Source organism: Enterococcus sp. ARL09-542, from assembly GCF_005234805.1.
In the GTDB taxonomy this organism is placed as follows: Bacteria; Bacillota; Bacilli; order Lactobacillales; family Enterococcaceae; genus Enterococcus_D; species Enterococcus_D gallinarum.
This window is the reverse complement of record NZ_QPQX01000001.1, coordinates 1-57,671: the sequence shown is the minus strand read 5'-3', so window position 1 is coordinate 57,671 and position 57,671 is coordinate 1. Positions and strand designations below refer to the sequence as shown.

Sequence of the window (57,671 nt, the reverse complement as noted above, 5' to 3'; positions counted from 1 at the left end):
CCGTTGATAACCCGGGAAACCGTAGTGATGGAATAACCAGTCATTCTTGCAATATCTCGAATCGTTGCCATAAACAGTTGCTCCTTATGCTATGTATTTTCACTGCTGCTTTATCTTCCTCTGTCTAGTTGTAGTCTACCATAAAAGGAATATAAAGACAGATTGTGGGGATGAAAAGGAAGATTTCTCTACCATAAGTGATAGACAAACAACCCGAAGTAGTTCTTTCTACTTCGGGTTGTTGATTATTCTTCTTCATTCCTATCTCATTTTTTCTACAAAGGCTTTTATAGAAGGATTTTGGCAGCCAGCGTCAAAACATTCCAAAAAACGTGGGGTTAACGCGGTGCGAACCAAAGCTGGATCCAGTGCTTTCAAACCTGACAGTAGTGGTTTTGCCATCACTTGTTTTACTTCATTCAATATTTCTGCATTGCGATTTTGTGATGCTTTCCGTTCTTTAGGATACCCATTTCCTTTGTTAGAACCAAAAGCACGGTCGAAGATTGTTTCCAGGTTTAGCTCTGCGCCCCAGCCGAATCCTTTAGCATAAGGCAAAGACAGGGCATTACCATTATTGATTTGCAAAAAAAGATATGCGTCGGTTGGTTCGATACAATACCCGCATATCACACCGGGATAGGCATTTAGAGACATTAATGCGCCTTGTCCAGTGCCGCAGCCAGTCACAATAAAATCAATCGCTCCTGAATGAAGCAGCAGTGCCGCTTGAATACCTAAATGAATATAAGTCAAACGTGGATTGTCTTTGCTGTAAGCTTCTGGCAGATCTTCTGATAATAAAGGTTCACTCATGCCAACATTATAAACCTCATGACCATATTTGTTGCCGATTGTTGTCAATTCATTTAGGATAATTGGATTCTTTGCTGCCTGACTAAATTCGTTCAAAAGTGCGATTTTCATTCTTTTCCACCTCATTTATTTTTAAAAAAAGATAATTGAAAGCTGCCAAAGCGTTTTTTTTCGTTTTAAAAGCGGCCATTAGTGAGTCGTTTTCTGTGAAATCGGTTAATTCCCGATAAAAATGTTTGTTCTGTCTAATTTCAATCGGGGTCTGCATTCTAGTGGCCAGTAAAAAGACCGTGTCCACCATTTCATCCTCGTACCAAAGAATGGGTTCTTTCAAAACCATTATTGCTACTTTAGGTTCAAATACTTCTGTCATACTTCCATGTGGAATCGCTGTATGATGACCGATACAGGTAGTTGTCTTTTGTTCCCTTTTCCAAACCGTCAGATAGAAATTTGGCGATACAAACCCTAAACTTTCTAGTTGATTGGATAAAAATGTCACGACTTCTTCTTTGTTTGTATATGTTTGATTTACGAAGATCAATCTTGGATCCAGCAACGGCTTGGATGCATCGGAAAAAATAGAGATTGATCCAGGTACAATTCCCCAACGAGAAAGAGCCGTTCGAATATTCACAAGATCTTTGTTTGAAGGAAGATAAGAAATCGGAACTGCAGTGACCGAATCTACTGGAACCATCGTTAAATAAAGGACATCTTTTCTGGTAGAGTCAATTTCTTCTTCTCGTATAATATGAATCTCTTTGATTTCTGGAATATTTTTTTTAATATATTCAGTGGCAAACAAACTTTGGGAACGGCCTCGATCCGTTACTAAATAAGCATCAACTTGACTTTGATTTCTCAATATAGCGGCTTCGATATACAAAACGATGTAAGCAATCTCATCTTCGGTTAACTGTACATTATAGTAGTCCTCAAATAATTGACTTGTTGACCAAACACTCAAAAAGACGCGACCATAGAGTTTTTTCAAGTCTCGGGTCAATTCAGATGAATTTTTGTGCCCGTATTTCATTCGAAAAATAGCAGAACGAAGATGGTTTGTCAGTTCTTCTTCCAAAATTTTGTCTTCCGTCAATGGCTGTTGCAAAATTTCTGAAATAGATGAAATGATTGTATGAACAAATTCAAGCAAATCGTTATCATACTGATTTTTTAAATTAGTGAGTGCTGCCGAATCCTTCCAGCGCAATTTATTTGATACAAGAATTTCCGCAGTAAGTATTCTTTTATCTACCTCATTGAATGTTCCGAATCCTCTTTTTTCTAATCCACGATAAAGGGTTTCAACAAAACTATATTCATTGGTGTATTCTCTTTCAAAATCATCAATCGTTGGCATATCAGAGGCATAAGAAAATCTTCCAATGCTCAAAATCAGCATGATTCGTATTTTGATAAACGAGGTATTAGAAAATTTGATTTTCCAATCACTTTCTGCTTTTCGAATAATCTCAGAGATTTCTTCAACAGATATTCCTCTGGCAAATCGTTGCAAAACAACAGTTTGTTTTTCATCTTCTTGCAGAAGGATCGCATCTCGAATCGCTACCCGTTTTGAATATTCATCACCTACCAAAGTAAGTCCTTTTCCGGGAATCGTTTGAATCATAATATGATGATCAGCAAACCATTCTTTCACATGACTCATTAGTTTTCTGAAAGTAGGTATACTGACATATAATTTTTCAGCTAATTCTACTTGAGTGATAAAGTGATTACTCGCCCTTTCCAACAGCAAACAAATTAATGTCCATTCATCATTTTGGGAAATTCCTTCAGGTATAGAAAAATCACTGAAATGTTTTAATAACTGGTTTTGTTTATTTGGATAGAGCACAAATAAGATCCCTCTACCAGGCTTCGTATCAATTCGTCCAAGTTTATTTTCTACCAACAAATCATCGATTTGGGCGATTTTCCTCCGAATCGATTTTTCAGATTTGCCAACATATTCAGCTATTTTTTTGATAGAGGTCTCCGGATTTTTCTGAAGAAAACGTAAGATCTCTCTCTTTACTAATTTGTCTTTTATCAAATCCAAAGCCCTCCTATCAGATTCTGCCTTTCATCAACTATTCATGACCCGTGTAAGTAACCTCGCCAAAAATATAACGATCCTTTGAGCCGATTACCTCAATGTAATCTTTCACAAATTGCTTGACTCCTGCTTCAGCAGCCATACATAAATGCATATAATCCGTTTGCTCGTCTTTTTTTAGTTCTCTCATCATGGCTTCTTTTGCAACAGTGAACGCATCTGTAGCCACATTGATTTTATTGATTCCTAAAGAAACTGCTTTTCTTAAATTGGCTTTCCCGCAACCACTTCCTCCATGAAGCACTAATGGCATCTGCAACGTTTCTTTTAACTCTGCTAAACGCTCAAAGTCTAGTTGTGGTATTTTTCCTTTGGGGTAGTTGCCATGTGCGGTACCAATCGCAACAGCTAGAGCATCAACATCTGTTTTTTGAACAAAGTGTAACGCTTGTTCAGGATTTGTGTAAAGATCCATATTTGCATCATCTTCGTTCAGCGCTTGTCCTACATGTCCTAATTCTGCTTCAACAGAACAGCCAACGCTATGTGCAAGACTGCAGACCATTGCCGTCTTTTGCAAGTTTTCTTCATAAGACAGACTTGAACCGTCAAACATGACATTTGTAAAGCCTTGATTGATACATTCAGCAATGACTTGGAAGTCCATGCCGTGATCTAGATTCAACGCAACAGGAATAGTAACTCTGGCTGCCAGTTCCTTGATCAATGGAATCATTTCTTCTTTATGTGCATGATTTTTCATTTGACCAGGACCGAATTGAATGATGATCGGTGAACGCTGTTCTGCGGCTGCTTCGATTCCTGCACGCGCCATTTCAATATTGATACTATTCATCGCCATCACACCATAATAATTTTTATTGGCATCTTCTAAAATTGATTTCATACTTACTAACATTGTTGTCCCCCTCTTCTTCATATGATCGCGTTTCTTATTCTTCTAAAGTAATGTCAAAATCGAAATCGTCTGTTTCACTGTTTTCTACTGTTTCAGTTTCTGCTACCGTTTCACGTTTGATGACCGCATAGACAACGCCGGTAACAACTGAACCGATCACCAGAGCTACAACGAACATTAATGGATTCGTCATCATTGGTATCACAAAAATACCGCCATGAGCCGCAACTGATTCCACGCCAGATCCTACCGCTATTGCTCCAGCAGTTGCGGATCCTAATACGGAGCTGATGATGAAACGAACTGGATCTGCTGCCGCAAATGGCAGTACACCTTCGGTTATAAAACATAACCCCATTGGAAAAGCAGCTTTAGCGGTATCGATTTGTGCTTGTGCAAATTTTTTTTTGGCTAACAAAGTGGCAATGAATGCCCCGATTGGCGGTGTCATCCCTCCAACTAGTTTAGCCGCCATTGGACCGTTGATTCCATCTGCTCCTAATGCATTGGCTGCCAGTGAAGCAGTTTTATTGATAGGCCCGCCTAAATCAAATCCCATGCAGGCACCGATTACCCCACCGATCACAGACTTTGCTCCGCCATTCAGCGCAATGATCCATTGTTGGAATCTATCCATAATGAAAGCTAACGGTGGCGAGAAAATCATTAGAAACAACATCCCACTAACTAAAGTAACTATTACTGGGATAACCAAGACCGGCATCAAGCCTTGCATCCAACTTGGGACTTTCCATTTTTTCACCCAATTCACACCATAACCAATCACAAAAGCGACCAGCAAGCCCCCTAAAAATCCGGCTTTTGTTTCATTAGCGGTATATCCTAAAATAAGTGCTGGTACAATAGCTGGCCGTCCAGCAATGGAATAGGCGGTGCCAGCAGCCATAACCGCAACCGCAAAGGCCATTGCATAGGAACTCAGCTTGTTGACTCCCCACCAAAAACCTGTCCACGTATAAGGATCCATCTCAGAAAACGGCGTGACTCCCGGTTGAACTAAATCTCCAATATTGTATCCGCCAAACCCTTTTGCTAGTGCCCCCAAAATACCACCGGCTACAATGATCGGAATCATATACGAAATTCCTGTCAGTACGTGTTTCTTTACCTCAAATTTCCCCTTCATGTATGCTACTCCTTTCCTTGATCATAAGCCTAATTTTTCATGAATTTTCTTGATTACACCTTCTGGTGATTTCATGATCAATGCTATGGGAATGTCAATGACTTTTTTCCCTTTGAATCGTTCCCGAGATACGCCAATATCCGTAGCTAGCAACACGATATCTGCTTCACGAATATCTTTTTCAGTTAATTCATTTTCTACCCCAATCGAACCTTGCGTCTCAATTTTCACATCATCCCCAGCTTTTATGGCAGCTTTCTCAATTTTTTCCTTTGCAATATACGTATGCGCGATTCCTGCTGTACAAGCAGTGATTCCAACTATTTTCATTTTCTTCCTCCTTAAATCTTTAATCGATCGATAACCTCATCAACTGAGTGGGTTATTTTTAATCGGTTTAATAGTTCATCATCACTTAATTTTGCTGCAACCTTACTCAACAATTGCAGGTGTAATTTTGCACCAGATACATCGTCCGGAACCGCAAATAAAAAGAAAAAATTAACTGGTTGATTATCGTAAGATTCCCAGTGGATCATTTTGTTTGTTTTACCGATTGCGATTCCAGCTCGCATGACCGAATCTGATTTCCCATGGGGAATTGCCACGTTATTCCCCATTCCTGTGATCCCTTCTGCCTCACGCTCGTATACAGAGGCAATAAAATCGTCAAGTTTGCTGAGATAATTTTCTTTGTACAATAGAGTAGCTAATTCACGAATCACTTCGTCTTTTGTGCTGGCTTTCATATTTAGATCAATAACATTCCGATCAAATATTGTTTGATTTTCATTGACTGTTTCCATTCTTTCGCTCCTTCCATCTCTTATTACACAAAGAATAACAGAAAAAAAGAAAGCGCTTTTAAAGAAATTGGGAAGAGCATTGTGGAATCTTTTTCTTTGCTGTTCAATCATGACTTTCAGATAATAAGACCTGGGCATTTATAAGTAAAAAAATTTATAGATAAAAATAAAAGCCCAAAATTTTTTGGGCTTTTCGGGTTAGTAGATTTCTAATATTATAAAATTAATTATTGATGGAGAAGAACATAAGCCAAGGAAATAAGTACCCTAAGTATAATAGTATAATTCTAAGCCTTATTTGCTCTTTCCTTAAACACATACATCCAGCCCGTTAGGCTGATCACTAAACTGGCTAAAACAAGCCAAAACCCGGAATCAATGGTGATTCTCCCCTCTGCAACTAGCTTCTGTGAACCAATGACCATGTCTCGACAGTAAAGAAATGTTCCACCTGCACCGATAATTAGGGAGACAATCAATGTAGTATAAATTTCACCTTTACTAGCATTGTGTCCAAAAAAACTGCCGCTCAACATTTGATAGCCTACTATCACACTACCTACGATCCCCATGAGAAAAAACGCAAAATCACTAGGATTACTGAAAAAACCCGGCATAGTAAATAATAATATAAATCCAACTTTCAATCCCCACTTATAGCTATTGCTTTTCAACTGATTCTGCCGTTCATCATAAGACTCTTTTTCCATTCTACTCACTGATCGAAGAAGTAATCCATACAAGAGATAAAAGCCAAGAATAAATAAGACTCCAATAAACCAATAGCCTACCCAGGTAAAGAAAATCAAATTTGCTGCTACCCACAGCACGTGTAATACTTTCTCAAAAATACTTGCCCACTTGTTTTTCATTCGTTTGTGCCTCCAGTCAATTTAAACAGCTCCTCCACTGATAATTTAAAATAATGAGCAATCCGTAATGCCAACTCTAATGAAGGATTGTATTTGTGGGTTTCGATGGCGTTGATCGTTTGACGAGAAACGCCCATAATCGCTGCTAATTCGCCTTGTGATAATCCTTGTTCCTCACGTATGCTTCTTAAACGATTGATGACTGGCATCTTCTCACTCCTGTCAAGTTTCCTTTACATAGAAGTTACCATATTTCACAGCTTGTGTAAAGATTCCTTTACATTTCCGATTTTCGATAAAATCCAATCTATCCTCCAAATACAAACTTATTCCTTCAAATGTTAGATATAGCCCCTCATTAGTAACAAAATAACTTATCATTCTATTTTGACAATATAATCTGTTAAAATGAATGAATCCTACCTATAAAAAATTGATTGGAGTGTACGAGATGAAGAAAGTATTAATCGCTCTTTTTTCCGTCGGTGCAATTTTAGGACTGTCGATCCATTTCTTTGGACTACAGATCGGACTCGCACTTTTTAATAAACCGATCTATATGATTCCACCTTCCGTCTATCGATTAACAAAAGATGCATTAACAATTATGGAGAATTATGGAGTATATGCAAAAGAGACAGGATTTGAGAAAGAAATACCAAACTATCTAGCTCAAGTCAAAAAAGACGATACGTTTGATGATGTTGTGCCCATGCTCAATGAAGCCATAAAGGAAGCTGGTGGTGATCATTCAGCTATTATTGAAGTCCAAGAGGATAAAGCGCCACTTTTCAATCCAGCTCTGCTTACTTTCCCTAGAATCTTGGCAGAAGACAACATTGTGACCCTCATTTTGCCTTCATTTCCTGCTAGTGATGAAGAAAATGTGCACACTTACGTTACTACAGCACTCGAACAACTTTCCAAGATTTCTGATCCCAAAGGTGTCATTATTGATCTACGAGGGAATACCGGTGGCAATATGATGCCTATGTTAGGGGCATGCGCTCCTTTCTTTAAAGAAGGTAAACTATTCGAATTTACTTCTCCTAACAAAAAAATCCCCGTCTTCAAGAAAGACGGGAAAATATGTTTTGAAGAAGATAATTTAAGTCTACCAACTAACTTAAACTTTCATCACTTGCCTATTGCTGTCTTAACAGATCATCAGACTGCTAGTTCAGCTGAAGTTGTACTGGTTGCTCTTTTAGGACAAGACCATGTTTCCTCTTTTGGAGAAGAAACAGCTGGTTATGCCACAGGGGTTTCAATGATTCCTCTTTATGGAAAATACGCTTTGTCCTTAGCAGGTGCAAAAATCAAAGGTTCCAATGGGATACTGTATGAAGAAAAGCCAATTCTTCCTGATGTCATAACTGACCACCCGGAAGATGCTGCACTAAAATGGCTTAAGTCCATTCATTAACCAGCAATTTGAGAAAATCCTTACTAAAAATACTTTTTTTCCTTAGATTCTGACCTACTCTATCTCAGCGCCTTCACAAGCGCTGTTTTCAAGTTAGGATTTTTGAAGGACACCTTTTTTAGCATAGCGCCGAAAAACACGATGGACCAGTTTGCTCGCTAATCGTTGGATAAAGACGGAATAGTTGAGTAATGCGATCAACAAAATCAAATTGATATAGGTCGTATTGCCGAGATTAAATAGATCTCTTCCGACAATCAATGCGATAAAGTAGAGGAGCTGTGTGCCGAAGAAGACAAATGTTCGGTACTTGCTGTTTGGCGGATAAATTTTCCGCTGGATCAAGATGTAATTCCATGCAGTAAAAATCACACACATGATCGATAAAGCTTGACCACTGCTGCCGAACAAGTGCCCGATATTAATAATAAGTAATGTTCCAATTGCGATTGACAGCGAAGCCGGGAAGGCATTTTTGAAAATAGTAGACAAAAAGGCGCCTTTGATCCGATTGAAATCCGGTTCGAAATTCAACAAAAAGGTAGGAATGCCTACAAAACAAGCATTGATGATCGTAAGTTGGATCGGTTCAAAAGGATAAGCGGTCCCCGATAACAGTGTTCCCATAGTGATCAAGATGGAGAAAAGCACTTGAACCAAAACGAGCGACCCTGAGCGGGTAATATTATTGATGACTCTTCTCCCTTCATCCAGTACCGAAGGCAGCGCCGAAAACTGGTTTTCCAGCAGAACTAAATTTGCCACTTGTCTTGCTGCATCGACTCCTGATGCCATTGCGATCGAGCAATCGGCTTCTTTAAGAGCTAGGACATCGTTGACCCCATCTCCTGTCATAGCAACCGTATGATTCATTTCTTTTAAATAAATGACCATTTCTTTTTTTTGCTGTGGAGTCACTCTACCAAAGATCTGATAGTTGCCGACTGCCTCTTTCAGTTCTTCGGAGGTAAGCGTCGAAACATCGATATAATCAGACGCTCCGGGAAGATTGACTTTTTTGGCGATTTGACTAACCGTGACCGGATCATCGCCAGAAATGATCTTGCACTGAATGGCTTGGGATCTGAAATACTCTAGAGTAGCTTTGGCATCTGATCGGACCGTATCCGATAATAAGAAAAATCCTAAAGGTTCAATCGTTGCAGGTAACTCATGATTTTCGCAAATCTGAGGGCTATGTGCCAATACAATGACCCGATACCCTTGTTCAGCCAGCGCTCGTTCTTGTTTTAAAACAGGGGCATGCTCGTTGGACAAAAGAATAGAGGCCGCACCAATAAAGTAGGTCCCTTTTCCTTCAAAAGAAACACAACTGAATTTTCGTTCCGAAGAAAAAGGCACGACATGCTGCATCGCATACGTTTCCTTCTCTGGAAAGAAGTCTCTTAATGCCATGGCCGTTGGGTTCTTGTCCGGTAAATGTGCCAGTAGATTTTGTGTGATCTCTGCCATTTCTTCTTCTGAGGTAAAAGGGATCACTTTCTCTACTGTCATTTGTCCTTCTGTGATCGTTCCCGTTTTATCTAAGCAAAGAACATCCACTCGTGCTAACGCATCGATACAGTTAAGCTCTTGCACCAAGACTTTTTTTCGTGCCAGATAGACGGCACTGATGGTTAAGGTCACACTCGTCAGTAAAAATAATCCTTCTGGAAACATTCCTACAGCTGCGGCGACAGTTCGCAAAATGGCTTTGTTGAAAGAGGCATGCGTAATAAAATATTGTTTAAGGAATAACAACGTACACAATGGAATCAGAATCATACTGATCCAGCGAATGACTTTGTTCAGACTTCCTTGAATCAAGTATTTTTGCCGCTTGATCGTTTTCGCTTCCTTATTGATTTTTTCAATATAATTTTCTTCGCCGACGTGGATGACTTGGCAAAATGCCTCACCGGCTGTGACAAAGCTGCCTGAAAACAGTTCAGCATCAGGTTCTTTACTGATGCTATCCATTTCTCCTGTCAATAGCGATTCATTCACTTCCAATGAACCTTCGATGACTTTGGCATCTGCCGGAACTTGGTCACCATTCTTCAATAACAGAATGTCATCTAGGACTAATTTATGGATCGGCAATGTTTCTAAATTGCCATCACGATACACATTGACTTTGGCAACTTTTAACAGCGCCAGTTTATCAAGGGTTCGCTTCGAACGGATTTCTTGAAACATGTTAATGATCACATTACTAAAAACGACAAAAACGAATAAGCCATTCTGATAAGAACCAGTTAATGCCACTAAGAAAAAGAGGAGGCTGTTGATCAGATTAAAAAAAGTAAAAACATTTGTAAAAATGATTTTCGGATACGAATTCGTCTTATCTTTCTTTGATTTGTTGACTTCTCCCCGTTGAATCCGTGCTTTTACCTCTGCTGAGGTTAATCCATGTTTGTTTTCGATGATGTCTCACCCTTTCTTCTTATCATTTGTCATACTCTCATTCCATCTTACGTAAGAATGGCTGGTTAATCTATAGGACTTCCGGTTGGTTTTTGCGGAACTTTTATTTTTTATAGTCTAAAGAATAATTTATCCTCTCATAAAAGATGACCTAATTGTGTAAAATATAGCATAATATGCTGCTGCTTGGCGTTTCATTTTTGTCACTTCACTGTCACGCTTTGGCATAATGTTCCTTTCTGACCTCGTTTGTTTAGTACTTGAACATTCAGCAACCTTGTTCTATCAACGATACTCGTAATCCCTTTCTGCTAAAATAAATAACTAGAGAGGTATCATCTTTTTTGCGGGTTGTTTTTTATCTTTAGAAATTCTAAAGGGTTGGAATGAAAGTTAAAAGAACACGCTTCGACAAAAAAGGCTCAAAAACTTTTTATCAAAGTTTTTGAGCCTTTAATGATTTCCGTTTTTTTGATCAGTAAATTTTCATTCACAAGTATCCTATGACGCTCTGACTAATTCAAATGTTTCTGATCCAAAGAGTCAATGGCATGCATGAGACCTTCCAACCCAGCAATGATTTTCTCTTTTGGTGCACCTAGATTAAACCGCAGGTAAGTCTTACCTTCTGGTCCATAAACCTTACCATTCATGATCGCGATTCTTTCTTGTTTTACCAGAACACTTTGCAATTCATCCATACTATAAGGTAAATCTTTTATGTTGATCCAGCCTAAGTAGGTTGCTTCTGGAATAGTGAAATGAATTCGCGGATCAGCAGACAGTATCTTCTTTGCTTCGAAAAAGTTCTCGTCGATTGTTTGATTGAGTTCAACGGCCCATTTCTTTTGATTCCGATAACAGTCCATTGTCGCTAGTAGTGCAGGATATGGAATCGACGATAGACCATCTCTTGCTTTCAATATCGTCAAAAATCTTTCTCGTAATTTTTCATCCAAAAAGATAGCATAAGAGCCACCCAGTCCTGGCGTGTTGAACGTCTTTGATGCGGAGGATAGCAAAACTGCAGGCACCTCTATCGAATCAATAAATTCTAAGATAGGTCGATGTTTTTCTCCTGGGCGCCGGACATCCATATGGATCTCATCACTCAAGATAGCGACGTTATGCATTTGGCATAGCGAAACCAAGTTGGATAGTTCTTGATCAGTGAACACTCGGCCAGTTGGATTGTGCGGATTGCATAGCAGAAAAATTGCTGGTTTTTCGATAGCAAATACGTTGGCTAAAGCATCAAAATCAACCGTAAACCGTTCCCCATCATTGGTTAAGGAAAATGGGATCAACTCCCGTTCGTTACCGGCGATACAATGATAAAAAGCATCATAGCATGGAGTAAATGTTACTACTTTGTCTCCTTTTCGACTTAATAGTTGGATGCAAAGAGATAAGCTATAAATGACACTTGGCGAGTAGACACACCAGTTTGGATCAATCGTACAATCAAATTCCTGCAAAAACCAATGGCTGATGCTCTGCTTATAATCAAGATGATTCCAGCGAGTATAACCAAAAAAACCTCTAGTCACAGCTTTAGCCAATACTTCTTTGGTTCCATCAGGGATCATAAAATCCATATCTGAGATTGAGAAGGGCAATAGCCCTTTTTCTCCGAAACGATCTTGGACATAATCCCACTGGGTCGAATACGTGCCGTAGCGAGAGCGCTGTTCTTTAAAGTTACTCAAGATCGATCCCTCCTTCATCCAAGGAACGAATAACCGCAGAAATCAACTCGATCGTCGCTTCAACGTCATTGATGTCCACGATGGAATGCCACGAATGGCAATAGCGAACCGGCACGCAAAAGACTAGGGTTGGTTTACCGGCATCTAACTGAACCGAACCAGCATCCGTTCCACCTCCGGCTAACAAATCATATTGCCAAGGAATTTGATTGCTTTCAGCAACTTCCTTGCAGTAATCCAACAGCTTTATATTTCCTAATGCGGTTTTATCGGCCAGAACAAGACCTGGACCTTTGCCTTGAATACGATTAGGATAGTCCGCAGCTTTTGGCGTATCTTTCCCATTGGCTACATCAATAACGATATTGATATCGGCATCTACTTGCTGCGCGGCAACTTTCGATCCTCGTGTCCCAGCCTCTTCTTGAACAGTCCCCACACCAATGATTTCGACATGTTGCGTTTTAATCTGATTTTTGATCTGAGCCATGATCGTACAGGCAACACGATTGTCCAATGCTTTACCAATAATCTTCTGCTGATTATAACTTTTCTTGGCTTGAGTATTTGGCAAAATCATATCACCAATCTGCAAACCAGCAGCTTCCAATTCAAGTTTTGATTTGGCCCCAAAATCTATATACATCTCACTGATTGGTACTACTTCCGACATTGCATGCGTTGATTTTGGCAGCGTTCCCACCACACCTTCTATGATAGAGCCGTTTTTACGACAAGTTGCTCGCACTTGCTGCCCCAAAATGACATGCCCCCACCATCCACCAATCGGATAGAAGTAGACAAAGCCTTCCTCTGTGATACGGTAGACAAAAAAACCGACTTCATCCATATGGGCATAGAGTGCGATTTTTTTCTTTTTTGTTGTCAAATCTCCAAAATAGAGGTTTCCAAATGAATCTTTGACGCCATTCGAATCAATGATCGTCATCAGCACCTCTTGCACTTGTGACTCTTGACCAGGCAGTGCATCTAAATTAGAAAGACGCATTAATAATTTATCGGTTGCAATCAATAGTTATCCACTCCTTACTGAATTTCGTCAAAAGTTCAGCATTCCCCAGATCATTTACTAATATATCGTCCTCGATGCGAATACCGAATTTTTCTTTCGGGAAATAGACTCCTGGCTCAATTGTGAACGTCATATTGGCTTGAATTGACAACTCATTTTTGGGTGCTACGGCCGGATATTCATGACAAGAAAGACCAATGCCATGTCCCAAATTATGACTAAAATGATCCTCAAGTCCCTCTTTCCTCAGTGCTTGTCTTGCAACTTGATCAATCTCTCCTAACGTTTTATTGAAAGAAACCTTTTGAACAGCTGATTTTTGAGCTGCCAATAGGATCTCATAAGTTTCTCGGATCTCGGGTTTTACTTCGCCAAAGCCTATCGTCCGTGTGATATCCGAATAATACCCGTCGTAGATCGTTCCAAAGTCAATCATGATCAGCTCATTCGCTTCAAGTTTTTTCTGACTAGCATGGGCATGAGGCAACGCGGTACGCTCTCCGGAAGCGACGATTGTTTCAAAAGCCGGGCCTTCGCTACCTAATTTCTTGCTACGATAATCGAGTTCATTCGCTAAGTCTAGTTCTGTCATCCCTACTCGAATCATTGACATGATCCGTTCTAATGTTTGATCGGCAATCTGCGCCGCCTGTCTGAGGGCACAAATTTCTTTAGATGATTTGATCATTCTTAAACTTTCCACCATGTTTTTGGTGGTGATTAGCTGACCATTGGCCTCCTTCATTAAAAAGTGAAGCTCAGTAAAAGTCTGATAGGAAATGGTTTCCGCCTCAAAACCTACCTTCATTCCTGCAATAAATGGTCGCATTACTTCGATCAAATGACTTCCAATCGGGATCTCACAAATTTCCACACCAGTTGTTTGTTGAGACGCTTGTTCTGTATAACGACCGTCCACAAACAAAGTTAATTTATTTTCAGTAACTAGTAGTAAGCCGTTTGACCCCGTAAATCCGCAAAGATAGCGACGATTCGTTTTATCTGTGACTACAAGTCCGGATAATTTTTTTTCCGCTAGTTTTGCTCTTAATGCATCGATCCTCATCTATTTTCCCCTCATTCCTTTTCTAACCTGAATCATCTTTAATAGTTGATTCTCGTCTCAAGGGTAAACAATATACTCAGAATAGTAAAAACGGGGCACAAGTTCACAAGATAAGTGATGACCGATAGAATGGTTTCTTTTGCAAGAGGACTAGTACCCCAATTTACCAGACAAGATTCCCCACACTATTGTTTATCCGCTACTTGTTCTAACTTATGCCCCAGCCCCTTTGGCTAGAAATCAATATCTGTTAAGTATTGTTCATCTTCATCTGAGATGACTGAGTTGCCTTTTTCTGCTTCTAATAATGCTTCCCGCTCGAATTCTTGTTTCTCCAATACTTTGAAGAATGGCAAATATAAGCCAAAAGATAAAGCGACTTGAATCACTTGAATGATGACTGCTCGCCAATCGAATCCTGTGAGAAACCCTTCCATAAATATTGGCACATAAGGCGGATCAAAAATCGGGTAGTTCAGTAAACCTAGTTTCATACAAATCATTGGGAACATTCCTACTAATGCCCCACCAAAGATAAATGGAATCATCAAAACTGGATTCAAGATGATCGGCACACCGAACAACACAGGTTCATTGATACCAAACATGGAAGGGAGTAAAGCAACTGCCCCTACTTTTTTGTATCGTTGTGACTTACTGATGATCATTGCTAAAACTAAGCCAATCGTCACACCAGAACCGGTAAAGTTGGCAAAGGCCGATAAGGTACCATTCGTAATGACATGGCGTAATGGTTCTCCCGCTTCGTGCGCTGCAATGTTCTCGGACAAATATTGCACTGCGATTGGTGAAAGAATCGGGGAAAGAACCGCTGAATGGATACCAAAAAACCAGAAAACCAACCGTAAAACTAATACTAGATAAATCACCCATAGCGAATCTAGACTGCCAATAGCCGGTGCTAAAATATCCATGATGACTTGCGGTAAAAGAACACCCCCAGATAAACTATCGGTAACCGCACGGATCACAATAAACAGAACCCCGATAGCCGCAGTGGGCGTGATCAATTCGAAAGAACTGGAAACAAAATCCGGAACCCCCTCTGGCATTTTGATCACCAACTTGTGCTTCGTGAAGAATTGGTAGAGTTTGACCGAAATAATCGCTATGAAAATTGCAGTAAATAAGCCCTTAGAATCAAGATAGCTGGCGACGATATTGCCGTTGTCATCCACATCCATTGCTACAATCAAAAAGGCAATTGCTGACAACATCATTGATCCCACTGTATAAAGCTTATAGTGTTCACTTAAGAAATACGAAATTGCTAGAACTGCATACAAACCAACTAACCCTAATGAAACTTTTGAAATAATCCCAAAAATATAACCGTAGCTTTCAAACCAATTTGCAACTCCCTGTGTAGTAATGAACTCAGGAATAGACGGAAAAATTGCTGCAACAGACCCTAATAATAGCACTGGTGTCATTACGACCATTCCTTTTTTGATCGCAGTCAAGTAAGCATTACTATCAACTTTATTAGCAACCGGCACCAATGTTTTACGAATAAATGCTTCTACTTTTTCAAAAGCACCCTGTTTTTTTGGACTTTCCATTTTTTTCACTCCTAATTATTGAGTTTTCAATGCTTCATTCTTACGATATGCAACCAACGCTTGTTTCATTACCGTAGCCCCATCCATGGACCCATAGATATCCGACGTTAATAAAACAGTTGGTTTGTTCACTTTATCTGCTTCCCCTTTAATGAAATCATATTTGTGACTCAATTGTGGCCCAACTAAGATGACATCATAGTCATTGATATAGCGTTCCAATTTGTCGACACCGATTGCCTCCATTGGATAGTCTTTTTCATCTAAGCTTTTTGATTCTTTGACAACTTTTTTCATTGACTCCATCATCATTGTCGTTGAGAAGCCTCCTGCACAAACAAGCAATATTTTCATGTTTCTTTCCTCCTACTTTTTTTTTGATTACTTATTTTCTTCGCTTTTTTCCTTTAACATACCAATCATTTCTTCAATCAAATCGCGTGCCAATAAGCTTGTCATTAAATGATCCTGCGCATGAACCATTAATAGACTAGTTTCTGTTTTCTCGCCATTCAGTTCACCGGTAATCAACTTTGTCTGGACATCATGGGCATCAATACTCCTTTCTTTGGCTTCTTTCATTTTTGCTTCTGCCTGTTCAAAATCCCCTTTACGGGCGAATCTTAGCGCTTCAAAAGCTGCTCCTCGCGAATCTCCTGCTGCAGAGATGATTTTAAAAATATCAACTTCTTTTTCGTTCATTGTTTCATCCTTCTTTCATTAAACTTTGTATATAAGACTTAAAGTCTTGAAAATTCGTGATTTTGGCTAGTTGATTGTCTAACGCTTGGTCTTCCATCATTTTGATCATCAATCGACTGATTTCTTTATGCAGATTTAAATGATCTTTCTTGATATTGATCAAGAAAATAACCTTGATTTCTTTTTTACTGTACCAAATTGATTTTCTTAACAAAATGACATCGATGACTTCCCTGATCGCTGCCTGCTCCATAGGATGGGGTCCTGCGATACCATTTTGATAGATGGTATCGATCATTTTTTCTCTCTCAAGAACACTGTGCTTAAATCCCTGCTCGGCCCACCCATCTTCTAAACGAGCCGCTTCGCTTTCTAGTAGTTGCAAATAATCTTCTGATTCCGTATCAATTTGAAACCACTGAGGATCAAATAAACTGAGAATAAACTGGTGTACATCAAATACTTTATTTTCCGATTCCCGCAATAGGCTTAAATCTTTTTCGATTTTATTGATTTCTGCCCGATTTAAAATCGTTTTTGTGTAGATGATAGGGATAGCAAACTGTTCCTGATCCAGAGGAACAGTGGAAATCAGTAAGTCAAAACTTTTATCAATCTGATCAACTTCGTTCAAAGCAAATGTGATGACTTCAGCATTGCTGAAAAGCCGCTCTAAATTAACTTTCAATAAATAAGAAGCACCGCCACCCGTAGAACAAATGACAGCTATTTTTTTATAATCATCGATTAACTGATTCGCCTGCTTCTCAAGACTAGCTGCGAAATAGATAGCAACGTAGCCTATCTCATCTTTGCTGATATCTGCGTCCAAGTCCTTGTTTAATTCACTGATGAACACCATCGCAACGTTGAATACATTGGCATATTGCGTATAAATGTCATCAATGATCGGATTATCTAGTTGATGTCCGGTATACAGTCTTTGAAGTAATGGAGCGACATGCATCAACAGGGCATTACCTAATTCTTGATCTGTTCTAAACTGTGTATGGTAACGTAAATCGACAAGCTCTAGTGTTTTTTCAATTGCTTGTTTCAATTGCTGATTACTGGTTCGATCATCAAGGACCGAAAATTTTCCTCTCAGTTGCTCATGCAAATAATTTTTTTCCATAGTAGAAAAAGTAATGGGATAAGCCGTTTCCAAATAGGAGACCAAATCTTCTGTTAAAAGGTCATACTTATCGGTTGCTGTCCTTACGGTTCGTTCGTCATTCGTTAAAGTGTTATTTTGTGTGATTCGAAAAACAAGCAATCGAATATGCTGTATGATATTCTCAAAAACAATATCGCTCGCTTTAAGTTGATGCTGTTGCAACTTTTCTGATAAACAGGAACGTAGCGCCTCTTCATCAAAGACGAAGTGAAAAGCTTTATATCGTTCCGTCAGGACGGGTGTATGGATAATGTTGCGAATCAAATAAAGAATTGCTTGTCTTTTCTTCTCTTCAGTCCCGACAATCTTCAAACCATAATGTGCTTTGCTGAATAAAGTTAATCCGTAGTCCTTGCAAAACAATTCGACTTGTTTGATATCTGCTTTAACTGTTGAAAGACTCACCTCTAACCATTCTGAAATCTGCTGCATCGTAATGTATTCTTCATGAAACAGCAGGAGAAGTTCGATATTCTTAATTCGTTCGTTCGGGTTCCCGTTATCGATCTTTTCTTGACGTTTTGCATGAGATAAAAATCTTAGAAACTTTTTTTTATCAGAAATTTCCAGTTGATAGCCTGCCGAACGAATCCGCTCTATTGAAAATCCTTCTGTTCGTCCGATATCTCTTAACCACTTGATATCATTAGCCAAGGTCCGCTCAGAAATCTGAAATTCAGCGGCCAATGCCTTGGGAGCAATTGCTTGCTTCTTTGCATATAAGTATTCAACAATTTTTTCTTGTCGCATAATTTCCTCCCGCCTTCACATAAACTATACAATGTAAGCCCTTTACTTAAAATGGCAACTTTTTCCGATAAATGATGCAAGAATAATCTGATTCAAAAGAATAACCATTTCCTTCTACGAGCAAACGATTCGGTTTACATAACCGGGATCGATCGATATTTTTCTGAACACTGCTGATCCTGCATCATTTCAGCTGTTAGCCTCATTCAACTACTCCATTCGCATTCTAAAAAAGATAACTAATATACAAAAACAAGCCAAAAGCCTCGTTACAAAGCTGTTGGCTTGTTCAATACAGAACCATTATTGATCGAATCGATTCTTCTATTTTTGATCAAGTATACTTCTATTTATACACCCTAATCGCAGGAGGCACAAAATCAGTGACAAATGCGTTGATTTCGGCAAGTGATTCGGCGAAAAGAATTTTGTCGAAGTCTTCTTGGGTCAAGAACCCTTCTGTTACCATTGCCTGGTATTGTTGTTTCAATGGATCAAAAAAGCCGTTGAAATTGATCAGCACACATGGGTTGGCATGTTGCCCGATCCTGCCCCAAGAGATGACTTCTGTAATTTCCTCAATGGTTCCCGGTCCTCCTGGCAATGCCACATATAAGTCAGCCAGCTCGATCATTTTTTGTTTTCTTTCATGCATATTCGAGACAACGATCAGTGACGTAAGATTCTCTTTTGCTAATTCTCGTGCCACCAAGAATTCTGGTATGATGCCTGTTACTTCACAATTTTCTTCAATAGCGGTTTCGGCAATTATTCCCATCAATCCCGCATTACCGCCTCCATAGACAAGGTTATACTGATTTTCACCTAGCCATCTACCTAATTCTTTGGTGATTTGCTTGTATTCTTCTGAACTTCCGATACTTGCTCCACAATAGACTGCGACATTCATTCTCAAATGATCCCCTTTCGATCTGATTGCACTTCATGTTATTATAGTCGAGAAATAAGGAGGGCTCAATATGAAAATCAATGAATACAACTCATGGGTGATCGACTTTTATAAAAAACGGAACTGGTATCAATATGATCCTTTTATTCGTGTTGGATTTCTTACGGAAGAAGTAGGAGAACTATCCCGGGCCATTCGCGGCGTTGAAATTGGGCGAGATCGACCTGATGAGTCTGCAAAAGATCAAGCCTACTATCGAGAGAATTTGATGGAAGAACTTGGCGATGTCTTTGACAACGTATTGATTCTCGCAGATAAATACGATATTGCTCTCGAAGACATTATGGGTCATCATAAAGCAAAACTGGAAGAGCGATTTAAAGAGGAAGGATAGCCTAGCTGCTAACTATCACTTATATTTCTTTTCCTACGCGTTATCTTGCGTTATCCTAAGTTGTGCGCCCAGTTGATCACCTGTCATTGTCAACGAGTTAGCTAAGGGAAAAATATTGTCAGATTTTCTAGTCTACTTGAAGCAAAAAAAAGGGACTGTGCCATAAGTCTCCTACAAGTAACACTAGCCGAACATTAATGATTATTGCTCCTGCGGTGCAGGGACTCCTCGTCGCAAAAGTCAGAGGGATCTATCCTAGCAACAGACTATTATTCGGTTTAACTTGTTGGATGATGACTTATGTCATAGTCCCGTATTATAAATCATTATTACAGATCAACGATTGAATTTTTTGCTGCCTAATTTCATATGAAATTGCGGATCTTTTGGTGTGGAAGGATCGACACCTCGCAAATGAGGAATTTCTCCACAGATCAATTGCAATAAGACAATGAAATTGAACGTCATAAACTCTGGATCGGTGGTCACAGGTAAGACCAGATCTGCTGCGTCTGACTCATAAGTCGTAATCAGAAAAATAGTATCCGACCATTCGGACAAAACTTCTTTCATTTTCTCAGACCTTGGCTCATCGCCGTTGTCTAAAATAAAGACCATCGAATCTTCATTGATCGCATTATAGATGCCATGAATAAACTCTTCAAATTCATATCCACTCACCGGACAACGCATCGTCTCTAACAACTTCAGGGCACTTTCTAAAACATCTCCATAAATAGCTGCCGGACCAGTCACACGGATTTCTTTTGCAGTGACTAATCGTTCCTGATTTGCAGAAATCCATTTTAATGAAGTCTCATAAACAGCTTGGAACTGTCCAGCAGCAGTTTTCACCCCTTGGATCTGTTGTTCAAATGTCTCTTCAGAAATCGTTCCTTGCTCAAGTCCCAGATAGAGAGCAAGTAATAATAGATTCAGTTTTGTACAATAAAAGCCCTTTGTTTTTGCCCCTGCTTTCTCAGGTCCACAATGGACAGTCAGAACAAAATCAGCCATTTCATCAATAAATGCTTGTTCTTCTCCTGCCATGGAAGCAGTGATACAACCTTTGCTTTTCGCTAGTTTCATAGCGTTGTAGGTGGAAAAAGAGCTACCTCCTTGAGAGATTCCGACAACTAATGTCTGTTCATTATCACTTAAAAAAGTCTCTTCAGTGATCGTGAAAGGATAGACCGCTCTTACTTCAAGTTGTAATAGTTTTTGCATTTGCGGAGCCATTTGCAACGCGGAATGATAGCTCGTTCCAGACCCTGTCAAAAAAATCCGAGTGATTTTTTCTTTTTTGATACTTGAAAAAAGACGGTCTCCTTTTTCGATAATTTCTAACAATTTACTTGGTGTCTCTTGTAAATACTCTTGAATTGATGCCATTTTTTCTCCTCCAATATTATAGAATGCCAATCAAATGAACAGCGATCCCAAAAATAATAATGCCGATCGTAATCTTAGTAATGCTCGCTTTTTTTAGCAGCTTATAAATGCCAAAGGTGAAGGCTAGCGGCAGCATCTTTGGTAATATCTGATCCAGTATATCTTGAACCACGATTTCTGCTCCGCTGATATTCCACTTTAATGGAGTCGTGATATTCAGCATCGTCGCCACCATACCTCCAACAACACATAATCCAACGATCGTTGCTACTGCCATAATTTTATCCATCAAGCCCTCTTTTTGGATACGGTCCAACGAATTGACCCCTACTTGATACCCCAGTTTCAATCCAAAGATCCGAACCAATATATTTGGCAAATTATACAAAACTAAAAACAGCAATGGACCAAAAAGATTGCCATCTTTTGCGATCGATACACCAATACCGGCAGCAATGATCCGAACAGTTCCCCAGAAGATCGAATCACCGATCCCAGCTAAAGGCCCCATCAGTGATGCTTTGACAGCGTTGATTGATTGGACATCAAAAGCCGGATTGTTCGCATTTTCTTCTTCCATCGCTGCGCTGATACCCATGATCGTTGGTACTACCGCTGGTGTCGTGTTGAAAATTTCCAAGTGGCGTGTAATTGCTGCTGCTTGATCTTCTTTATTTCTATAGAGCTTTTTGATGACTGGCAACATGGCATACATGTAACCGACATTTTGCATCCGTTCGTAGTTAAACGCACCTTGAAGAGCAAAGGACCGCCAGAATACACTTTTTAGCTGCTTCTTCTCAATCTTATTCAAAATCGATCTCTCCTTCCGTCAAGTTATCTGGGACACTGGGGATAGACTCTTTCTTCTGTTCAATATAGAAGTGCAAGATCACTGCGATACAAGCACCGATTAAAGCAATCGCAGTAATATTTAGTCCTCCGTAGGCAGCTGCTAAAAAGCCCAAGAAAAAGAAGGGCGCCATTTTCTTTGAAAAAAGCATGTCCAGCAACAAAGCAAATCCGATGGCAGGAAGCAGATTTCCAGCTACAGATAACCCATCTAATATGACATTTGGAACAGCTTCGATCATTCCCGTTACCTTATCCGCACCTAATAAAATAGCTAAGAAGGTTGGTAGAAATGTACTTAAAAAGAACAAACCAACTGGAATCCACATACAAAAGGCTAATCCTTTGTAATTTGCTTCTTTCGCATAGCTATCTGCTTTGTGGGTAAAATAAGCATTGATGATCCGAACCAATACGCCTAAAGATTGCGCTAAAACTGCGATCGGCACAGCTAATGCTAAAGCTACTTCAACACCGCTATTAGACAAAATCGCAAATGCTGTTCCTAAAATCCCTCCTGTCACCACATCTGGCGGTGTAGAAGCCCCAATACCGGCGATCCCCATCCAGATCAATTCAAGTTGCGCCCCAATGATAATTCCATTCTTTACATCGCCTAAAACCAACCCCACCAATAAACCGGTAACAAGCGGACGATCAAACATCATCTGACCAAATATTCTGCCATCTAAAATACCGATTCCAGCAATTAACCCTAACATTATTGCTTGAGCAACCATCGTGTAACCCTCCTTCTTCTAAATGTCAAAGTCCGTCAACAATTTCTTTTTATCTCTAGGCAGCATCCGAAATTCTACTTGGACACCGGCATCCTTAATCATTTTTAAGTTAGCGATATCCTTTTCGTCCACTGCCACTAGATCCGTTAATTTCTTTTTCCCCTCGCCATAACGCAAACCCCCAACATTTAATGTGGTAATTACCCCACCTGAAGCTTCGACCAATCGGCGAGCATCCTCGGTCGTCTTAACTAAAACCAAGACATTACTCTTTTTTGATGATGCAAATTTTTGAACGATTTCTCCGGATTCCGCTACTCCTCGAATGTATAGAACAACATTGGAAGGTTTCGCCAGATTTAAAGCCATAGATTTCATTTGATCATTTTTGGCATCGTCATTTACCACTAAAATCGTATTGATCCCTAAGGCCGTCGTCCAGCCAAAAGCTACTTGGCCGTGGATCAACCGATCATCAATCCTCACTAAAGATATCGTCATTGTTTTGTCCTCCTTGCTGTTTGATTAGTTGATTAATGTGTAAAATTCCTTTCTTCCCTTCTTCTATTCCCCTAAGTACCCAATCCTCAACAGATAGCTCAGCTGTTTCCTCTGAGAGTATGAGAGAAAGTAACATAGGTAAATTGACACCGGTGATTAACTGGAATTCATATCCGTTTAATAAATGATTGGTAAATAGATTTGCCACACTTCCCCCAAAGACATCTGTTAGGACGATCAACGTCTGATCTTGATTCTGCTCTAAGTAAGCAGTCATCTCTGCTTCCGCATCATCACTCGATTTTTCTTTGGTCATTGAAAAACAATCGATCTCGATATCTTCACCAGCAATCAATTTCAAACTATCAATAATCCCTTTAGAAAATGTGCCGTGGGTTGCTACTAAATATTTCATCTCTTTTCCTCCTCACTACACTTTTTTATAATGCAAAAAGCGTGCCAACTAGTGACACGCTTCGAAAAGTCCTCATCTATCAGTCAAGAAAAAGGATATTATGGATATAGCAAATTTCTGGCAATGGAATCTGCACACTATAGATTGTTTCCAGCACACTGACCGCATCTTTGATCACTCTGATTTCACGTTGATGAATAAATACAAATTGTTCAAGATCTGCAAATTCGGTAATTTCTACTTGCCGTATCAAACGCTCTACCATGCAGGAGATATGAACATAAAGACCGATTTTTCGTGGATTCGTTAACTTCAGTGCTAATCGTTCTTCCAGTGTGACAATTAATTCTTCTATGATCGACATGATTTTTTGAGTATCTAAAATAGTTAACGAATCGAGGACTCGAATGAGGGAAAAATTTTTTACCATCCGATCATTCACAATCTTCATGCCATTTTCATCCAAATCAACGCCAAAGATCTCTGACATTTTTTGCGCGTTCCCACCAGAGATAATGGTTTCTAAATAAACAAACTCGGCCTCTGGAATCAGAGGATCGTCGGTTCCAATAATGCCTAATAAATTATAGTGTTGAGAAATACTAGCGGGTATCCCGTTGGTAACCAATTCACTATATTCCATAGGGAAAAACGCTACCTCAAGCAATCCTTCCAAACATTCCGACAACATTTTTTGAATCTGAATCGCTGTACCTATCCCAGTAAAGCAAGTGGTGATTATCGCTTTTTTTTGAGCCTTTTCCGGTTCGAACAGTTGAATGTTCGGTGAGATCGATTCCTTCATCCGTTCCGCAATCTCGGTTAAAGGAGTGCCTTGAAGCATCATATTGCCAATCTCTAGTGCCATCAAAGTCCCTAGCTGATCCATACACAAAATTGGAACTGCTACGGTCTTTTTCAATAAATCATAGATCATATTCAACGACCCCATATCAATTAGGATTACCAGTCCTTTGACTGTTCCGTTTTCTCGTACATACTCTTCTACCTTTGTAGAGATGTCATGAATGGAGGCCTCGATTGGCATATCAAAGCTGGTAAATATTGACTCTCCTAGCATGCGATTACACACATTGGCGATACTGCTAGCGGTTGCGAAACCATGAGCAATGATCAATCCATCAATGTCTTTGCTCTTTCTTGTATAACGTAGTGTCGAAAAGAATAATGAGAAGAGATTAATGTCTAATGAATCGAACTGAATATCTAAACGTCGCTCAATTTCAGGAAAAATTTTCTTTAGCGTTTGCCGTTCTTTCCCATAATGCTGCTCAATGTAGGCTTCCAGTAAAAATTCAGAAGGCTGAGAAACGAAAGACGTTCTCAAAATATACTTGTAAATGTAGTGAGACACAAATAGAACGAAGCTTCCATCATAATGAAAGAACGCCTGATATTCGATTTCCCGAAATAATTCTTGCATCGTTTGATGCACAAACTCTTCCAAAGCAACTGGTTTTTGCTTTGAATCCGTAAAGACTAACCGATCCATAAAGCCAGCCACTTGTTGATCGATCAACGTACGCATCTCCGCATCCTCATCATTTTTTCTCAACGAATAAATTTGATTTAATCGATGAATAAACGCATAAAGGTCTTGCCGGCCATCATTTTCGGAAAGAGATTGTTTTTCCCCGTCGAAAACGTAATTAGTTGACTCAGAAAACTGGCTAACGATTTTATTTCGAGGAAGCGTATACATTTGTGCGGGCAGATCCTTGATGGAAACATGGACTTCATCTGAAGTAACATTTTGAGAAATCGCACTGCCGCAAACATACTTAATGGCATTTTCAATTTCACCAATATTTCCTGAATAAATGGTATGAAGAAAAATATTCATTACCTGCGAGCTGACCACTATTTTCTTTTCAAGCCGTTTGCTTTCAACTTGAAAGAGCTTCTCGATAATTTCTTTTTTTTCTAAAATACTGCGTTCGCTCAGATTAGGTAAATAGATAGTAATAGGAATTCGACGCAAAAACGTCTGTAAAAAAGCGGTGGTTTTCTCAGTTGTCGCGAAGGCCAATCGGACAGTTGCTTTTCGCTCGGTTGATTCACCGATCCGAGAAAAGGTCCCTTTATCCATGAAAGTAAAAAGTTTCTCCTGTCCTTCCGCATTCAACCGATGGACTTCATCTAGAAATAGTAGACCACCATTCGCATCTTCTAATAACCCGCGCTTCTTTTCGTAGGCACCAGTGAAGGCTCCTTTGGAGTAACCAAACAATAATCCTGACAAGAGCTCTGGATTATTATAATATTGTGCACAATTTAATACTTTAAATGGGGCTGTTTCTGATAGAACTTCTGCTTTGACCATATATTCATACATGATTTGCACGAAATAACTTTTTCCGATGCCTGTATCCCCCATCACCATAACAGGAAGACCATTATTTGGATAAAATACAGCTGTCTTCAATTGTTCAATGGGTTCAGCCAAACTTTTATCGTAACCGATCACTTTTTCAAATACACGATTGATAGGTACTTTCTCGATTTTGTCGCTTAACTCTTTTACTGAATTCAGGACTTCAGATACTTCGATAGCGAACTTTTCTTGATACCCCCCTCGATTGCCAAACAAGACGGGCCGTGTATTGATTTTAAAAAAAATGCCTTGATCAACAAAACGATTGGCCAATCGACTCGCTTGTGTTCGACTAAAGGAGAGTTGAGCTTCAATATCGGCTGTTGTAAACAGTCCCGATTCAACCGCTTCTTTAGTAGCACGATTCGCTAATTCTCGGCTCCATGTAGTCACTTCTACTTCAACATTCATTTCTACACCTCTTTCTTTGCCCTCGAAATAACAAATGTTAAAAAAGAGTATACCACGGAAAAATTTCTTTTAAAGACGAAATTAAACCTCACAGGGAATTGCTTTCATTTATTTGTTATTTCATGGCCTGTCCAATGCCTCATACTTTCTGTTTTTATTACTAAACAACATTGTCACAAAAAAACATCGAAGCTGCTCAAAATGCGCTTCGATGTTCTTTAGTAATTTTATTTTTACAATGAACCAAGTTTCCATATAAAAAGCTCATTATCAACGAACGAATAGGATTGTGTTGTTATTCGAAAACTTCTTAATGATGTTTGTAGCTGGCATAGTAAAAGCCGGATACAAATAGCGCACCTCCGATGATATTCCCAATATAGACAGGAATAAAATTCGCAAAGAATTCCAACCATGTGCCGTGGCCTTCGAAGATCGCTGCCGGAATGACAAAACAATTTGCCACACTATGCTGAAACCCGATGGCAACAAAAATCATGACTGGAAACCATATCGTCAATACTTTCCCAGCCGCATCTTTCGCACCATAAGACAACCATAATGCTAAACCGACAAACCAGTTACAGCCGATACCAGAACCAATTGCTTGTAACCAAGACGCAGCTATTTTGTGATCAGCAAGGTGAATGATTTGGTCTAAATAAACTCCTGAACTTGTCAATCCAACAAAGTGACCAAAAAAATACGCCACAAAAATCGCACCGACCATATTAGCTAAGGTAATGATCAGCCAGTTTTTCACTAGTTGCAGAAACGTGACTTTCTTATCCATAAAAGCAATCGCTACCGCCATCATATTCCCTGTAATTAATTCACCGCCCCCAAGCAGGATGACAATCAATCCGATTGGAAAAACCGCTGCTCCAACTAGACTGGTGAGACTTGAAAGTGATTCTGGAATAGAGGCAGAGACTCTAACATAGGCTAAATAGCCAAGAGAAATCATAGCCCCTCCGATGAATCCTAAAATAAGTTTCGCAATGATCGGTTTTTGTACTTTTTTGGTGCCTAGATGAATACTAATGTCCATAATTTCTTCTGGTGTGTGCATAACTCTTTGATCCCTACTTTTCCAATAGATTTTCTGATAAAAAACAATAGTGATTTCCTTCACATTTCCATCAACGATTATAACACCATCGTTTTTGATTTTGCATTGTTATTGTAAAAAAATTCACGAAATTTTCATCAGATTCTATTAAAAAAACCCCGGTTAAATCAACGTCCGTTGTTTACCGAGGAATCCGTTTGTTTTTGATCTGGGAAAGCACTCTAGAAGCAAATCCCCTTCTTGAGTTGAATATCTTAGAATTGAATGACTAATTCAGCTCTTTTATTATTTAAAGTCCTTTCCTTTAAATGCGATGGCATCCACTTGAAACAAGATGCCTACCTCACCACGGTGCGCAAAAGAAGTCTGAATAGACTTTCTGACAGGGTATTGTCCATTAAATTTTTCTTTGATGATTTTTTCCATTATCGGAATATCAAAGATATCTTTGAAAAGAGCGTCCATTTGGACCACGTCTGCTAACGTAAGTCCCGCTAGTTTCAACCGTTCTTCCAAGTGATCGAAAGCACCGATTATTTGTTGTTCGACCGATTGTCCGATATTTCCGACACAATAGCCAACAAAGACTAAATTCCCAGCCTCAATCACTCCTGAATTTGCCCAATCTCGGTTAATGTCATAGCGCTTCATCTAACTCGCCTCCTGAAATAATCTATTTGAATTTTTGTCTGAAAAAACAGCCTCTGGTTTCTTACTAAAATACATAAAATTGTTCTACTTTCTTCCAACGAGATACTCAACACCTCTCTCACTTTTTCTGCACCTTTAATTATCGCCTACCACTTAGAAAATGAGGCGACATGTTTGGTGTTAAAAAAGAAAGGTTGCGTCTTGTTCCCTTATCTTCAACAGTGAATCAACACAGCGATTCGAACACACGTGGTCCATATTGCTGCTCGTTCGATAGCTCTTTTCGCTAATCGCTTTGATCCTTTTAGAAAATAATCTCCAACCAGGCGCTGGAAAAGCATAGTTACGTCTCAGACTTTTACTCCCACCAATGATTACTTCAGCAGGGCAAACAAAAAAGCTAGTTGATCCTTCTATCAACTAGCACGAGTGGAAACAGACCGGCAGCCACTACTCCCCGAGTCAGAAACGAAAACAGTTAGGTAGCGGTCAATGTCTTTTTGCTCACTAGCCCCTCCTTTAAGCAGCCTGCTTACGAAGATATATCGAGAATTTTTCTAAAAGCTGTCGACTGGATGATCTTACTAAGAATGGTATAAGTTTGTCGATCATTCTTTCTGAGCAAGTTTAAGATATTCGTTACTTCTGCGCGATCTTCTGCTAGAAAGGCTTTAAAAAAAGCAAAGTAGAGCTGCGTGGTCAGAGAGAAGGTAGAATCAGTAAGCGATTCCGTCAATTTTTCATCTAAGAGTGATGCCTTCTCTAACTCATTATTTGTAATCAAGAATTGAATCATATTGACATACAATGCGCCGATTAGTCGATCAATCAACTCTGGGTAAAGTGACCACCAAGTGATTGCGGCAGCAATCGCTTTTGAGAGTAATGGCTCAATTCGTTCTTCCTCATCAAAAAAGATAAAAAAAGTTGTAATGAACAATTCCAGTTCCATCATTGAAAAACTCTCAAGACGTGTGAAATATTCTCTTAAAGTCACTAAAGGCCAGTGATCGATGGTCGGTTTTAGTGACCAAGCCAAAGCATATGCTGCAGAGCTGATCAACCGATCTGAGCTTATCTCTGACGCTTTATTGTCCCTATAGATCACTAATAACTTATCGACAGAATGCAGATTGAAGTCATAGTAAATAGCAATGACGTCTCTAATCGTGATTCGTTTAGTTGCAGGATTCTCCTTATCATAAAGGAAGAAAAATTCTGGTTCACTCATATTCATATTTTCTAAGATACGCTTGAATTTAAATGCTTCGATCGCATACTCTCCTGCTTCAAATTTCGCATAAAAGCTGCGGGAAGCTACACCTGAATAAACTTCTTTTTGAGTGTAGTGTTTCGACATTCTGATTTTTTTGATCAATGGGCCATACGCCTTCATCTGACCACTCCTTTTCACGTATAGTATACTACACATTTTTAAATACGGGGGAACATTTACCGATGATATAGTAACGGTAACAAGTGGAAAGGTGGTGTTCAGATGAATACAGTACTAAGCTTACAAGCATTTAAAGAAGATTCTGCCGTTTCTCCAAATTCAATCTTTACGTTTAAATGTCAAATCTCACTAAAAGTACCAGCAACAAAATAAATGCGATTAAAAAAGAATAGAATACTCCCCCCTTGGTCATTCTATTCTTTTTTAATTAGATACAAAGAGATGTCAAAGTCCCCCTTGCTTAGGTTTGATCCTTGTCGAGCAAAAGGGGAATAAAGCCAGTTTTTCAAAAAAATGAAATCAATACGTCAAGAAAAGAGGGAATCAATGGATTTCATCAATACATTCCACTTCATCTATCCTGATCTAAAAAATACATATACAGATCAAGCATTTACTTATTTAAACATTAACCAGAACGTTCCCAAGCAAGGATGGAAAATTCATGTTTCTGCTACTTATACTAATTATTTTTTGATACTGAGCGAATGTATCTCATGCTGTATCGAAAATGATGTAGATATGAAATTTTTGAAGAATCTTGATCAGTTTACAAACAACCTTTCTAAAAGTACCCCTAGAGCCTATTCAGGAAAGTTCATCACAATCTATCCCTCAACTTTAGAGAAGTTTATTGTGATGTGCGAAAAGTTATATACCCGATTAAATGATTTTCAGGGACCTTACGTTCTTTCAGACAAGAGATATAAAGATTGTAAAGTCCTCTACTACAGGTATGGACGTTGTCGAGCGGACGAAAATGAATCAGAGACAGAAAGAAAGCAATTAATTTGTCCCGATGGCTCTATTATCGAAGACAAACGGTTGCCTTATTATTCTCAGCCGCCTTTTGTACAAGATCCTTTTCATGATAGTTCACAACAAGAGAACCCATCTGCATTGCTGAATAATAGATACAAAGTAGAAACAGCTGTTCATTACTCCAATACCGGCGATGTATATTTAGGAACGGATACTATCGGCAATCGAAAGGTGATTATTAAAGAAGCGCGCCCCTATATCGAATCCTCTTCATCAGGTGATTGTATTGACATGCGCAAGAAAGAAATAGCCTTCTTTAACCTTTTTCCGCAGTATTGCCCAAAGGTTTATGACAGTTTTTACGAGTGGGAGCATTATTTTACGGTAGTCGAATTTATTGAAGGACCCACCCTCTCTGAGTTCTCAGATCGAGTAGTTGAAGAAGTGTATTTCGACGATCTTACTGGCAGCTATCGCCAGGATGCTCAAAAGATAATCATCGAGTTAATGAAAATGATAGTAGCGATTCATAAATTTGGAATCACGATTCATGACATTTCCAATACTAATATTATGTTACGAGACGGACAGCCAGTAATCATAGATTTTGAAGGTGGAAAATTTGCTTTTGAACAATACGATTACATCGTAAAGACTCCTGGTTTTGATAATGGGGATCATTCAATCGACAGAATGAAGCGAGATTATGTTTCCTTAGGGCTCCTGATTATTAACCTTTTCATCGGAACAAACCAACTGGCGCAATTGGATCAGCAAGCAGCACTTGAGACATTTTATCTTTTTGCTTGTCATTATCAGCTAGACCCTCGTTATTATTCACTGATCAGCAATTTACTATTGAGACCTCATTCGACGAACCTTGAAATCCAGCTCCATCTTATGTGCACCCACCCACTTGAAGCCGTCTCATTAGCGTATAACGAAATAAAAGAAAATCTATTAGCTGATGATCTTTCCAACGTGGATAAGAATGCAGTTCATTTGATCGACTCAAAAAGCAGTTCGGTTGATTTAACAGACTTAGCAAACGAAAAAGAACTATTCATTTTGGCTTATCTCAGTTATTTAATGGACAATCAAAAAATAACTTTTACAAATAACATAGATTTCTCTTTTGAAAAAATAGGACATGTAAATAAAACCGGTTCGGTTGATTATGCTCACTTGATTATTCTTGTTTTGGTTATGAGTCCAGCAGAAACGATCAATCGATTGAAACCTATGATTCACCTCTGGATACAAAAATTAATCGGTTCTCAGAATCAAGATGGCAGCTTTATTTCAGAATTTGATGGGGTTGAGAGAGAGGGGCTTCTTGATGGTGCAGCAATGATCGTCTGTTCATTGGTGGAAGCTTATCGTTTTTTTCGTGAGGAAAGAATACTCCAGAGTCTTACTGATTGGCTGAACTATACAGAAAAATTTGGCAAGACACATTTCCCGCAAATCAGTAAAAGAAATGCGAATAAATCACCTTATTTGGCAAATGGTAAAGCCGGTCTGCTACTGGCAAAATGGTATGTTTTGCGAAGTGGATCAGGGACAGAAGCCATGAAAAATGAAACCTTTGAGCAAATAAAAGAACTGCCACTGGTTTCTTCAAATGTCAGCTTTGGATACGGTATTAGTGGTATCGCCTATTTGAAAGTTCTGACAAATAATCTCAAAAGAAACGATTACAACTCTCTATTAACGAATCTACTATCCTACAAGGTCAATTTCAAAGGAAAGAATCGATACCCGGACTGCACCAATTCAAGAATAGAAGCGAGATTTCTCACAGGGGAAATCGGCGTCTTATTCTTAGTTGATTGTATCCGACAGAGATTGGAGGATCATCAGTGAAAACACTCTATAAACATTATAAAAGCAATATTCTTAAAATTTTGTTGCTGTCAGGCCTCTTATCCTTTTTACGCGTTCTGCCAAGTTATCTACTGGCTTTTGCCACGAATGCTATCTTTGCCAGAAATATCAGCCAATTTCTTTTTTGGGACCTAGTGATTCTCATTCTTTGGCTGATTTATGTCTGCTCAAACTATTTATTTTCAGTTTATCAGGAGAAAGAACTACAAAAAATCAGTCTTTCATTGCGAAAACGTGAAGCTGACTCTATCAAGACAGTCCCATTAGCAGACTTCAATAAAATCACGGCTGATGGCTATGTGTCGAAGCTGACAAATGATATCACACAAATCGAAACGCAGGGCGTGATGAGTTTATATCGTCTTTTTTCTAACGGATGGTTGATTTTGTTCTCAATTGTTGCATTGGCCCTTTTTAACCTTTGGCTGGTCGTTTTGGTCCTTGGTTTAACGGGATTGATCCTTTATATCCCTAATAAATTCGGGACAGTCCTTGTGGCGCTTGGACAAAAGTTATCTACTAGTAATTCCTCTTATACAAAAAGGATTGCCAATATCTTAAAAGGTTACAACGTTTTCCGTTACAATAATAGGCTGGCAGAAATTCCAAAAAAGATTACCGAATACTCTCAAGACCTTTCTGAGAATAAGGTTGCCATTGCAAAAACAAATCACAAGATTATGAACCTCATTGCTTTTTCTAGTTTATTGAGTCAAGTAGTCGTAGATATTGTGACAGGCTTTCTGGCAATTATCGGACAAACGACGATTGGAGCTATTAGTTCCAGTGGCAATTTAGCAGCAAACATCTTTAACTCTGTATCGTTGGTAGGTCAGTCGGCCATGGAACTAAGATCCATAGAGCCCGTCATAGAAACATTTTTTGTTGATAAGCCAATCGTTCGCGCCACGAAAAAAACCTACAACGAATTCACTGATTGTATACGAATCGAAAATTTATCTTTCGGCTATGACGCAAATCTCCCGATCCTAGAAAATTTAAATTTAGACATAAAAAAAGGGGGGAAATATCTCCTCACGGGTGATAGTGGCAGCGGAAAAAGTACTTTATTAAAAATCTTGATTGGTGATTTGGAAGGCTATTCAGGCGAAATAAAGGTGGATGGTCATCAGTTGATGGATATGGATAGCCACTCTTTTATTCAATATATCGACCAAGACAATTATTTGTTCAACACTTCTTATAAAGAAAATGTCGCTCTTTGGAACAACTACGCAAACACAGAAATAGCCGAAGCATTGAATAAAGCCGCGGCAGATTTTGTAGATGATATTGACAAAGTAGTTGAAAACAACGGTACCAATCTTTCCGGTGGACAAAAACAGCGCATTGGTTTAGCCAGAGCCTTTATTCAAAAAAAATCAGTCATCCTCTTTGATGAAGAAACCTCTTCATTAGATAAAAAGAATACGTTGCTCATTGAGAATCTCCTTTTGGAAGACAACGAGTTGACGGTTGTGATGATCAGTCATCATCCACTGGAAGAAAACATTCATAAATTTGATCAAATTATTTCTATCAGCGCCCCTTTAACGCCCGAATATCAACGGATGGCCACTGCCGAAGGTTAACAGTTCATGAACCGTGGAGCAAAAAATTCTCATCATTAAAAGGCTTCTAAAAAAGTGTCCTCCAAAACTGGGGGACACTTTTTTAGAAGCCTTTTTATTCAGATTTTAACAGCTGGTGAAAAGCTGTTCGCAACTGCTGCATCTTCTGTGTAGCGGATGGTTGATTTGACGCATTGACAGAATAATAAATTTTAAACTTTGGTTCTGTACCTGAAGGTCTCAGACAGACCCACGAACCATCGGTAAATATATATTTTAGAACATTGGATGATGGTAATGTAATTTTTTCGATTGATTGACCGGCCATCCACCGTTCAGAAGTCAGGAAATCTTCTTTGGCCATTAAGACAAAATCCCCCAAATGAGAAAATGACAGGGATCTTAAACGATCTAGCTGCTGACTCATCTGCGACAGTCCATCTTTACCGGGAAAAACTTTTGTTTCTAATTGCTCTTCGTAATAACCATAACGGTCATAGATTTCATTCAAGCGATCAACTAAATCAATTCCGGAAAGGAAACAGTCCAGTGCGGTCTCAGCCAATAATACAGCTGCTTGAATCGCATCCTTATCCCTGACAAATGGGGCTACCAGGTACCCAAAACTTTCTTCATAGCCGAAAAGAAACGTTTTATCTTTTGTTTCTTCTGATAATTGGATTTGTTCCCCAATAAATTTAAATCCTGTTAACGTGTTTCTAACTTCAATGCCATAAGCTTCGGCAATTTTTGCCCCTAAATCAGATGTTACAATCGTTTTTGCGATAAATGAATTTGCTGCTTGTTTTACTCGAACCAAATAATCAAGCAATAACACCCCTATTTGATTGCCATTTAGAAAGACTGGCTGTCCGTCCTTACGTACAACAGCACCCAAGCGGTCCGCGTCTGGATCTGTGGCTAGAATTAGCTGTGTTGGCTGTGTTTGAGCCTCTTTCAATGCTAGAGTAAACGCCTGTTGGTCTTCTGGATTAGGAGAAGAGACAGTTGTAAAATCAGGATCAGGCAGTTCTTGCTCTTTCACTGTCCGAAGATTCGTAAATCCCAAGCGTTGAAAGGCCTTTTGTATCAATACATTTCCAGTACCATGAAGTGGGGTATAAACCATTGAAAGCTGTGAGCCAAAATGGCGGATCCTTTCAGGATTTTGGGCCACCTGAATCAATTGATCTAAATACAACGCATCTACTTCTTTCCCAAAAATATCAATCAACTGTTGCTCGACATAAGTTGACAATAAATCCGCTTCGATCATTAATTCATTTTGAATACTTGCTAATATTCCCATCAATTCTTCGGCAGTTCCTAGTGTAATTTGACCGCCGTCCGAAGCATACACTTTAAATCCATTGTATTGCTTAGGATTATGACTCGCAGTGATCATGACACCTGCAAAGGCTTTATAATACCGAACTAGAAAAGACAATTGCGGGGTCGGACGTAATTGATCAGATAAATAGACCCGAATCCCCTGACTGGCTAATACGCGAGCGGTCCATTCCGCAAATCGTTTAGAACCATGTCGATTATCAAAAGAAATCACTACCCCCTGTTGTTCAGCATGCGCTTTTTGAACATAGCGAGCTAATCCAAGTGCTGCCCGCTTAATGGTGTAGTCATTGATTCGGTTGATGCCAACACCTAGCTCTCCCCGCATCCCCCCTGTCCCAAAAGCCAAATAGTCATAAAAGTGTTCTTCTATCACAGCAGGATCAGACAGAGCGAGCAGCTGATCTTTCAAGTTTGCTTCCAAAGATGGATAATCTAACCATTCTTGATATTTTCGTTGCCAATTCATTTTGTTTCCTCTTTTAATTGTTTGAGAATCTCTGCAATCGACAAGGTGCAGCCAGCCATTGAAGTATCTGCTACGCCATAATACATCGTCAATTGATCGCCAATTTGTATGCCACCACAGCCAAAGACGACATCGCCAAAGAACCCATTCTTTTCATAGTCTGCTTCAGGTTCCATGATTGGTTTTTGACTTCTAGCAAGGACTCTCGTTGGGTCTTGCAAATCTACTAAGGCTGCACCCATACAATAGCGATGTTCAGGAGTCGCACCATGATAAATAATCAACCAGCCTTCGCTGGTTTTAATAGGAACCAACCCGCCACCTACACGCCCACTGTCCCAACAATCTTCACGAATCCCTAGTAAATGCCGGTGCTGTCCCCAGCTAACTAAATCTGGCGAAGAAGCAATCCAAATGTCATAGTTGCCAATGCTTTTCAGAGAGGGACGGTGTAAGGCGTAATAACGCCCATTGATTTGTTCTGGAAAAATCAGCACATCTTTGTTCTCTGGTGCAAAGATATTCCCTAAATCTTGATAGGATTGAAAATCCTTGGTAGCTACTAATGAATCACAAACACCCATTGGTGAGACAGAACTAAAGTTGATATAGTAAATATCGCCAATCTGTGTGCATCGCGCGTCTTCGATGCCATATGATTGATATTCATTGAAAGGATACAAGAATGCCTCCTCATCAATCGTAAAATGATGCCCATCTTTACTGCGGGCAATTCGAATATAAGAAAGAGATGTCAGATAGACAAAACTATCCAACTTGTCTTTTTTGCGGATCATTCTCGGATCGTCAAAATCATAATCTGGATCATCTCGGTGGAATGTTAATACTTCCATCGTTTGTGTTCTTGGATCAAATACAGGCGCTTTAATAACGTTAAGGTCGTCAGAGATTGGGCGCTCTGCCACACGTAATAAAAGTAAGACTTCATCGTTGTATTTTGCTACTCCACCATTAAAGGCGCCAATCACTTCATACCCTTCATGTAATGGTTTCACATCTGCGGGAGTGATCAATGGATTTTCATTAAAACGTTCTATTTTCATCTGCTTAACCTCTATCTAAATGGATTTTCTAGTTTGATTTTCTGCGCGCCTGCATCACTGATGCCGGCATATAGTACAATATGATCTTTATATATATGAATACCACCGCTAAAGACGACATCTTCTAAATCTGGGCGTTTCATTGGTCCTTGTTGGAAATCGTTTCTTTCTGCAATAATTTTTGCCTGTGTCATAGCAAATTGATTTCGTTCCAGACAGAAAACCATCGCATAATAATGACGATTTCCTTGATCATCGAAATTCGCGATATGGCCTAAGACCCAAATGTCGCCATCAATCTCATGGATCTCATTGCCGCCACCCCATTCGCTTTCACAGAACTGGTCAGACAGTAACGGGGCTTCTGTAATTGTTTCAATGGTCAAATCACTAAGAGTATGAACGATCGTTGCACCTATCTTGCCTCGGCCACCTTTAGTTCCTTGCGGTCGTGTCAGCACTAGGATTTCTCCAGAAGATAATTGTTTCAAGCGCAAGTCTTTCATCCCCCACGGCCCCTCAAAGATTTTCTTTGCTTCGGAAAGAGTCGCCAAGTGATAAAAAACCGTACGCCAATTCGCTGTGCCATCTTCTAGAAAAACAACTTCAACCCCCCCAAGGATGACTTGTCCGTCAATTCGAGTATAAAAAGGATCCTGTAAAGAAAGTTCGATACTATCAGCGATTAGTGTCCACCTGTTTGATTCAACCTCTTCAAATAAACTGACAGTGGAAACTTCACTGTCTCTTGATTCAATGCGACCTGCAATCACTTCTTTCCCCGCCAATTCAAAAGGGGCAGTGATATTATAAACATCTTGATCACCCACACCGCTAAATCGCAAAATTGCGGCTTTTTTGACTACTTTGGCTTTCTCATTTCGATACTCCTGCAATAATTGCTTGATATAAATCATCGTTGCTCCTTTCCAATCCAACATGCCTTTGCCGGCAGATGAACCCAGTGACCATCTTCACTTAACATGCCATTTCCAAAAATGGTCTTTCGATTTCCTTCTAACGAGTGCTTGATCGGCTGTCCAAAATTTAAAATAATTTGTAGGCTTTCCGTTTGATAACTCAAGCAATCTCCTGTTAATACAATGTTGCGGATGGCTGTAAAAGGTCCTTCTATTTTTCGCAACCGAATCAGTTTTTGATAATCTGCCAAAATCCCCTTCGCCTCCTGGTTCACCGCTGCCAATCCGATCCAACCGCTTTGCTGATTTGATAGCCAAGGAAGCATGCCCCTCGAGCGGTCACGATTCACTTGGTTGGCCATTATTAAAGCGTGTGACTTTCCTCTTAAAATCAGTTCTTCTTGGTATTTATTTTTTGCTTGAATATCCCTGATATCAGCTAGCTGCTGAGGCAAATAGTCACCGACACCTTGTTCTTCTCCCTGAAATAAAAAGGGAATGCCACGATTGATCAACAGAAACACGGTCAATAAGCGATAGATGTCGCGGTTTTCATTTGCAAGCCGCTGCCATGAACGGCTCATATCATGGCTGTTAAAGAACAGCGTAGGCATTTTCTTTTGTTGACTCATTTCTTTAAAATCCCTAGCTAGTTTCTCAAGATCCAATGCTTCCATGCTGCCCAAATTAAAATGAAATGCGGTATCGAACAATCCATCTTCTGTATAACTGTTGATCAATGAGAGTTGATCCGAGCTAATTTCAGCCACTGTAAAAATTGATGGATCGACTGCTTTGATCCACTGATTTAATTCCTTTAACACACGTTTGATCCCCGGTTGATTCACATCATTGCGATGATCTTGTTTCCCATCTTTTCCCACTGGATTATCAATAAATTGATCACTGACCGTCAAATTATTGATGACATCAAAACGGAACCCATCGACACCTCTGTCTAGCCAAAATCGCAAGACATCAAAAACGGCTTGTCTCACTTCTTGATTCTGCCAGTTCAAGTCTGCTTGCTCTTCGGCAAAGCTATGGTAATAATATTGATCCGTAGCCGCGTCATACTTCCAAGCAGAACCACAAAAAAAACTTTCCCAGTTGTTTGGTTGATCTTGCCATATATACCAGTCCCGCTTTGGATGTTCTTTGCCACTGGCTGATTCGATGAACCAAGGATGTTCGGTAGAAGTATGATTAACTACGACATCAATGATAATTCTCATTTCTAGCTGATGGGCTTCTTCCACAAGGAGATCAAAAGCGGCTAAAGTACCATACTGAGGATCAACCCCACAATAATCGGAGACATCATATCCATTGTCAACTTTAGGCGAAGGATAAAATGGTGTTAGCCAGAGGGCATCCATACCGGATTCTTTTAAATAGGGCAATTTTTCACGAATCCCATTGATATCGCCTATTCCATCTCCGTCACTATCTGCAAATGAGGCAATATAAATTTCATAAAATACAGCATTTTCCCACCACATTCGTTGGTCTCCTTACTTCAGTGTAAATTGCATTCCATCTTGGAATCGTTTTGAAAAAATCAAAAACAAAAGGATCAATGGTAACGTGAGCAACACAGAGGCTGCATACATTGGTCCCGGATATGTCCCATAAGGCCCAAACATTTGCGAAATCAAGACATTTAGCGTAACAGTGGCGTCACTCTTTGAAACGATCATATCCCAAAGCAGGTTCGTCCAACGATCCGTGAATAGGAAAAGAAAAATCACCGTTGTGATCGACTTAGACATTGGCAATACCACTTTGAATAACACTTGCATTTCCGTTGCCCCATCCAACTTTGCAGCCTCGATCAACGCATCGGGAATGGCTTTGAAAAAGTTGGTATACATAAAAATCGCCCATAAACTAATTGCAGTCGGAATGATCATTCCAGCATAAGAATCCAATAATCCCACTTTGGTCACCATTAGAAATTGGGGGATCAGCAAAATGATCGCTGGGAAAAACATTTGAAAGAGAATAAAATGATTCACGAATTTCTTCCCTTTAAATTCGATTTTGGCAAGCGCATACCCTACCATCAATGCAAAGACCATCATTAAAAACGTTGCGATCGTAGCCACGATCGTGGTATTCACGAATGCACCGATCCAAGGAACATCTGCTGAAGTGGCCGAACCGCCAAACAGCCACGTCCAAGAACGTAAGCTAAAAGTGGTCGGGATAATTTTTCGATCGACTTGATCCCAAGCAGCAAACGAGTGCAAAACAAGATAGACAAAAGGAAACGTCATGAGGAGCATCACCAGGGTGGTTACTAGATATAGGACACTGTTCTTTCCCTTCGTTCGTTTATTGCCAACCATTTTTTTCACCCCACTTTTCTAGTAACTTCCGAATAACGCCGATAGATGCAAAAGTAACGACAGAAGCCATTAGTGCAACTGCAGACGCGTAGCCGGATTTCAAATTAACAAAGGCTTGATTGTAGATTTCCATTTGCCATGTATTGGTCGCAAAGTTTGGTCCGCCTCCTGTCAACTGGTAGACCTCTGTGAAGATACCAAAGCTGATCCCCACCGCCAGAACTGTAACCGTAAAGAATGCTGGGTACAACATGGGAAAGGTGATTTTCCAAAACCTTGTCCAAGGACTCGCACCATCGATTGCCGCTGCTTCATACACTTCTTTGTTGATATTCCCTAAGCCCGAAATTAGGATCAGCGCATAGTAGCCAGACATCTTCCAAGCGATCATCAGAGAAACGATGATGATGGCTGCATGGGGATTACCTAGCCAATCAATATCCCAGCCTAGTCTCGTTCGCAAGAAGGTATTAAAGGGACCGTTGTAGGAAAGCAATCCTTTGACGATCAAAGAAGTGACAACCCCGCTTGACAGGTAAGGCAAGAAGAAAGCCACCATGTATAACCCCTTCAGCTTTGGCAGGCTGTTGACTAATAGCGCAATTACCATCGAAAGAACCAGCGCCATTGGTACAAAGATAATCAGAAATTTATATGTAACGACGAATGCAGATTGGATCGCTGGACTTTTTATCGCATCAATAAAATTCTGAAATCCAACAAATTCAACGGTCGGTGAAATCATATTCCAACTCGTTAATGCTAGCCAAAATGACCAAAATAAAGGAAGTAGAAAGAAAATCAATGTAAAAATCAGATAGGGGCTGGTAAATGACCAGCCCAATTTTGTGTTCTTACTCATTATTGTAGCGCCCCTTCGACAGCTGTCTTCGCATCGCTCACAGCTGTTTTCGCATCTTTTTCACCCCGAACAACTGGCACCCATGCTTGTTCGCCAAATACTTGCTGAATGTCATTGTATTTCTCGTTGTCCATTGCTGGAACCGCATACGGTACATTCTCTGCGTAGACTTTCATCGCTGGATTTTCTTCAAAGTAGGCTTTGAAAGCATCGTTTTCTGTTGCATCATCGCGCGCTGGAATAAGCGAAGTCATTTCTAGTAATTTCATGTCGTTGTTTTCATCAGAATAAACAAATTCCAAGAATTTCATCGCTGCCGCTTGTTCTTCTTCTGTTGCTTGGGCGTACATCACGATTCCTTTAGCATCTGCATAGGTGGATACTTGTTCTGCATCCGCTAAAGCATCAGGTACCACAGGCGTAGTAACCGTGTAGTTTTCACCAAACTTCAGCTCTGGGTATTTTTCTTCCCAGTTAGGGAACGTCCAAGGACCCAAATCGGTCATAATACTATCGCCGTTTTCAAAGGGATCCGTTGCTTCACCGGTGCGCAGTACTTTTGCATCCGCTAATGTATGCATCAAACCAAATACATCTGTCATGGCTGCTTCATTAGCTGTGAATTGATTGTTTTCGACAAAGCTCGCACCTTCACTGGCCGCATTGTAGAGTGGGAAGAAATCAAACCAACGCATCCAAGCCGTTGGATCTGCTAAGTCTTTTTTCGCCCAAAGTGCTTTGTCCGTTCCTTTGATTTTGTCGACGACTTTCAATAAATCTGAATAGGTTCTTGGCACTTCATCAAAGCCTAATTCTTTCAAACTATCTAATCGCCAGCCAAACAAAATCGGATTGGAATAAACAGGTAGCACGTATTGACTACCATCAGAGAATTTCCAACTATCGATGGTTTGACTCATATTACGAGCTTTGACGATCGTATCGAAAGAATCTTGTTTTTCTAATGGTAAAATAGCCTGACTAGCAGCCAACTGGGCAGCAAAACTACGATTGATGTTTTCAGATAATGTTGGTGCGGTGTTAGAAGCAATCGCACTTTGGATTGTTGCTTCAGAAGATGGACTTTCCTTCATTTGAGAAACTTCAACTGTAATGTCTTCATTTTGTTTCTCAAAGTCTGCGGCCATTTCTTGCCAATACTTCAATTGTGTTGGATTGGGTGCAGCCCAAAAAGTAATCTTTGTCTTCCCATCCGTTGCCCCAGAACCGCTCTCTTTTGATTGATTGCTACAACCAGTGAATAAAACTGTCACTGCCACTACCGCAGCAATACCAAAAAGCATTTTTTTCATTTTCATGATCGTTCCTCCTAAATAGTAAGCGATTTCTTTTTACACCGTCATCATACCACCCGTCATTTTAATTGTCAACATTACGTAATTATAATTACAACATTACTTTTGTAATTGTTTTAGGCTATTAATTTTGTAACATTATGGTATAATCAATATAAGACTAGGAGAAATAAGGTGAAAATATGAAAAAAGCCTCTATGCAAGATATTGCCGATGCATTGGGCATCTCAAAAAATTCTGTCTCACAGGCGTTGAGAAATAAGCCTGGTGTCAGTCAACAAACCAAATTACTCGTTAAAAACAAAGCAGATGAATTAGGCTATCATTATCAAACGATGAATGAAGATACCACGATGTCATTCTTATTGATGGCAACCGAATTTGCTTTTTCTCAAACGAGTTTTTTTGGCGAAATCGTTAAAAGTGCAGAAGTAGAAGCTCAAAAAACAGCGATTAAACTTGATACTTATACCATTACAGAGGAAGACTTACTTAGCCTAAAGCTTCCGCCAAACTTAAAAAAGTATGACGGTATCCTGATCCTGTCTCATAGTAAAAATGCCTACATCAAGAAAGTAATTGATACTGGGCTTCCTGTCACATTGATCGATCACCATGATCCTTCACTCACAGCAGATGCCATCTTGACAAAAAACACCGACGGAACGTTCCAAGCCATCTCACTTCTGATTGAAAATGGAATGAAGCGAATTGGCTTTATTGGTGATACAGCATTTTCTCCCAGCTATCTTGAGCGTTATCGCGGGTATCAACGGGCTTTACGAGAACACAATCTAACACATGATCCTACGATTGAAATCACAGAAATTGAAGAATCTCAAGGTGCTTTATTTAACAGCTTAAAGAATATAAAACAAATGCCAGATGCATGGTTTTGCGTGAATTCTGGGCTAGCTTTCATGTTAAACAGTTATCTTCAATCTTCTGGTTACACGATCCCCAAAGATATCAGTGTGATTTGTTTTGATGAAACTGAATTTACACGCATGGCGATTCCTCAATTGACAAATATCGCTACCGATCTGCAGTTTATGGGCCAGTTGGCGATTCGAACATTGGTCCATCGAATCGCCCATCCCCAAGAGCCAATCGTCCATCAGCAAATCGTTCCGCAGCTGAACATCCGAGAATCTGTTCGACTTATTAAAGCAAATTAAAACAAAGCGCTAAATTCTCCCACAAGGTAGAATTTAGCGCTTTGTTTTTGTTGAATCTATTGTACTGGTTACTTCCCCCTAAGCGAAGCAGGCGAATCTCCAAGAGAAACGAGAGTCATTGGATCAAGCAGCAAACCAGAAAAGAAGGCGAATTAATTCTTGATTGCTTTAAGAGATTTCCCTCTAATTTTCCAAAAAGAATAACCTGCAATCACGACGGCAATTCCGGCAAGGATCCACGGACCGGTGCTTCCTCCTGTGACTGTGATGGTTTGTTCCCCTAGATTGGCGTTGCTATAAGTGATCGTTTGACTGCTGGTTGCTTCTGCTTCCGCATCTGTCAAAAAAATGGCATTGCTGTATTGCTTTGAACCGGCTTTTTTGATGATTCCGCCATAATTGATCTCTTTGACTTTAGGATATGCTTCGATAAATCGCCGCGTCTCATGGGTATTCCCAAAAATGATCATGATGTTTTCGGCGAGTTGTTCGATCTTAGGCATTTTAGCAATTAGTTGATCCGTTGCTAAAATCGTCAGCTTGATACCCGCCGGTTTGGAAAGATTCAACGACATCTTCTTGAATTCATCATTGGCAGCTTCATCGTTTGCGACAATAATGCGGTTGATATTAAAAAACTTACTCCAAGAAAAAACAACCTGACCATGTAACAAACGATGGTCGATCCGTACTAATTTGATCATAATTCATCCTCCTCTGCTGTTGCTTCGACTAGTAATTTCTTACAATTCACAATAGATTGCTGACTTTCCTGAATAATAGCTGCTAATTCTTCTTGCGAGACTCGGTTGACTTGTGTCGCAAGCGTGATCACCAATGGAAGATTCATTCCAGCGATCAGTTCCAAATCGGGGTGCTCTTGAACGACCCTCAGCAGGTCGTTGTTGACACTCCCTCCAAGAATATCTGTAAGAATATACGTGTCTGCCAAGTCTACTTTGGCTAATATATTCTGAATTTGCTCTGTCATCGGTTGATCTTCGTCTCGAAAAGCAGATAATGCATAAATGTTCGAATGATCTCCTATAATCATTGCAGCAGTCTGTTTTAATCCTTGAGATAACTCTCCATGGCTTGCTAGAATGATTGTTGCCATATCATTAACCCTCCTGTCTGTTTACACCTTTCTATAAGCAAAAGGCGTGCCAACTTCATAAAGCGCTATCATAGCAAGGATTCTATCAGCATTCAACACTGGGAAAAAGCGTGCTGAGAGAGTGTTGGGCGGGAGTGTTGGAGGGCAGTATTGGAGAGAACATTAGAAGGAAGTCTTAGTTTATTGCAACTCTTGGTGTAACGACTTGCTGCCAAACCAACCGCTGATAAACTGATAAACCAAAAAAGCGTCTAGACAAGCAAATCATTGCCTAGGCGCTTTTCTTAAAAGATAAATGTTGTATCACTGTCCATCAAACAGAACACTTCTTTACGGGTATATGCTTGCGGTTTGCTGCATGATAATCACTGAAAACTTTCTTCGATCTCATTTAGATGAAAACAAGCAACTTCCGCCGCCCCTTGTTGGATCAATCGGGGTTTTTGCATGTGGCATTTTTCTGTCGCGTAGATGCAGCGAGGATGAAAAATGCAGCCAGTTGGTAATTGCTTGATGTCAGGAATATCCATACCTTTCAAAGGCAAATCTGGGACAGTGTATTGCCGGTTAGCGACTCCTTGCGGGACGGCTGCTACTAATGCCCGAAAATATGGATGATTCGGATGATTGGTGGCTTGTCGAATATCACCGACTTCCATCACTTCTCCTAAATACATGACTAAGAGTTTCCCACGATCTGAAATATAACGGGCAGTGGCAAGATCGTGCGTAATATAAACAAAAGAAATTCCATACTTCTGATTCATTCTCCGCAACAACTTCAACAAGGAGATCCTTAGAGACACGTCTACCATTGAAACAGGTTCATCTGCCACGATCAATTCTGGTTCTACAGATAATGCCCGTGCAATCAGTACACGTTGCCGTTGTCCGCCGCTTAACTGATGCGGGTATTTATCAATGAACTGTTCTGTAGGAAATAACCCGACATCGGCTAATAGCCCATGCACTTTCCTTCGCGCTTCATTCTGATCCTTAGCGAATCCATGCTTTCGCATCGCTGCTTGCAGTGAATGGAAAATCGTTTTGTAAGGGTTGAGTGCCGCAAAGGAATCTTGCTGGATCATTTGCACTTTGAGGCGATACGCCTGATATTCTTTCTTTGTCATCGTGCGCAAGTCTTGACCTTTATAAAGTACCTTTCCCGCTGTAGGTTGATGGAGATCCGTGATCAGCTTTCCTAATGTCGTCTTGCCACAGCCGCTTTCTCCTACTAATGCCAAGCTTTCTCCTGGAGCAAGCGACAAATCGATTCCTCGGAGAATCGCTGGCTCATTTGGCGAAAAAGCTTTGTGGACAGCTACTAATTCAAGTAATGGACTCATGGTCTTCCTCCTGTACCTGTTTGAAGTGGATACATCGCGCAGCTTGTTGTTTACTGACAGGAAAAAGCATATGGCAAGTCTCCTCGCTGCCATCACAAGCAATGCGCACAGCGAAAGGGCATCGTTCTTTAAAGCGGCAGGTCGCGTCCGCTTTAGCTAAATCAAAAGCCACTCCTTGAATCGATGAACGTGTATCAATAGCATCCGTCAAGCTAGGAATTGCCGCCAATAACGCTTTGGTATATGGGTGGGCAGGATGCGTCATGACGGCACTCACCTCGCCTACTTCTACCAGTTGTCCAGCATACATCACAGCAATACGGTCTACCATTGAACTAACAATTGATAGATCATGGGTAAGAAAAACAATCGTAATTCCTTTCTCTTGATTGATTTTCCGCAAAATAGCCAGAATATGCCATTGAGTAATCACGTCCAACGCTGTCGTAGGTTCATCAAGAATAATCACCTGCGGGTCAAGCAGCAAACTTAATGCAATCAGCACTCGCTGCTTCATCCCGCCGCTTAATTCAAAGGGATACATTTTTCTGACTCCTTGATCTAATCGCACATATTGCAGCAAATCATTGATTTTGGCATCCAGTAGAGCATCGCCCGTTTTTTGATGGGCTACTGCTGTTTCATAGAAATGTTCCTCTACTGTTAAGATCGGATTCAACGCACTTTGTGCCGCCTGGAAAACCGTTGCGATCTCCCGCCAGCGGTAACGATTCCCTTCCTGTGAAGGCAAGGAAAGAAAGTCAACTGCCTCCCCAGATTGCCAATAATATACTTGTCCAGCCAGTATTTCTCCTGGCTCATCAATCAAGTTTAAAAGGCCAAAAGCCAATGTGGACTTTCCGCTGCCGCTCTCACCAATGATTCCCAGAATCTCTCCTTTTTCAATCGTTAACGATACTCGATCCACTGCATTGATCGTTCCACGATCCATCTGCTTCAAAAGCATCTCCGAAGCTTCTGATCCCCCTCGTTCTCCATGCGCGTTTGAACCTGCTGGCTTTAGTTGATTCTTTCGTGACGGCTTGTCAGGATTCCGACTGATTCGCCATTTTGATCTACTTTTCGAAGTTGCGTGACGACGAAACCCTATAGTTAGCTGGTCTGCTTCAAGTATCTTACCCATCGATCTCACTCCTAATCCTTGGATTAAAGGCATCTTCTAATCCTTTTGAAAAAAGAAAGCAGGCCGACTGGAAAACAACGATGCCAACGATCGGTGTAATCAAATAAATAGCAGCTGAGGATCCAAACATGGCACCGGTTTTGGTCATTGCCAAATTCAGCATGATTCCCCAATGCTCCCCTTTGAAAGGTGCCAATCCAAGCAACATCAAGCCGACAGAAGCAAGAACCGATGCCCGCATGATCAAGACAAAATTGATTGCAATATAAGGGATCAGACTAGGTAAAATATCTTGCCGAATCATATATCCCTTAGACATTCCCAAAAGCCGGCTAGCCAGAATGTACTCACTTCCCCGCAATGTCATGACCTGACTCCGAACGCTGCGAGCTAACCCTGCCCAGTTCCAAATCGCCAAAAGAAAACCAAAAGCCAGAACATTTCCCGCACTGATCACCAAAGAAAGTGCCATAAGTACGGGAAAAGAAGGAATCGTCAAAACAACATTCGTGAGGAACATCAAGAGTTTATCTGTTGCTCCTCCCACAAATCCCGCAACAATGCCAATCGACATCCCAATCAAAATCGAGAAAAAACCTGAAAATAAGGCAATTAGGACGACATCCCTCGTTCCTAAAATAAACTGCAGCAATGTATCTCTACCAGTAAAATCGGTTCCTAAAGGATGTTGCAAAGAGGGACCTAATAATCGATTGGTATAATCTGCGGGCAAGTCGCCAATCAGCCATTGCCCAAAAAGAGCGAAACCAACTAAAATCAGTAATAAATACATTCCAACAGCCGCTTGACGATTTGCACGAATCACTTTGATAAAAGAAGACAATTGTTTCATTCTGCCTGCCTCCTTAATCGAGGATCCAAATAGCCATATAGTGTATCTACAATGACATTGGCACCAACTACTGTGACAATGATCATAAAGAACATCCCTTGCATCAAAGGAATATCACGCACCGCAATAGCTGTGTTCAAGTAATAGCCCAATCCTGGATAAGAAAAGATGTTCTCAATCAAAGGCGCACCGCCCAATAAAAGACCAAAAGTCGTTCCTAATGTAGTAATCATGGGTAAGCGAGCATTCTTTCCGACATATTTCTTGCGGATCACACCATCACTCAACCCACGCGCACGTGCATACTTGATGTATTCTTGGTGCATAACATTCATAGCACTTCCCCGCATATTCAGAATCCAGTTCGCCAAATAAACAACAAAAATGGCGCTGATAGGCAATATCCCATGACGTGCCACACTAATGAGAAACGGAAGGTTCAAACCAACCATCACTTGTGATCCATAGGCACCGCGGCTTGGCAGCCAGACAAGCTGCACGGCAAACAAAGAGACCAAGAAGAATCCAATGAGGTAATCCGGAAACGAACCAACCATGGAGGTCAGCGTTTCTGTAACCGTATTTAAGCGTTTATTCTTGGACCATGCAACCATCAAACCGATTCGTGTGCCTGCCATGTAAGAAAGAATAGTAGCCACGCCTGCTGAAAAAAGCGTCCAAGGCAATGCACTTAAAACAATGGATAAAACAGGCGTCCGAAAACGGATCGAGGTGCCTAGATCTCCTCTTAAGAGCTGCAGAATGAAATGGCCGATCTGCTGCAGCAATGGCTGAGATGGATCATAATTCAGCATACTGATTGCTCGGCTCATAGCATCCGCTTCTGAGATTCCTTGCGTACTTCGCAGCTCATTTGCCAAAATCGTTACTGGATCGCCAGGCATGATTTTGATAATCAAAAAAGTCATAAAGACGCCTGCGGTTATCGTAAAGAAAACATTCGCTAATTTCTTCATTTCTTATACACGCCTCCTTCCAGTCTATTTGTTTAATCAGTGATTCCCATGCTCTTTCGCAGCGTTCCTTCCGCAATCAATGAAGAAAACATTGATTCACCAACGCCAATAAAGCGTGGGTCTTGAACCAATTGGTTTGCAGGAACTTGAAAGTCGATAGCCGGATTAAGGACACGCACTGGAAAACCTTTTTCTAGATAAGGGATGAACAAGATATGCTCATTTGTCACTGCCATCAATTCTTTGATGGTCGCAATAAAATCGTCTCCCTCACTGTCAAACAGATGATTCGTTAAAGCGATCACATCAACTTTCCCTTGAGCGTTGGTCAAGTATAATTCTCCTGTTGGCTCCGTTTCAAGCCCGAATAGCCAACTGCGGCCCTTATATAATTGTTCATACGTCCCATAAGGATTGGCATAAAGAATATTAGAAGGCGGGGCAAATTCGATAGCAACAGTGTGCTCTCCATTTCTCAAATACGCATCATAAGAAGCGCCTTCCATTGGCAGAAATGTCACATCAAAGCCAAAACTATTCAATTCATTAACGATCGCTTCTCCCGGCAACAAAGCTGAACCCCAGCCATTATTGCAAGCAAAATCAAAGGCCACTTTATTTCCTTGCGCATCGATCCAGGTATCTTCTTTTGTCCAACCAGCTGCTAATAAGACGGCTTCCGCTTGCTCAACATTGTATTCTCGTGCGGTGAGCTCCGACTGCACCCAATCTGTCAATCCATAAACTTCTTGTAAGGAAAGCGGCAATCCTGTACTCCCCGTCTCACTTGGCATACTGCCGACTTCTGCTAACGGAAGAATTTCATCAGGATTCACCAAATAGGCCACAGCTTCGCGGAAAGCCAGCTCCTGGGCAAAAGCCTGCTTTACATTGAAAACTACGGACATTTGTGAATACTCTGGTAAATAAAATTCAGTAAAATGGTCCAACTTACTTTCAACTTGGCGAATCAAATCTTCTGTCATACCGCCACTGTGCATATCGAGAGTCCCATCGATCATACTGTTGGCAGCTACTTCAGGTGTGACAGCGCGAATAATCGTTAATGAATCGATGCCAGTCTCTTGATAAAAATGTTCATTCTTCTCCAAGACTGCTTCACTGGTAGAAAGAGCAGCAATCGTAAATGCGCCCGAACCAACCATATCTGTCACTTGCGGCATATATCCTTCCAATTCTTCATTAAGGATTTGTAATTGTTCATTTCCTGCTTCTGAATACCAATACGTATTGGTCTCATCATGCCATTCCCGCTCTGCATCAGCGATGCCTTGATATTGCTGTGCCCAATCACCGTATTCCTCGAAACGAGCAGCTACCTTTACATCAGTCAGTAGATTCAGCATCAAGTGACTTTCATTTTTGAAATAAAACGCCACTGTTTGCTCATCCGGGACTTCAATTTTCTCTAAAAATTCCCAAATCTGTTTCTTACCGACCCACATTTGGTAGCTGGTGAGGACATCTTGAGCAGTGATGTCGCTGCCATCACTCCATTTGATACCTTCCTTCAGTGTGATATTGATCACATTTTGATCAATGCTGTAACTCGAAGCTAGCCTAGGCTTGAAATTCTCGCCGCCTTCACCTACTGGGGTGAATGAAAACAACGCTTCTTGCACATAAGGTTCAATCCCACCACCAATAAAACCACTAATATAGGGATTGCCATGGGCAGTTGGCGGAACAACATAATCGCCATTGATCACTAATGTTTGAGAGTCCTGCGCTGTTTGATCGGTCTCCTTTGTTTCTTCTCCACAGGCCGTTAAGAGAAAGAATGCACCCAAGCAAACCAACCCTTTGAATTTTTTCATGTGTTCACTCCTCAGCTAATATGATCCCTGTTGATCCGATAACGATTGACGGATTGTCTCCAATGACTATCGGATCAACCATAGGTGAATAGAAACCAAGGCTTGCCAACTTCTGGACCTAGGATAGAAGGATTGTTCACCCGACGAATGTAACGACTTACTATTCGTTCAGCTATGACTACCTATTTATCAGTAAGCATTATCATTACGAGGCTTTTATGCCTGCCATTTGTCAAAAAACGATTCTGCGCATGAATGTTTAGACAACAAAAAAAGGCATCGGACAAGACTGTCCAATGCCTTTGACATAGCAAAATAAGCGTCTAGCATCCCGCGAAAATTTACCAAAAAAACACCCCGCTACTAGAAATGAAGGGAAATTTTGGGTACAATAAACACGTTGATGCCGATGGCGTTCAACTATGGCAACTTGATTGGTCATCTTGGTTAAAGGTCTGACTGATCAGGGCCTCGCCGCTCTGCGCCAACAGAGTTGCGAGGTGCCTATTTTTTTGGTTTCTATTCGGTTATAAGTGTAGCCGATTTTGGAAGGGGTTGCAAGCGAACATCAGAGGAAAAACGAACAAAACATTCAAAATATGGCAGTATTTTATTGAGATATGGAGATTATCCTTGATATTTCTATTGTTTTAACAAGAATCAAACGGATGTACAGGACTTGCTGCTCTTCTTTTAAGAACACAAACCGTAGGGCAGTTACTGGTCTTTGTTTTGTTCCTTCTTTCGCAGTGCTTCGTCTAATAAGTAAATCACAGTCAAATATTTTCTCTTTATTAAAAGGAATACGCAAGTAATACCCAGCAATGAGAACCAACAACAAAAACACAGGTAATGTGAATTCTGGACTTTTTATTTCGAATGTCAAAGCCAACATAGCTAAGATAATCGATAACGCAGACATCGAGTAGGACATTTTGTCATATGATGTAAGCAGCTCTTTTTCTGTATTAGAAAAACGTGTGCTCCAAAATCGCAAAATAAACGCATCTTCTTCCGCAACCCTATCAATCAGTTCTACTAATTCTGCTTTTGTGCGCGCTTGTTTTACATGCGTGTATAAGATATCTTTCACCACGCCGCTTTGATTCTTTTTTGTATAGAAATCAAATAAAATTTCTGATAAACAATACTGAGCATTGTTCTTTGGTCTAAACTTCTTTAACATCTACTTCCTCCTTTGGTATTATAATCGCAGCACATCATAAATATTTAATATCAAACTATATAATTTTAGCAAAAAGTTAAACTAATTTTTCATTGCCTGCAACTCCATTTCATTGGATTTACCAACCTAAATATACTATGTAAATGTTACTCCTAGTATGACTCTCTACACAAAAAGAGACCAAGAATCCTTCCGATTCTGGTCTCTTACGTAAAAGCTATTACTCACAACTCCCGGTATTTCTTTTTGGAGTCCTTACTTTGTTCCACCGGATATTTCACCGCATTTTTCTGCAGTTTCTCTTTGATGATCTCATCAACATCTAGTTTTAGATTATCCGCCAGCATATAAATGTTTTCATTCCTACACTTCCTCCCCAACAAGCGTCAAGAAAGCCTCTTCGAGATTCCTCTTATTCACTTTTGCTAGAATATCAGCTACCGTCCCGCTAGCAACTTCTTTGCCTTTGTTTAACACTAGAATCCGATCACACAGCGTTTCCACTTCATCCATGTAATGAGAGGTCAGAAAGATAGTGACCCCCTTGTCTTTTAAAGCGAGCAAGTATCGCCAAACCTCGCGCCGGGCCTGGGGGTCCAGTCCGGTTGTCAATTCATCCAAAAAAATGATTTGCGGATTCCCCATGATAGCCAAAAGGATACATAGCTTCTGTTTCTCGCCCCCCGATAATGTTCCGAGAAATGAATTCAATTTAGAGGCAAGGCCAAATTCATGGAGCGCCTGCTTCCAGTTTAGCGGGTTTTCATACAACGAATGGGTGATCTCGCAAATCTCTCTTACCTTCAATTGATTTTGAAAGGCAGATTCTTGGAATTGGACCCCCACATACTGAAACAGTCGTTTCCGTTCAGCCTTAGGATCTCTTCCCAAAAGCGAGATCCTTGCTGAATCACATTTTTGTGTGCCCAAAATACAATCGATCGTCGTGGATTTCCCTGCCCCGTTATGTCCTAACAAACCAAAGATGGTGCCCTTTTCGACTGTGAAACTAAGATCATCAATCACTCGTTTCTCCCCAAATGTTTTGCTCAATCCATGAACCTGTATCGCTGCTTGTTTGCTCATACATTCCCTCCCATCTGATCTGGACTCAGTTTAGCCGAAAATCAAACAATGATGGGATAGTGGAGGGAATAGAATTTTTTTCTAAACAAGTTTGCAAATTCCTAAACATGTTCAGAACAAAGGGAAAACACTTACATTTCAAAAGAGATTCTTTATACTAGGTTTTGAAGAAACAGTGGCCACATCGTTCTTCTATTCAAAAATAGCCTTCAGTGCTGCACTTAGCAAAAGCTCAAATTGGTTCAGTGTTGTGCCAAAGAAAAGATTCGGTTGGTAATCGGAGATTCTTTGGGGAGTATATGTTTCTGTACTAATGGTCAGTGTGGCTAGGCTGCCGATTTTTGAATTTTTTTGACCAACAAAAGCAATCACATCGATATGGTGGTCGTTAGCCATTTTCGCTAGCTCAGCTAACCGAACTGTATCCCCAGAATTAGAAATAATAACGAGCAGAATGTCTTGCTGCACTTGCTGTCTAAGAAATTCCAGATGGCTATTGGCAGTCGCACGAAAGCCATATAAATTAAGAGATTCCGAAAAATAATTGGCGAGATTCTGAGAGAAACCGGAGCCAAGGATCATGATGCGCTTGTCGCGATACTCAGAGAGTAAATCGATAAATGCCGCCTTTTCCTCGTCGGAGAAAGTGCTTGGCATCGCAATATCCGATTGGCTGTTACCTAGTGCAAAAACCAACTCGCTATAACCGGAATAGCCAATTTTCTTGGCCATATTGATGATTGTTGCTGTAGAGACATAGGATGCTTTAGCCACATCGCGAATCCCGATAGTTTTTAATGACTGCCGATTTTTTTTCATAAACCGCAAGACTTCTGCTTCTGAATCATTCAGTTGGTATTTATCTATAAGCATTTCAACATCCATAAGATCCACCTCAAATTTTATCAATTAGGAGTATTATATCATGACAGAAACGAAATTTATTCAAGATCCCTGGGCAAAAATGACGACCCGCAACGGCTTACGCGGAGATGAAGTTATCTCGGCATTGCAAAAATCGATTCGTCGAGGCAAAGAAAAAGAGGCGTGTGAATTTGCCTATGAAATGTATATCACCTCACCGCAATTTGAAGAAAAACTGTGGAGAAGATTACTAGCGATCAGTGTTGAAGATGTAGGTATGGGAAATCCAATGGCTGCCATTATGATCAATAACTTAAACACGATGCGCAAGGAATTCCAATACAACGAATCCGACCGGGCGATGTATTTCTTCCATGCGATTCGTTACTTATGCCAGTCGGAAAAAGACCGCTCATCAGACTTACTCAAGAATATTGTGATCAAGAGTTTCGCGATGGGCTATGTTCCAGAAATTCCTGATATTGCCTTGGATAAACATACTGTCCGCGGACAGGAAATGGGCCGTGGTTCCGAACATTTCTTACATGAAGCCAGCAAAGTAATCCCACAAGCAAAAGTCACTAATGACTACAAAGAACAATACGAAAAAATCATCGAGAACTATGATCCAGATCACGTTGTGCCAAGCGCGTTTTCATTCAATCCTTGGCAAGTATAGGAGGAAGTTACATGGAAAACTCTGCATTTATCATGAAGCTGAATGACGTCCTAAGCCCCATCGCAGCAAAAATCGGCAATCAGCGCCACTTAAAAGCTATATCCAGCGGTATGATGTTTGGACTACCATTTATTGTTATCGGTTCTTTTTTTCTAATCTTTGCCAACCCACCCATCAACATGGATCAGTACCATCCTGAAACAGCCAATATCTTTATGACATTTATGGCTGGCTGGAAAGATTTCGCTGTAGCAAATTATGATCTCATCACCGCGCCTTATCAATTGACGATGGGCATCATTGGTTTCATCAGCGTCTTTGGGATTGCCTTCTCTCTTGCAAATGAATACAAAATCAACCCTTCCATGAATGGTATGGTTGCATCCGTCATTTTTCTAATGGTTTGTACACCAGTAAAAGAAGGCGCGATCAGCCTCAATTTTCTAGGAACAAACGGACTCTTCGTCGCAATCATCATCGGCTTGTTAGTGGTAGAAATCAATCGTTTGTTTGAAGTGAAACAGATCAAATTGAAACTGCCAGATACCGTTCCACCCATGGTGGCAACCTTCATCAATATGCTCGTTCCGCTGTTGACAAATATCATCATCTTCTATGGGATCAATTTGATCTTCTTAGCAGCAACAAACAAAATCTTTCCTGAAGCAGTGATGGAAGTTCTGACTCCTGCAACGAACATCGCTGGCAGTCTCGGCGGTTTCTTGTTGATCGTGACCTTGGGCAATATCTTATGGCTGTTTGGCATCAACGGCTCTTCAATCATCTTTCCCATCGTCTTTACACTGGGAATGGCTCAAACTGGCTTGAATGCCGAGCAAATGGCAAATGGCGAAACCATGACACACTTAATGAACTTACAAATGTTTCGGATTTCAGTCCTTGGCGGAGCTGGTGGTACTTTGGGATTGGTTTTATTGATGATGCGAAGCAAAGTTCCCGAATATCGCACCATCGGAAAATTATCCTTGATTCCTGGAATCTGCTCCATCAACGAACCAGTGATCTTTGGCTTACCAATCGTTTTTAATCCCATTCTAGCAATCCCATTTTTGGTCACTCCGATCATTTCGTTATTGCTGACCTACTTTGCTCAGAGTCTTGGATGGATCGGAATTGGCTTTATTGTTGATCCTTCCTTCACACCGTTTTTTGCACAAGCTTATCTTTCAAGTATGGACTGGCGCAACATTCTCTTTTGCCTACTGTTGATCGTCATCAGTATCTTCATATACTATCCATTCTTTAAAGTAATGGAGAACAATAAGACAAAATTAGTCGATCAAAATCTATAACCATTCTTCGTAACAAAAACTAGAACAGCTAAATGATTTTGCTTTATACTAAAAAAAAGACAAATCCTTTCCCATTCATCGAATCAACTCGATTCGAATCAGAAAAGGATTTGTCTTTTTTGGTTAAAACTCCTTCATTTAAAAGACCTGAAAAGTCAGCACAGGTTTAGGCATAATGAAAGATTTCAAAGCGGAGGCCTTCTGGCGTCTCAAAGAATAGTGCATAATAATTAGGCGCGATCCGTTCTTTGTATTCCATTGGTTTCCCATGAAGAATCTTTACTCCTAGTGCTTTGATTTTTGGATAGATCGCGTCTACGGCTTCCCTGCTTTCTGCTTTAAAAGCAATGTGTTGGAGGGAACCAGGCTTTCTAGAATCAATTGTCTCATTGATCCATTCTTGCTTTGGCGAACAGATTCCAAAATCAAAGGTATCACTCAAATACTCTACTACTTCCATGTCGGCATGTTCGAGATAGCCTGAATATTTCTTTTGAACATCAAAACCTAACAAATGGAACAATTGATCATAAAAGGGTTCCGCTTTTTTTACATCGTTGACAGTAATTTGAATGTGGTGGATTTGATACATCAGTGGCTCTCCTTTCGTTATAAACCAAAACAGTTAACAGTTCTCGATAGCAAAGGGTGGGTACTGAATCGCTCTTGTCGCCAAGTGAATGAGTTTTTCCTGATTGTCGTCAGCCGCAATTCGATTCGTCTTTAGAGTACCACAATTTCGGCAACGGTGAATGATTGCCCATTCGCCATCCTCCTTGGACCAAATACTGATAGGATCCATCTTCCCTCGCACAAAGAAGCTCGGTCTCCGGGAAGAGTATCCGCATGAAGACTCGTTAAACAGTGGGGACAGTGGTTGCGATGCTGATTACCTGCATTTTCAGGATTTACCGGTCGACCGCATTCTTCACAGATAAAACTGTCAAGACAATTGAAAGTAACTCTAACAATTTTTAAATTGTTCTATCAGTTTCCTTGAAGGTGGTTTACGATCAATTTTCTACATACTTAGTTTATTTAGTATAAGAAAGTTTAAACTTTACATATATTTTTCTTGTATAAGGATTAGTTCTTCTTGTCTATGATAAAATTTATTAAACAGTTTGAAAGTAAAAACTATTCAAAGAAAGTGGGCGATAACAATGGGATTTTGGTATTTTTTAACGTTAGCTGTCGGTATAACTTTGTTGATCATAAGTGTTTCAAATAAAGAAGTATCTAGATCAACCAAATTCGTAATAGCCTGTTTTGTTTTAGGGATCTTGTTAGTCATAGGTAGTCTACTTTTATTTTTACCAGGCAGCTCTTCGATTATTGAGCAACTACTTCAACTAAATTAGCTTCGTTATTAAAAGCCGACTTTCTAAAAAAAGAAAATCGGTTTTTATTTGTACTGGTCGAAAAAAATTTTTCTACGGCTGGTTTTGACTTTATTTTAGATCCAGCTGAACGATCAACGGCTCCCCTTCTTGCATTGCTTCATCCAACATTAAAGAATAAACATCGGCATCCTCTTTCGTGATACGTAACTGTTGCGCACTCATTTCGCCAGCACCCACTTCTTGAATACGCATCATTTGGTTCTCTGGATCCACGCTAAGTCCTCCATTCTTTGGTTTGGCGAATTAGCGGTAAAAAAACGTATCTGGGGTTTGAAGTTAGGATTCAAAAAAATATAAGAAAAGCCCCATTTAAGGGGCTTTCCATTTGAAGCGACCCCCAAAAGTTAGACCAAAAAATCTAACTTTTGGGGGTCGTTATTTGTATGGCAAAATATCCTTTTGAATTAAAACTAAAAATCGTTAAAGAATATCTTAGTGGCGTGGG

Annotated in this window: 53 protein-coding genes and 2 pseudogenes (1 of these 55 running past the window's edge); 7 read left to right on the top strand and 48 right to left on the bottom strand. The window is 40.2% G+C overall.

The annotated features are described in order from the left end of the window. The 9 genes from DVW06_RS00280 to DVW06_RS00240 all read right to left on the bottom strand — a co-directional run. Positions 1 to 71 carry the 5' end (the start) of a LacI family DNA-binding transcriptional regulator gene (locus tag DVW06_RS00280; protein ID WP_005470459.1) on the bottom strand. The gene continues 856 nt to the left of window position 1, outside the view, so the window shows 71 of its 927 coding nt (coding positions 1–71); it begins with the start codon at positions 69 to 71; the stop codon falls past the left edge of the window. Between the two features lie 190 nt (positions 72 to 261). Next, positions 262 to 927 carry an RpiB/LacA/LacB family sugar-phosphate isomerase gene (locus DVW06_RS00275; protein WP_003125523.1) on the bottom strand — a complete coding sequence of 222 codons (666 nt, stop codon included), beginning with the start codon at positions 925 to 927 and terminating at the stop codon, positions 262 to 264. Then, on the bottom strand, positions 899 to 2,878 hold the full coding sequence (locus DVW06_RS00270) for a BglG family transcription antiterminator (RefSeq protein WP_005470455.1): 1,980 nt from the start codon (positions 2,876 to 2,878) through the stop codon (positions 899 to 901). The genes DVW06_RS00275 and DVW06_RS00270 overlap by 29 nt, the downstream gene beginning before the upstream one ends. Before the next feature lie 37 nt (positions 2,879 to 2,915). Next, positions 2,916 to 3,800 (bottom strand): class II fructose-bisphosphate aldolase, encoded by an 885-nt coding sequence (locus tag DVW06_RS00265; protein WP_029486417.1) that lies wholly within the window; start codon positions 3,798 to 3,800, stop codon positions 2,916 to 2,918. 34 nt (positions 3,801 to 3,834) lie between these two features. Continuing rightward, positions 3,835 to 4,947, bottom strand: coding sequence for a PTS fructose transporter subunit IIC (locus DVW06_RS00260; RefSeq protein ID WP_003125518.1), 1,113 nt, complete (start codon positions 4,945 to 4,947; stop codon positions 3,835 to 3,837). A 21-nt stretch (positions 4,948 to 4,968) separates the two neighbouring features. Then, positions 4,969 to 5,277, bottom strand: a complete 309-nt coding sequence (locus tag DVW06_RS00255) for a PTS fructose transporter subunit IIB (protein WP_005470452.1) — start codon at positions 5,275 to 5,277, stop codon at positions 4,969 to 4,971. An 11-nt stretch (positions 5,278 to 5,288) separates the two neighbouring features. After that, entirely contained in the window at positions 5,289 to 5,753 is a 465-nt protein-coding gene (locus DVW06_RS00250) for a PTS sugar transporter subunit IIA (RefSeq protein ID WP_005470450.1), read from the bottom strand. A gap of 287 nt (positions 5,754 to 6,040) precedes the next feature. Beyond that, positions 6,041 to 6,625: a hypothetical protein gene (locus DVW06_RS00245; protein WP_003125517.1), complete on the bottom strand. Its 585-nt coding sequence runs from the start codon at positions 6,623 to 6,625 to the stop codon at positions 6,041 to 6,043. Further along, a complete protein-coding gene (locus DVW06_RS00240) occupies positions 6,622 to 6,834 on the bottom strand; it encodes a helix-turn-helix transcriptional regulator (RefSeq protein WP_003125516.1) in 213 nt (70 codons plus the stop codon). The genes DVW06_RS00245 and DVW06_RS00240 overlap by 4 nt, the downstream gene beginning before the upstream one ends. Positions 6,835 to 7,076: 242 nt before the next feature. On the opposite strand from DVW06_RS00240, the gene DVW06_RS00235 reads away from it, so the two are divergent. Next, positions 7,077 to 8,051: a S41 family peptidase gene (locus DVW06_RS00235; RefSeq protein WP_003125515.1), complete on the top strand. Its 975-nt coding sequence runs from the start codon at positions 7,077 to 7,079 to the stop codon at positions 8,049 to 8,051. A gap of 93 nt (positions 8,052 to 8,144) precedes the next feature. On the opposite strand, the gene DVW06_RS00230 is transcribed toward DVW06_RS00235, so the two are convergent. The 9 genes from DVW06_RS00230 to DVW06_RS00190 all read right to left on the bottom strand — a co-directional run bounded on the left by DVW06_RS00230 (position 8,145) and on the right by DVW06_RS00190 (position 19,411). Continuing rightward, entirely contained in the window at positions 8,145 to 10,484 is a 2,340-nt protein-coding gene (locus DVW06_RS00230; protein ID WP_034704006.1) for an HAD-IC family P-type ATPase, read from the bottom strand. Between the two features lie 512 nt (positions 10,485 to 10,996). Further along, a complete protein-coding gene (locus DVW06_RS00225; RefSeq protein WP_003125513.1) occupies positions 10,997 to 12,190 on the bottom strand; it encodes a MalY/PatB family protein in 1,194 nt (397 codons plus the stop codon). After that, the gene (locus DVW06_RS00220; protein WP_003125511.1) at positions 12,183 to 13,223 is read right to left on the bottom strand and encodes a M42 family metallopeptidase; all 1,041 of its coding nucleotides are present in this window, start codon (positions 13,221 to 13,223) and stop codon (positions 12,183 to 12,185) included. The genes DVW06_RS00225 and DVW06_RS00220 overlap by 8 nt, the downstream gene beginning before the upstream one ends. Further along, positions 13,207 to 14,289 (bottom strand): M24 family metallopeptidase, encoded by a 1,083-nt coding sequence (locus tag DVW06_RS00215; protein WP_137264294.1) that lies wholly within the window; start codon positions 14,287 to 14,289, stop codon positions 13,207 to 13,209. The genes DVW06_RS00220 and DVW06_RS00215 overlap by 17 nt, the downstream gene beginning before the upstream one ends. Positions 14,290 to 14,522: 233 nt before the next feature. After that, positions 14,523 to 15,872 carry a PTS sugar transporter subunit IIC gene (locus DVW06_RS00210; protein WP_003125508.1) on the bottom strand — a complete coding sequence of 450 codons (1,350 nt, stop codon included), beginning with the start codon at positions 15,870 to 15,872 and terminating at the stop codon, positions 14,523 to 14,525. 15 nt (positions 15,873 to 15,887) lie between these two features. After that, entirely contained in the window at positions 15,888 to 16,226 is a 339-nt protein-coding gene (locus DVW06_RS00205) for a PTS sugar transporter subunit IIB (protein WP_003125507.1), read from the bottom strand. A 27-nt stretch (positions 16,227 to 16,253) separates the two neighbouring features. Continuing rightward, on the bottom strand, positions 16,254 to 16,574 hold the full coding sequence (locus DVW06_RS00200) for a PTS lactose/cellobiose transporter subunit IIA (RefSeq protein WP_003125506.1): 321 nt from the start codon (positions 16,572 to 16,574) through the stop codon (positions 16,254 to 16,256). A gap of 4 nt (positions 16,575 to 16,578) precedes the next feature. Beyond that, positions 16,579 to 18,501, bottom strand: coding sequence for a BglG family transcription antiterminator (locus DVW06_RS00195; RefSeq protein WP_137264293.1), 1,923 nt, complete (start codon positions 18,499 to 18,501; stop codon positions 16,579 to 16,581). Positions 18,502 to 18,847: 346 nt separating this feature from the next. After that, a complete protein-coding gene (locus DVW06_RS00190; RefSeq protein ID WP_003125504.1) occupies positions 18,848 to 19,411 on the bottom strand; it encodes an LOG family protein in 564 nt (187 codons plus the stop codon). A 70-nt stretch (positions 19,412 to 19,481) separates the two neighbouring features. On the opposite strand from DVW06_RS00190, the gene DVW06_RS00185 reads away from it, so the two are divergent. Continuing rightward, a complete protein-coding gene (locus tag DVW06_RS00185) occupies positions 19,482 to 19,805 on the top strand; it encodes a MazG nucleotide pyrophosphohydrolase domain-containing protein (RefSeq protein ID WP_003125503.1) in 324 nt (107 codons plus the stop codon). Positions 19,806 to 20,141: 336 nt separating this feature from the next. Here the strand turns inward: DVW06_RS00185 and DVW06_RS00180 are convergent, their stop codons facing one another. From DVW06_RS00180 to DVW06_RS00140, 9 genes are all read right to left on the bottom strand, one after another. After that, the gene (locus DVW06_RS00180; protein WP_003125502.1) at positions 20,142 to 21,197 is read right to left on the bottom strand and encodes an SIS domain-containing protein; all 1,056 of its coding nucleotides are present in this window, start codon (positions 21,195 to 21,197) and stop codon (positions 20,142 to 20,144) included. A gap of 16 nt (positions 21,198 to 21,213) precedes the next feature. Beyond that, positions 21,214 to 22,011 carry a PTS system mannose/fructose/sorbose family transporter subunit IID gene (locus DVW06_RS00175; protein ID WP_003125501.1) on the bottom strand — a complete coding sequence of 266 codons (798 nt, stop codon included), beginning with the start codon at positions 22,009 to 22,011 and terminating at the stop codon, positions 21,214 to 21,216. Beyond that, positions 22,004 to 22,789, bottom strand: coding sequence for a PTS mannose/fructose/sorbose/N-acetylgalactosamine transporter subunit IIC (locus tag DVW06_RS00170; RefSeq protein WP_003125499.1), 786 nt, complete (start codon positions 22,787 to 22,789; stop codon positions 22,004 to 22,006). Before DVW06_RS00170 ends, DVW06_RS00175 begins: the two co-directional genes overlap by 8 nt. A gap of 18 nt (positions 22,790 to 22,807) precedes the next feature. Further along, positions 22,808 to 23,290: a PTS sugar transporter subunit IIB gene (locus tag DVW06_RS00165; protein ID WP_003125497.1), complete on the bottom strand. Its 483-nt coding sequence runs from the start codon at positions 23,288 to 23,290 to the stop codon at positions 22,808 to 22,810. Further along, positions 23,265 to 23,705 carry a PTS sugar transporter subunit IIA gene (locus tag DVW06_RS00160; RefSeq protein WP_003125495.1) on the bottom strand — a complete coding sequence of 147 codons (441 nt, stop codon included), beginning with the start codon at positions 23,703 to 23,705 and terminating at the stop codon, positions 23,265 to 23,267. Before DVW06_RS00160 ends, DVW06_RS00165 begins: the two co-directional genes overlap by 26 nt. A 79-nt stretch (positions 23,706 to 23,784) precedes the next feature. Then, complete coding sequence (locus DVW06_RS00155) at positions 23,785 to 26,511, bottom strand: sigma 54-interacting transcriptional regulator (RefSeq protein ID WP_003125493.1); 2,727 nt, start codon at positions 26,509 to 26,511, stop codon at positions 23,785 to 23,787. 310 nt (positions 26,512 to 26,821) lie between these two features. Beyond that, positions 26,822 to 27,583, bottom strand: a complete 762-nt coding sequence (locus DVW06_RS00150) for a formate/nitrite transporter family protein (RefSeq protein WP_005470423.1) — start codon at positions 27,581 to 27,583, stop codon at positions 26,822 to 26,824. A 285-nt stretch (positions 27,584 to 27,868) separates the two neighbouring features. Beyond that, positions 27,869 to 28,234 carry a RidA family protein gene (locus DVW06_RS00145; protein ID WP_003125490.1) on the bottom strand — a complete coding sequence of 122 codons (366 nt, stop codon included), beginning with the start codon at positions 28,232 to 28,234 and terminating at the stop codon, positions 27,869 to 27,871. A 532-nt stretch (positions 28,235 to 28,766) separates the two neighbouring features. Then, a complete protein-coding gene (locus DVW06_RS00140; protein ID WP_034703999.1) occupies positions 28,767 to 29,630 on the bottom strand; it encodes a helix-turn-helix domain-containing protein in 864 nt (287 codons plus the stop codon). Positions 29,631 to 30,017: 387 nt separating this feature from the next. Here DVW06_RS00140 and DVW06_RS00135 point away from each other — a divergent pair, with 387 nt between their 5' ends. Continuing rightward, on the top strand, positions 30,018 to 32,318 hold the full coding sequence (locus tag DVW06_RS00135) for a class III lanthionine synthetase LanKC N-terminal domain-containing protein (RefSeq protein WP_137264292.1): 2,301 nt from the start codon (positions 30,018 to 30,020) through the stop codon (positions 32,316 to 32,318). After that, on the top strand, positions 32,315 to 33,931 hold the full coding sequence (locus tag DVW06_RS00130) for an ATP-binding cassette domain-containing protein (protein WP_003125486.1): 1,617 nt from the start codon (positions 32,315 to 32,317) through the stop codon (positions 33,929 to 33,931). Before DVW06_RS00135 ends, DVW06_RS00130 begins: the two co-directional genes overlap by 4 nt. A 94-nt stretch (positions 33,932 to 34,025) precedes the next feature. Here DVW06_RS00130 and DVW06_RS00125 read toward each other — a convergent pair whose 3' ends face one another. From DVW06_RS00125 to DVW06_RS00095, 7 genes are read right to left on the bottom strand one after another with little or no spacing between them, the layout of a single operon-like run. Then, positions 34,026 to 35,729, bottom strand: coding sequence for a phospho-sugar mutase (locus DVW06_RS00125; RefSeq protein ID WP_005470415.1), 1,704 nt, complete (start codon positions 35,727 to 35,729; stop codon positions 34,026 to 34,028). Continuing rightward, positions 35,726 to 36,793 carry a BtaManbiosPhlase gene (locus DVW06_RS00120; protein ID WP_003125483.1) on the bottom strand — a complete coding sequence of 356 codons (1,068 nt, stop codon included), beginning with the start codon at positions 36,791 to 36,793 and terminating at the stop codon, positions 35,726 to 35,728. The genes DVW06_RS00125 and DVW06_RS00120 overlap by 4 nt, the downstream gene beginning before the upstream one ends. Before the next feature lie 11 nt (positions 36,794 to 36,804). Beyond that, on the bottom strand, positions 36,805 to 37,710 hold the full coding sequence (locus DVW06_RS00115) for an MTP-1 family protein (protein WP_003125481.1): 906 nt from the start codon (positions 37,708 to 37,710) through the stop codon (positions 36,805 to 36,807). Continuing rightward, positions 37,707 to 39,215: an alpha-amylase family glycosyl hydrolase gene (locus DVW06_RS00110; protein ID WP_137264291.1), complete on the bottom strand. Its 1,509-nt coding sequence runs from the start codon at positions 39,213 to 39,215 to the stop codon at positions 37,707 to 37,709. Before DVW06_RS00110 ends, DVW06_RS00115 begins: the two co-directional genes overlap by 4 nt. A gap of 12 nt (positions 39,216 to 39,227) precedes the next feature. Then, positions 39,228 to 40,064: a carbohydrate ABC transporter permease gene (locus DVW06_RS00105; protein ID WP_003125479.1), complete on the bottom strand. Its 837-nt coding sequence runs from the start codon at positions 40,062 to 40,064 to the stop codon at positions 39,228 to 39,230. Further along, complete coding sequence (locus DVW06_RS00100; protein ID WP_003125478.1) at positions 40,051 to 40,926, bottom strand: carbohydrate ABC transporter permease; 876 nt, start codon at positions 40,924 to 40,926, stop codon at positions 40,051 to 40,053. Before DVW06_RS00100 ends, DVW06_RS00105 begins: the two co-directional genes overlap by 14 nt. After that, positions 40,926 to 42,245, bottom strand: coding sequence for an ABC transporter substrate-binding protein (locus DVW06_RS00095; RefSeq protein ID WP_005470407.1), 1,320 nt, complete (start codon positions 42,243 to 42,245; stop codon positions 40,926 to 40,928). Before DVW06_RS00095 ends, DVW06_RS00100 begins: the two co-directional genes overlap by 1 nt. Positions 42,246 to 42,424: 179 nt before the next feature. On the opposite strand from DVW06_RS00095, the gene DVW06_RS00090 reads away from it, so the two are divergent. Then, positions 42,425 to 43,420: a LacI family DNA-binding transcriptional regulator gene (locus DVW06_RS00090; RefSeq protein ID WP_003125476.1), complete on the top strand. Its 996-nt coding sequence runs from the start codon at positions 42,425 to 42,427 to the stop codon at positions 43,418 to 43,420. A 152-nt stretch (positions 43,421 to 43,572) separates the two neighbouring features. On the opposite strand, the gene DVW06_RS00085 is transcribed toward DVW06_RS00090, so the two are convergent. The 11 genes and pseudogenes from DVW06_RS00085 to DVW06_RS00035 form a co-directional block, all read right to left on the bottom strand. Then, the gene (locus tag DVW06_RS00085) at positions 43,573 to 44,124 is read right to left on the bottom strand and encodes a Firmicu-CTERM sorting domain-containing protein (protein WP_003125474.1); all 552 of its coding nucleotides are present in this window, start codon (positions 44,122 to 44,124) and stop codon (positions 43,573 to 43,575) included. Next, positions 44,121 to 44,537, bottom strand: a complete 417-nt coding sequence (locus DVW06_RS00080) for a PTS sugar transporter subunit IIA (protein WP_003125473.1) — start codon at positions 44,535 to 44,537, stop codon at positions 44,121 to 44,123. The genes DVW06_RS00085 and DVW06_RS00080 overlap by 4 nt, the downstream gene beginning before the upstream one ends. Before the next feature lie 365 nt (positions 44,538 to 44,902). Continuing rightward, a complete protein-coding gene (locus tag DVW06_RS00075; RefSeq protein ID WP_005470403.1) occupies positions 44,903 to 45,883 on the bottom strand; it encodes an ABC transporter ATP-binding protein in 981 nt (326 codons plus the stop codon). Further along, complete coding sequence (locus DVW06_RS00070; RefSeq protein WP_227173302.1) at positions 45,867 to 47,027, bottom strand: ABC transporter ATP-binding protein; 1,161 nt, start codon at positions 47,025 to 47,027, stop codon at positions 45,867 to 45,869. Before DVW06_RS00070 ends, DVW06_RS00075 begins: the two co-directional genes overlap by 17 nt. Then, positions 47,020 to 47,880 (bottom strand): ABC transporter permease, encoded by an 861-nt coding sequence (locus DVW06_RS00065; RefSeq protein ID WP_005470399.1) that lies wholly within the window; start codon positions 47,878 to 47,880, stop codon positions 47,020 to 47,022. Before DVW06_RS00065 ends, DVW06_RS00070 begins: the two co-directional genes overlap by 8 nt. Beyond that, entirely contained in the window at positions 47,877 to 48,857 is a 981-nt protein-coding gene (locus DVW06_RS00060; RefSeq protein WP_137264290.1) for an ABC transporter permease, read from the bottom strand. Before DVW06_RS00060 ends, DVW06_RS00065 begins: the two co-directional genes overlap by 4 nt. 32 nt (positions 48,858 to 48,889) lie before the next feature. Then, positions 48,890 to 50,695 carry an ABC transporter substrate-binding protein gene (locus DVW06_RS00055; protein ID WP_137264289.1) on the bottom strand — a complete coding sequence of 602 codons (1,806 nt, stop codon included), beginning with the start codon at positions 50,693 to 50,695 and terminating at the stop codon, positions 48,890 to 48,892. A gap of 610 nt (positions 50,696 to 51,305) precedes the next feature. Beyond that, positions 51,306 to 51,881, bottom strand: coding sequence for a hypothetical protein (locus DVW06_RS00050; protein WP_231475618.1), 576 nt, complete (start codon positions 51,879 to 51,881; stop codon positions 51,306 to 51,308). A 224-nt stretch (positions 51,882 to 52,105) separates the two neighbouring features. Next, positions 52,106 to 52,231, bottom strand: a pseudogene (locus DVW06_RS00045) (MazG-like family protein); the annotation flags it as partial. Positions 52,232 to 52,244: 13 nt separating this feature from the next. Beyond that, positions 52,245 to 52,967, bottom strand: a complete 723-nt coding sequence (locus DVW06_RS00040; protein WP_029486397.1) for an ABC transporter ATP-binding protein — start codon at positions 52,965 to 52,967, stop codon at positions 52,245 to 52,247. A 192-nt stretch (positions 52,968 to 53,159) separates the two neighbouring features. After that, entirely contained in the window at positions 53,160 to 53,852 is a 693-nt protein-coding gene (locus DVW06_RS00035; protein WP_005470391.1) for a MurR/RpiR family transcriptional regulator, read from the bottom strand. Positions 53,853 to 53,892: 40 nt separating this feature from the next. On the opposite strand from DVW06_RS00035, the gene DVW06_RS00030 reads away from it, so the two are divergent. Together DVW06_RS00030 and DVW06_RS00025 are read left to right on the top strand one after the other, a co-directional pair. After that, positions 53,893 to 54,510 (top strand): AAA family ATPase, encoded by a 618-nt coding sequence (locus DVW06_RS00030; RefSeq protein ID WP_003125462.1) that lies wholly within the window; start codon positions 53,893 to 53,895, stop codon positions 54,508 to 54,510. An 11-nt stretch (positions 54,511 to 54,521) separates the two neighbouring features. After that, entirely contained in the window at positions 54,522 to 55,823 is a 1,302-nt protein-coding gene (locus tag DVW06_RS00025; protein ID WP_029486393.1) for a PTS sugar transporter subunit IIC, read from the top strand. A 166-nt stretch (positions 55,824 to 55,989) separates the two neighbouring features. Here the strand turns inward: DVW06_RS00025 and DVW06_RS00020 are convergent, their stop codons facing one another. From DVW06_RS00020 to DVW06_RS16990, 3 genes and pseudogenes are all read right to left on the bottom strand, one after another. Continuing rightward, on the bottom strand, positions 55,990 to 56,418 hold the full coding sequence (locus DVW06_RS00020; protein WP_086268995.1) for a VOC family protein: 429 nt from the start codon (positions 56,416 to 56,418) through the stop codon (positions 55,990 to 55,992). 30 nt (positions 56,419 to 56,448) lie between these two features. Beyond that, positions 56,449 to 56,759: pseudogene (locus tag DVW06_RS17315) on the bottom strand (RNHCP domain-containing protein). 515 nt (positions 56,760 to 57,274) lie between these two features. After that, positions 57,275 to 57,439 (bottom strand): hypothetical protein, encoded by a 165-nt coding sequence (locus DVW06_RS16990; protein WP_003125452.1) that lies wholly within the window; start codon positions 57,437 to 57,439, stop codon positions 57,275 to 57,277. Between the last annotated feature and the right edge of the window lie 232 nt (positions 57,440 to 57,671).

Excerpts from the sequence above, each read along its gene's own strand:
- DVW06_RS00275 (WP_003125523.1), bottom strand. The coding sequence starts at position 927 with ATGAAAATCGCACTTTTGAACGAATTTAGTCAGGCAGCAAAGAATCCA.
- DVW06_RS00265 (WP_029486417.1), bottom strand. The coding sequence starts at position 3,800 with ATGTTAGTAAGTATGAAATCAATTTTAGAAGATGCCAATAAAAATTAT.
- DVW06_RS00260 (WP_003125518.1), bottom strand. The coding sequence starts at position 4,947 with ATGAAGGGGAAATTTGAGGTAAAGAAACACGTACTGACAGGAATTTCG.
- DVW06_RS00255 (WP_005470452.1), bottom strand. The coding sequence starts at position 5,277 with ATGAAAATAGTTGGAATCACTGCTTGTACAGCAGGAATCGCGCATACG.
- DVW06_RS00250 (WP_005470450.1), bottom strand. The coding sequence starts at position 5,753 with ATGGAAACAGTCAATGAAAATCAAACAATATTTGATCGGAATGTTATT.
- DVW06_RS00245 (WP_003125517.1), bottom strand. The coding sequence starts at position 6,625 with ATGAAAAACAAGTGGGCAAGTATTTTTGAGAAAGTATTACACGTGCTG.
- DVW06_RS00240 (WP_003125516.1), bottom strand. The coding sequence starts at position 6,834 with ATGCCAGTCATCAATCGTTTAAGAAGCATACGTGAGGAACAAGGATTA.
- DVW06_RS00235 (WP_003125515.1), top strand. The coding sequence starts at position 7,077 with ATGAAGAAAGTATTAATCGCTCTTTTTTCCGTCGGTGCAATTTTAGGA.
- DVW06_RS00215 (WP_137264294.1), bottom strand. The coding sequence starts at position 14,289 with ATGAGGATCGATGCATTAAGAGCAAAACTAGCGGAAAAAAAATTATCC.
- DVW06_RS00210 (WP_003125508.1), bottom strand. The coding sequence starts at position 15,872 with ATGGAAAGTCCAAAAAAACAGGGTGCTTTTGAAAAAGTAGAAGCATTT.
- DVW06_RS00205 (WP_003125507.1), bottom strand. The coding sequence starts at position 16,226 with ATGAAAATATTGCTTGTTTGTGCAGGAGGCTTCTCAACGACAATGATG.
- DVW06_RS00200 (WP_003125506.1), bottom strand. The coding sequence starts at position 16,574 with ATGAACGAAAAAGAAGTTGATATTTTTAAAATCATCTCTGCAGCAGGA.
- DVW06_RS00195 (WP_137264293.1), bottom strand. The coding sequence starts at position 18,501 with ATGCGACAAGAAAAAATTGTTGAATACTTATATGCAAAGAAGCAAGCA.
- DVW06_RS00190 (WP_003125504.1), bottom strand. The coding sequence starts at position 19,411 with ATGAATGTCGCAGTCTATTGTGGAGCAAGTATCGGAAGTTCAGAAGAA.
- DVW06_RS00185 (WP_003125503.1), top strand. The coding sequence starts at position 19,482 with ATGAAAATCAATGAATACAACTCATGGGTGATCGACTTTTATAAAAAA.
- DVW06_RS00180 (WP_003125502.1), bottom strand. The coding sequence starts at position 21,197 with ATGGCATCAATTCAAGAGTATTTACAAGAGACACCAAGTAAATTGTTA.
- DVW06_RS00170 (WP_003125499.1), bottom strand. The coding sequence starts at position 22,789 with ATGGTTGCTCAAGCAATAATGTTAGGGTTAATTGCTGGAATCGGTATT.
- DVW06_RS00165 (WP_003125497.1), bottom strand. The coding sequence starts at position 23,290 with ATGACGATATCTTTAGTGAGGATTGATGATCGGTTGATCCACGGCCAA.
- DVW06_RS00160 (WP_003125495.1), bottom strand. The coding sequence starts at position 23,705 with ATGAAATATTTAGTAGCAACCCACGGCACATTTTCTAAAGGGATTATT.
- DVW06_RS00155 (WP_003125493.1), bottom strand. The coding sequence starts at position 26,511 with ATGAATGTTGAAGTAGAAGTGACTACATGGAGCCGAGAATTAGCGAAT.
- DVW06_RS00150 (WP_005470423.1), bottom strand. The coding sequence starts at position 27,583 with ATGCACACACCAGAAGAAATTATGGACATTAGTATTCATCTAGGCACC.
- DVW06_RS00145 (WP_003125490.1), bottom strand. The coding sequence starts at position 28,234 with ATGAAGCGCTATGACATTAACCGAGATTGGGCAAATTCAGGAGTGATT.
- DVW06_RS00140 (WP_034703999.1), bottom strand. The coding sequence starts at position 29,630 with ATGAAGGCGTATGGCCCATTGATCAAAAAAATCAGAATGTCGAAACAC.
- DVW06_RS00135 (WP_137264292.1), top strand. The coding sequence starts at position 30,018 with ATGGATTTCATCAATACATTCCACTTCATCTATCCTGATCTAAAAAAT.
- DVW06_RS00125 (WP_005470415.1), bottom strand. The coding sequence starts at position 35,729 with ATGAATTGGCAACGAAAATATCAAGAATGGTTAGATTATCCATCTTTG.
- DVW06_RS00120 (WP_003125483.1), bottom strand. The coding sequence starts at position 36,793 with ATGAAAATAGAACGTTTTAATGAAAATCCATTGATCACTCCCGCAGAT.
- DVW06_RS00115 (WP_003125481.1), bottom strand. The coding sequence starts at position 37,710 with ATGATTTATATCAAGCAATTATTGCAGGAGTATCGAAATGAGAAAGCC.
- DVW06_RS00110 (WP_137264291.1), bottom strand. The coding sequence starts at position 39,215 with ATGTGGTGGGAAAATGCTGTATTTTATGAAATTTATATTGCCTCATTT.
- DVW06_RS00105 (WP_003125479.1), bottom strand. The coding sequence starts at position 40,064 with ATGGTTGGCAATAAACGAACGAAGGGAAAGAACAGTGTCCTATATCTA.
- DVW06_RS00100 (WP_003125478.1), bottom strand. The coding sequence starts at position 40,926 with ATGAGTAAGAACACAAAATTGGGCTGGTCATTTACCAGCCCCTATCTG.
- DVW06_RS00095 (WP_005470407.1), bottom strand. The coding sequence starts at position 42,245 with ATGAAAATGAAAAAAATGCTTTTTGGTATTGCTGCGGTAGTGGCAGTG.
- DVW06_RS00090 (WP_003125476.1), top strand. The coding sequence starts at position 42,425 with ATGAAAAAAGCCTCTATGCAAGATATTGCCGATGCATTGGGCATCTCA.
- DVW06_RS00085 (WP_003125474.1), bottom strand. The coding sequence starts at position 44,124 with ATGATCAAATTAGTACGGATCGACCATCGTTTGTTACATGGTCAGGTT.
- DVW06_RS00080 (WP_003125473.1), bottom strand. The coding sequence starts at position 44,537 with ATGGCAACAATCATTCTAGCAAGCCATGGAGAGTTATCTCAAGGATTA.
- DVW06_RS00075 (WP_005470403.1), bottom strand. The coding sequence starts at position 45,883 with ATGAGTCCATTACTTGAATTAGTAGCTGTCCACAAAGCTTTTTCGCCA.
- DVW06_RS00070 (WP_227173302.1), bottom strand. The coding sequence starts at position 47,027 with ATGGGTAAGATACTTGAAGCAGACCAGCTAACTATAGGGTTTCGTCGT.
- DVW06_RS00065 (WP_005470399.1), bottom strand. The coding sequence starts at position 47,880 with ATGAAACAATTGTCTTCTTTTATCAAAGTGATTCGTGCAAATCGTCAA.
- DVW06_RS00060 (WP_137264290.1), bottom strand. The coding sequence starts at position 48,857 with ATGAAGAAATTAGCGAATGTTTTCTTTACGATAACCGCAGGCGTCTTT.
- DVW06_RS00055 (WP_137264289.1), bottom strand. The coding sequence starts at position 50,695 with ATGAAAAAATTCAAAGGGTTGGTTTGCTTGGGTGCATTCTTTCTCTTA.
- DVW06_RS00050 (WP_231475618.1), bottom strand. The coding sequence starts at position 51,881 with ATGTTAAAGAAGTTTAGACCAAAGAACAATGCTCAGTATTGTTTATCA.
- DVW06_RS00040 (WP_029486397.1), bottom strand. The coding sequence starts at position 52,967 with ATGAGCAAACAAGCAGCGATACAGGTTCATGGATTGAGCAAAACATTT.
- DVW06_RS00035 (WP_005470391.1), bottom strand. The coding sequence starts at position 53,852 with ATGGATGTTGAAATGCTTATAGATAAATACCAACTGAATGATTCAGAA.
- DVW06_RS00030 (WP_003125462.1), top strand. The coding sequence starts at position 53,893 with ATGACAGAAACGAAATTTATTCAAGATCCCTGGGCAAAAATGACGACC.
- DVW06_RS00025 (WP_029486393.1), top strand. The coding sequence starts at position 54,522 with ATGGAAAACTCTGCATTTATCATGAAGCTGAATGACGTCCTAAGCCCC.